Here is a 56,986-nt window from a genome sequence, read left to right as displayed (position 1 = left end):
CGCGCCGGCCACGAACCCCGCGATCGCGGAGACGAAGTTGGCGCCCTGGTCGGAGGGGATCGAGATGATGTCCTGCTTGTAGAGGACGAAGTAGTTCACCATCGCCGCCGTCGTGCCGGCCAGCAGGCCCCAGAAGCCCGACTTCATCGACGCCCGCTTCCAGAACATGCCGACGATGAAGACCACGAACATCGGCACGTTGAAGAAGGAGAACAGGGTCTGGAGGTAGCTCATGATGTTCGAGAACGACGACGCCAGGAACGCCGTGCCGATCGACGCGAGCACGCCGGCCGCCGTGATCAGCCGGCCGAAGCGGACGTAGTAGGAGTCCTCGCGGTCCGTCACCACGTACTTCGCCCAGATGTCCGTGGTGAACACCGTGTTGAAGGACGACACGTTGGCCGCCATGCCCGCCATGAACGCGGCCAGCAGACCGGTCACCGCGATGCCCAGCACGCCGTTGGGCAGCAGTCCCTCCATCAGGTACGGGATGGCGTCGTTGTACTGGTAGCCCGACTCCTCGGTGCCGAAGCCGGGGACCAGGGCCGCGGCCGCCAGACCCGGGATCATCACCAGGAACACGATGAAGATCTTCGGGAACGCCGCGATCAGCGGGGTGCGCTGGGCCGCCGAGAGGTTCTTCGCGGACAGCGCCCGCTGGACCTCCGCGAAGTTCGTCGTCCAGTAGCCGAACGACAGCACGAAGCCGAGGCCGAGGACGATCGTCAGCCAGTTCGCGCCCAGCGGGTTCGCCTCGCCGATGCCGGTGCCGCCCCAGGCGGTGACGAAGTTGTCGCCGTGGGTCTGGGTCAGCTTGTCGCTCAGGCCGTCCCAGCCGCCGACCTTCTTCAGCGCCAGCACGGTGATCGGGATCAGCGCGGCCAGGATCACGAAGAACTGCAGGACCTCGTTGTAGATCGCGGAGGACAGCCCGCCGAGGGTGATGTACGCGAGCACGAAGAAGCCGGCGACCACGATGGCCACCCACTGCGGCCAGCCCAGCAGGGCCTCGACCACGATCGCGAGGGCGTAGAGGTTGACGCCGGCGATCAGGATCGCGGCGAAGGCGAACAGGATCGAACTGAGCAGGTGTGCCCATTTGTCGAAGCGCAGGAGCAGGAACTCGGGGACCGAGCGGACCTTGCTGCCGTAGTAGAAGGGCATCATCACCAGGCCGAGGAACACCATGGCCGGGATGGCGCCGATCCAGTACCAGTGGACGGTGTAGGCGCCGTACTGGGCACTGTTGGCGGCCATGCCGAGGATCTCGGTGGCGGCCAGGTTGGCGGAGATGAAGGCCAGGCCGGTGACCCAGGCGGGCAGGGAGCGCCCGGAGAGGAAGAAGTCGAGGGTCGTCTTCACCGAGCGACGGGCGGCGAAGCCGATGCCCAGCACCACCACGAAGTAGATGCCGAGCAGCGTGTAGTCGAGCCAGTTCGTGGGGAGCCGCAGCTCGGCTGCGAAATAGGTGGAGTAGGCGGAAGGGGTGGGGGAGGTGGGGGAAATTGTGGGGGTTTGCATTCGTACTCGCTTCGTCTCGCGAATCGATACAGAGCGGAACCTACGCCCCCGTGTTCAGTAATTGAACACGTCTGGTGATGCTCTTTGTTTGATTGTGATGTTGACGCAGGTGGTGAGTTGTGTTTCGCTGTGTTTAGTTCTGTTTGATGGAGACTCGGAAGACCCCTGAGCGGCTCGAAATGGAGTCCGGCGTGAAGAAGACCTCGACCCGACTGGCCGACGGTCGTGAGCTCATCTACTACGACCTGCGCGACGACACCGTGCGGGACGCGGCCGACCGCCGCCCCCTGGAGCGGACCGTCACGTCGTCCGAGATCCGTCACGACGTGCTGCTCGGCGACGCGATCGCCATCGCCTCGCACCGGCAGGGGCGGACGTATCACCCGCCGGCCGATCAGTGCCCGCTGTGCCCGTCCGAGGGCGAGCGGCTGAGCGAGATCCCGGACTCGTCGTACGACGTCGTGGTCTTCGAGAACCGCTTCCCCTCGCTGGCCGGTGACTCCGGGCGCTGCGAGGTCGTCTGCTTCACCTCCGACCACAACGCGTCGTTCGCCGATCTGTCCGAGGAGCAGGCGCGACTGGTGCTGGAGGCGTGGACGGACCGGACGTCGGAGCTGTCCTCCCTCCCCTCCGTCGAGCAGGTGTTCTGCTTCGAGAACCGCGGCGCCGAGATCGGCGTCACCCTCGGCCACCCGCACGGGCAGATCTACGCCTACCCCTTCACCACCCCGCGCACCGCCCTGATGCTGCGCTCTCTCGCCGCGCACAAGGACGCCACCGGCGGGGAGAACCTGTTCGACGCCGTCCTGGAGCGTGAACTCGCCGACGAGCGGGTCGTCCTGGAGAGTGAACACTGGCTGGCCTTCGTGCCGTACGCCGCGCACTGGCCGTACGAGGTCCACCTGTACCCGAAGCGCCGGGTGCCCGACCTGCTCGCCCTCGACGAGGAGGCGCGCTCAGAGTTCCCCAAGGTTTATCTGGAACTCTTGAGGCGCTTCGACCGGATCTTCGGTGAGGGTGAGCCTCCGACGCCGTACATCGCCGCCTGGCATCAGGCGCCGTTCGGCCAGTTGGAGGACTTCGAGGGCGTCGTGCGGGAGGATTTCGCGCTTCACCTCGAGCTTTTCACCATCCGCCGCACTTCCGGCAAGCTGAAGTTCCTCGCGGGTTCCGAGTCCGGCATGAACGTGTTCATCAACGACGTGCCGCCGGAGCGCGCGGCCGAGCGACTGCGAGAGGTAGCGAGTAGATGAGTGGGAAGTTTCTGGTCACCGGCGGGGCCGGCTACGTGGGCAGCGTGGTCGCGCAACACCTCATCGAGGCGGGGGACGAGGTCGTCGTGCTCGACAACCTCACCACCGGCTTCCGTGAGGGTGTGCCGTCCGGGGCGTCCTTCATCGAGGGCGACATCCGCGACGCCGCCAAGTGGCTGGACTCCTCCTTCGACGCGGTGCTGCACTTCGCCGCGTTCTCGCAGGTCGGCGAGTCGGTCGTGAAGCCCGAGAAGTACTGGGACAACAACGTCGGCGGCACCATGGCGCTGCTCGGCGCCATGCGTGAGGCGGGCGTGCGCAAGCTCGTCTTCTCCTCGACGGCCGCCACCTACGGCGAGCCGGCCGAGGTGCCGATCGTCGAGTCGGCGCCGACGCAGCCCACGAACCCCTACGGCGCCTCCAAGCTCGCCGTCGACCACATGATCACCGGTGAGGCGGCGGCCCACGGCCTCGGTGCCGTGTCCCTCAGGTACTTCAACGTCGCGGGTGCCTACGGCGCCTACGGCGAGCGCCACGACCCCGAGTCGCACCTGATCCCGCTGGTCCTCCAGGTCGCCCAGGGCAAGCGCGAGGCGATCTCCGTCTTCGGCGACGACTACCCGACGCCGGACGGCACCTGCGTGCGCGACTACATCCACGTCGCCGACCTGGCCGAGGCCCACCTGCTGGCCGTGAAGGCCGCCACCCCGGGCGAGCACCTCATCTGCAACCTCGGCAACGGCAACGGCTTCTCCGTCCGCCAGGTCGTCGAGACCGTCCGGCAGGTCACCGGGCACCCGATCCCCGAGGTCGTGGCCCCGCGCCGGGGCGGCGACCCGGCGGTCCTGGTCGCCTCCGCCGACACCGCCCGCGAGCGGCTCGGCTGGAACCCGTCCCGCGCGGACCTCGCGGGCATCGTCGCGGACGCGTGGGAGTTCGCGCAGCGACGCGCAGGTTAAGTTCTACGGCCGGTGCCGCCGGCGTTAGGTTCTCAGGCTGTGCGGCCGGTCAACTCACCGGCTGCTTGGGCCGGTTCAGTACGGAAGGTCAGGGTCAGGGGATGAACGTCGACACGGCAGCCGCGGTCGCCGAGCGGTTCGAGGAGCTGTACGGGGCCCAGCCGGAGGGGGTGTGGGCCGCGCCGGGCCGGGTCAACCTGATCGGCGAGCACACCGACTACAACGACGGCTTCGTCATGCCGTTCGCGCTGCCGCACACCGCCGTCGCGGCACTCTCGCGGCGCACCGACGGCGTGCTGCGGCTGCACTCGGAGGATGTCGAGGGCGGCGTCGTGGAACTGCGCGTCGACGACCTCGAACCCGAGTCGGACCGCGACTGGACGGCGTACCCGTCGGGCGTGGTCTGGGCGCTGCGCCAGGCCGGCCACGCGGTGACCGGCGCCGACATCCACCTGGCCTCGACGGTCCCGGCGGGCGCCGGCCTGTCCTCGTCGGCGGCCCTGGAGGTCGTCGTGGCGCTCGCCCTGAACGACCTGTACGACCTGGGCCAGAAGGGCTGGCAACTGGCCCGGCTGTGCCGGCGCGCGGAGAACGTGTACGTCGGCGCCCCGGTCGGGATCATGGACCAGACGGCGTCCGCGTGCTGCGAGGCGGGCCACGCCCTGTTCCTCGACACCCGTGACCTGTCCCAGAAGCAGATCCCCTTCGACCTGGCCGCCGAGGGCATGCGCCTGCTGGTCGTCGACACCCAGGTCAAGCACTCCCACAGCGAGGGCGAGTACGGCAAGCGCCGCGCGGGCTGCGAGAAGGGCGCCGCGCTGCTGGGCGTGGACGCGCTCCGCGACATCGCCTACGACGACCTGGACACGGCCCTGGACCGGCTCGGCGACGAGGAGGAGGTGCGCCGTCTGGTGCGCCACGTCGTCACCGAGGACCAGCGTGTCGAGCGGGTCGTGGCTCTGCTGGAGTCGGGTGAGACACGGGCGATCGGCCCGGTGCTGACCGAGGGGCACGCCTCCCTGCGGGACGACTTCCGCATCTCCTGCCCGGAGCTGGACCTGGTCGTGGACACGGCCCTGACCAGTGGCGCGCTGGGTGCGCGGATGACGGGCGGCGGCTTCGGCGGCTCGGCGATCGTGCTGGCCGAGGCGGCGGACGTGGAGACGGTCACCAAGGCGGTCGAGGAGGCCTTCGCCGGCGCCGGGTTCACGGCGCCGAGGGTGTTCGAGGCGGTGCCGGCGGCCGGGGCGCGGCGGCTGCGCTGAGCGCTCCGCTGGAAGTGCCGCCTTGTGTGGTCGCTCATGCGCGGCGCCGTCGTGGCCGGTCGCGCGGTTCCCCGCGCCCCTGGGCGGCGCAGCGCATGTACGTCAGCTCGGTCCCAGATGTTTGGTCAGGGTGTACTCCGTGATGCCCGGCGGATAGTCCGGGATCACGCAGACCACGTCGTACCCCTGCTTGCGGTAGAACCCCGGCGCCTGGAAGTCCCAGGTCTCCACGCGCGCCGCGGTGCAGCCCCGCTCCGAACGGGCCATGCCCTCCGCGTGTGCGAGCAACTGCGAACCCAGACCGGTCCCGCGGGCGCGTTCGTGGACCCAGAGGTACGTGACGTGGAGCCAGCTCGTCCAGGTGTGGCCGACGAGACCGCCGGCCAGGGCGCCGGAACCGTCCAACGCCCATACCTGGAGCGGAAGTTCACGTTCACCTGGGGTTCCGCGCAGGGCGCGCAGGACCGGCGAGGCCCTGGTGTTGGCGTCCAGCAGTTGGCGGCGGAGCAGATCCTGCCGTGCTTTGTCGACTTCTGTCTCCAGACGAAACATGCGGCTCACCATAAACGCGCTGGACAACCAGTTCTGCAAATTACCTTCCGCTCCTGCTCCCCGGCCGTACCCTGATGAACAGCACCGGTGGGGGCCGGTGCTGATCAGGGGGCGAGACAGGTCGGGTTCGACGCCCGAAGTGGGGGTAGCAGTTTCTGCACGGCGGCGGCCGTGTGCCATCCGCGCTTCGGGCGTCGTGCCCGCGACGGTGTTCGTCTCCCGGTGTCGTCCTTTGACGATGGGGTATCCCCTGCTCTTTGAGAGCGTGGGGAAGGGGGTTTCGTGGTTCGCATCCGAGTTCTGGTCGTCGACGACCATCGCATCTTCGCCGAGTCGCTCGCCGCCGCCCTGGCCGCCGAGCCCGACGTCGACGTCTCCGCCGCGGGCAGCGGTCCGGCGGCATTGCGCAGCATGGAGCGCGCGGTCGCCGAGGGGCGCCGGTTCGATGTCCTGCTCGTCGACGCCGACCTGGGTGGCAACGTGCCGGGTGTCCGGCCCGCCGTGCCCGTCCAGGAGGTGGGCGAGGACGGGCTCGTGGACGGCATCTCGCTGGTCGCCGGGGTCCGCTCCGCGCAGCCGGCGGTACGGACCGTCGTCCTGGCCGAGAAGGACGATCCGCGCCGGGCCGCGCTCGCGCTCCAGGCCGGTGCGTCCGGCTGGGTGGCCAAGGACTGCTCGCTGTCCCGGCTGCTCACCGTCATCCGCGGGGTGCTGCGCGAGGAGACCCATCTGCCGCCGGCCCTGCTGACCGGGGTGCTGCGGGAGCTCACGGCCGCGCGCAAGCACCGCACCGAGAGCGAGCGGCTGGTGGAGTCGCTCACCCCGCGCGAGCGTGAGGTGCTGCGGTGCATGGTGGCAGGACTGGGGCGCAAGGCGGTCGCCGAGCGCCTGTACCTGTCCCCGCACACCGTCCGCACACACATGCAGAACGTCCTGGGCAAGCTAGGCGTCCACTCGACCCTCGCGGCGGTAGCGCTCGCGCGCCGAGCCGGGGTCGGCCCGGTCGACCTGGGCCCAGCAGGCCGGATCCTCCCGGAGGAAAGCAGCAGCGCCTGACCAACACGCTGGGCGGCAACGCCCTAAAGGGGCGCGGGGAACTGCGCGACCAGCCACAACGGCGCCGCAGACGACAAACGACAGGTCGCGGCTCTCAACTCAACCGGGAATGTTGTCGAACGGCGCGGTCAACTGGCGCAGCAACCCGGCCAGTTCACCCCGCTGCGCCCGCGAAAGCTCCGCAAGGATCGCCCGCTCCTGGTCCAGCAACCCGGCGAGCGCCTGGTCCGCCCGGTCGCGCCCCTCGTCCGTGAGCCGGACGAGGACCCCGCGCCGGTCGCTGGGGTCGGGCAGGCGCTCCACCAGGCCCTTCTTGGCCAGGCGGTCGATGCGGTTCGTCATCGTCCCGGAGGTGACCAGGGTCTGCGTCAGCAACTGACCCGGCGAGAGCTGATACGGCGTTCCCGCGCGCCTGAGCGCGGTCAGCACGTCGAACTCCCACGGCTCCAGGCTGTGCTCGGAGAAGGCCAGCCGGCGTGCCCGGTCCAGATGCCGGGCCAGTCTGCTGACCCGGCTGAGCACCTCGAGCGGTTCCACGTCGAGGTCAGGGCGCTCCCGGCGCCACGCTGCGACCAGCCGATCGACCTCGTCCTCCATGACGATCAGTGTAGTGGTTGTGTCGACGTGAAGTCTCTTGACGTCAAGATATCTTCCGGGGCAGGCTGGAGGCGAGTAGAGACAGGAGGCCCCCATGTCCGCTGCCGCCGCCCCCACCTGGGATCCCGCCCAGTACCTGCGTCACGCCGGCCACCGTGCCCGCCCCTTCGCCGACCTGCTGGCCCGCGTCCCCGACCTGCCCGCCGAGCGGCCCCGCATCGCCGACCTCGGCTGCGGCCCCGGCAACGTCACCGCCCTGCTCGCCGAACGCTGGCCCACCGCGCACATCACCGGCTACGACAACTCCGCCGAGATGCTCGACAAGGCCCACGTCGAGCACGAGGGACCGACGGCCGGCGGCGGCCGTCTCGACTTCGCCCGGGCCGACGTACGGACCTTCACGCCCGAGGAGCCGCACGACCTGATCGTCAGCAACGCCACGCTCCAGTGGGTACCGGGGCATGCGAACCGGTTCGCGGACTGGGTGAGGGCCCTGCGGCCCGGCGGCACCTTCGCCTTCCAGGTCCCCGGCAACTTCGCCGCCCCGAGCCACCGCCTGATGCGCGACCTCGCCCCCCGGCACGGCCTCGCCGACATCCTGCGCCACGACGACGCCGTGCTCGCCCCGCAGGACTATCTGGCCAGGCTGGCCGACCTGGGCTGCGCGGCGGACGTGTGGGAGACGACGTACGTCCACCTCCTGACCGGCCAGGATCCGGTGCTGGACTGGGTGAAGGGGACGGGACTGCGGCCGGTCCTCACCGCCCTCGCCGACGAACCCGGGCGGCGGGACGCCTTCCTGGACGAGTACCGGGCCGCCCTGCGCGAGGCCTATCCCGCGGGTTCGCACGGCACGCCCTTCCCGTTCCGCCGGATCTTCGCCGTGGCCCGCAAGGAGGCGTGATGATCACCGCCGTCGACCATGTGCAGCTCGCGGCGCCGCCCGGCTCGGAGGAGCGGCTGCGGTCGTACTACGTGGGCGTCCTCGGCATGACCGAGATCCCGAAGCCACCCGTGCTCGCCGCCCGCGGCGGCTGCTGGTTCCAGGCGGGCGGCGTGCAACTGCATCTCGGCATCGAGGCGAACTTCGGGCCGGCGAAGAAGGCGCACCCCGGGCTGCGGGTAGCCGGGATCGAGCGGTACGGCGCCCGGCTGCGGGCGCACGGGGCACCGGTGGAGTGGGACGAGAACCTGCCCGGGCACCGGCGGTTCTATTCGCAGGACCCTGTGGGCAACCGGCTGGAGTTCCTGGAGCCGCTGACCGCTGTTTGAGCGGCACCAAGGAGGGTCACCCGCTGTGTGACAGCGAAGTCGAACTTGCGGGAGTGAGAAACGTGGCGAAGGACGAGAAGGCCAAGGCCATGAAGGAAAAGGCCAAGGGCAAGGCAAAGGAAGCGGTGGGCCGCACCGTCGGCAACGAGCGCATGACCGCCGAGGGCAAGGCCGACCAGATGAAGGGCGACGCGCGTCAGGCGAAGGAGAAGGGAAAGGACACCTTCAAGCACTGAGCGTGCCGGCCGAACACTGAGGGCACGGGCACGGCGGCCCGGGGCGTCAGCTCTTGCGGCGCCCTATCAGGTGAGGCTTCGCCTCCAGGCCGTCCAGCCCGTGCCAGGCCAGATTCACCAGATGGGCCGCCACCTCCGCCTTCTTCGGGCGGCGCACGTCCAGCCACCACTGGCCGGTCAGGGCGACCATGCCGACCAGGGCCTGCGCGTACAGGGGGGCCAGCTTGGGATCGAAGCCGCGGCTCTTGAACTCGCGGCCCAGGATGTCCTCCACCTGGGTGGCGATGTCCGAGATCAGCGAGGCGAAGGACCCCGTCGACTGGGGGATGGGCGAGTCACGGACCAGGATGCGGAAGCCGTCCGTGTTCTCCTCGATGTAGTCCAGGAGGGCGAAGGCGGCCTGCTCGCACAGTTCCCGCGGGTGGCCCGCCGTCAGGCTGCCCGTGACCATGTCCAGCAGCCGGCGCATCTCGCGGTCCACGACGACCGCGTACAGCCCCTCCTTGCCGCCGAAATGCTCATACACCACCGGCTTGGAGACACCCGCCTTCGCGGCGATCTCCTCCACCGACGTGCCCTCGAAGCCCTTCGCGGCGAAAAGGGTGCGACCGATCTCCAGCAACTGCTGGCGGCGCTCCGCACCGGTCATCCGGGTACGGCGCGTCCGCCGCTGCTTCTCATTGCCGGGGGTGCTGCTGGAGTCGGTCGCCACGGCGTCAATCATGCCGCCTTTACGGGTTCCTTCCGGCGTCGGGAGCCGCCTTCCTCGGTGTTCCGGCGCGAATCGATACGCGAGCGTGACGGCCAGCGCACGTCGTAGGCCCAGCCGAACATCTCGCACCAGCGGATGATGCGCGCCGAGGAGTCGATCTGTCCGCGCTCCACACCGTGCCGCGCGGACGTCGGGTCGGCGTGGTGCAGGTTGTGCCAGGACTCGCCGCACGACAGGACCGCCAGCCACCACACGTTGCCCGAGCGGTCACGCGACTTGAACGGCCGCTTGCCCACCGCGTGGCAGATCGAGTTGATCGACCACGTCACGTGGTGCAGCAGGGCCACCCGGACGAGGGAGCCCCAGAAGAAGCCCGTGAAGGCGCCCCACCAGGACATCGTCACCAGACCGCCGATCAGCGCCGGCAGGGCCAGCGACAGCACCGTCCACCAGATGAACTGGCGGGAGATCGTGCGGATCGCCCGGTCCTTGATCAGGTCCGGCGCGTACTTGTCCTGCGGGGTGCGCTCCTCGTCGAACATCCAGCCGATGTGCGCCCACCACAGGCCCTTCATGAGCGCCGGGACGCTCTCCCCGTAACGCCACGGCGAATGCGGGTCACCCTCCGCGTCGGAGAACTTGTGGTGCTTGCGGTGGTCGGCGACCCAGCGGACCAGCGGGCCCTCCACCGCCATCGAGCCCGCGACGGCGAGCGCGATGCGCAGCGGACGCTTCGCCTTGAAGGAACCGTGGGTGAAGTAGCGGTGGTAGCCGATCGTGACGCCGTGGCAGGCGAAGAAGTAGAAGAAGACCAGCAGAGCGAGGTCCAGCCAGCTCACGCCCCAGCCCCAGGCCAGCGGCACCGCGGCGGCGAGCGCCAGGAACGGGACGACGATGAAGAGAAGGAGCGCGGACTGCTCGAGCGACCCCTTCTTCTCGCCGCCGAGCGTGGCTGAGGTCATCGGGGTGTCGTCGTTCGCCTTCGGGGCGTCTTCGATCACATCGGAGCTTGTGGTCATGGGGCGTCCCCTGTGGGGTCGAGGGTTTTGGCAGGTGCCGGGGTTGCGGGAACTGTTCCCGGGTTTCGTTACGACGGTGCCTACGGTTCCGTAACCTACGGCGTCGTAAGTATGGCAGTGCGTCGCCCGGCGGCAAGAGCCCGAGAGTCTGCGCGTCCGCATGGACACCTATCCTTGGAGTCGGTCGGACAGCGCGGTCCGCTCTGATTTCTTCCCGGATGTCAGGAGCCGTATGCGGCACCCGCCGCGCGGCGCCTGCGTCCGGGTTCCCTCCCGGACGAGCTTCAACACTGCAAGGAGCCGCACCTGTGAGCAGTGCCGACGACCAGAACACGACGACCGGCAGTGAGCTGCGCGCCGACATCCGCCGACTGGGTGACCTCCTGGGCGAGACCCTCGTCCGCCAAGAGGGTCCCGAGCTGCTCGATCTCGTCGAGAAGGTCCGCCGCCTCACCCGCGAGGACGGCGAAGCGGCCGCCGAGCTGCTGAGGGGCACCGAGCTGGACACGGCGGCCAAGCTGGTCCGCGCCTTCTCCACCTACTTCCACCTGGCCAACGTCACCGAGCAGGTCCACCGAGGCCGCGAGCTGCGCGCCCGGCGCGCCGCCGAGGGCGGCCTGCTCGCCCGCACGGCCGACCGGCTGAAGGACGCCGACCCCGAGCACCTGCGCCAGACGATCGAGCACCTCAACGTCCGCCCGGTCTTCACCGCGCACCCCACCGAGGCCGCCCGCCGCTCCGTCCTCAACAAGCTGCGGCGCATCGCCGCGCTCCTCGAGGCCCCCGTCCTCGAAGGCGACCGCCGCCGGCACGACACCCGACTGGCCGAGAACATCGACCTCGTATGGCAGACCGACGAGCTGCGCGTCGTACGCCCCGAGCCCGCCGACGAGGCCCGCAACGCCATCTACTACCTCGACGAACTGCACGCCGGCGCCGTCGGCGACGTCCTGGAGGACCTGACCGCGGAACTGGAGCGCGTCGGCTACAAGCTCCCCGACGCCGCCCGCCCGCTCACCTTCGGCACCTGGATCGGCGGCGACCGCGACGGCAACCCCAACGTCACCCCCCAGGTGACCTGGGACGTCCTCATCCTCCAGCACGAGCACGGCATCAACGACGCCCTGGAGATGATCGACGAGCTGCGCGGCTTCCTGTCGAACTCCATCCGCTACACCGGCGCCACCGAGGAACTCCTGGAGTCCCTCAAGGCCGACCTCGACGCTCTGCCCGAGATCAGCCCCCGCTACAAGCGCCTCAACGCAGAGGAGCCCTACCGGCTCAAGGCGACCTGCATCCGGCAGAAGCTGGAGAACACCAAGACCCGCCTGGCCAGGAGCATCCCGCACGAGGCCGGCCGCGACTACCTCGGCACCGGCGAGCTGCTCCAGGACCTGACGCTGATCCAGACCTCGCTGCGCGAGCACCGCGGCGGCCTGTTCGCCGACGGCCGCATGAACCGCACCATCCGCACGCTGTCCGCGTTCGGCCTCCAGCTCGCCACCATGGACGTGCGCGAACACGCCGACGCCCACCACCACGCCCTCGGCCAGCTCTTCGACCGCCTCGGCGAGGAGTCCTGGCGCTACGCCGACATGCCCCGCGAGTACCGCGCCAAGCTGCTCGCCAAGGAACTGCGCTCCCGCCGGCCCCTCGCGCCCACCCCGGCACCGGTCGACGCGGCCGGCGAGAAGACCCTCGGCGTGTTCGAGACCGTCAAGAAGGCCCTCGCGGTCTTCGGGCCCGAGGTCATCGAGTCGTACATCATCTCGATGTGCCAGGGCGCCGACGACGTCTTCGCCGCGTCCGTCCTCGCCCGCGAGGCCGGCCTGATCGACCTGCACGCCGGCTGGGCCAAGATCGGCATCGTGCCGCTGCTGGAGACCACCGACGAGCTCAAGGCCGCCGACACGATCCTGGAGGACATGCTCTCCGACCCGTCGTACCGGCGCCTGGTCGCGCTGCGCGGCGACGTCCAGGAGGTCATGCTCGGCTACTCCGACTCCTCCAAGTTCGGCGGCATCACCACCAGCCAGTGGGAGATCCACCGCGCCCAGCGCCGCCTGCGCGACGTCGCCCACCGCTACGGCGTCCGCCTGCGCCTCTTCCACGGCCGCGGCGGCACCGTCGGCCGCGGCGGCGGCCCCTCCCACGACGCGATCCTCGCCCAGCCCTGGGGCACCCTCGAAGGCGAGATCAAGGTCACCGAGCAGGGCGAGGTCATCTCCGACAAGTACCTCGTGCCGTCGCTGGCCAGGGAGAACCTGGAGCTGACCGTCGCGGCCACCCTCCAGGCGTCCGCCCTGCACACCGCACCCCGCCAGTCCGGCGAGGCGCTCGCCCGCTGGGACGCGGCCATGGACGTGGTGTCCGACGCCGCGCACACCGCGTACCGCAAGCTGGTCGAGGACCCCGACCTGCCGTCGTACTTCCTCGCGTCGACGCCGGTGGACCAGCTCGCCGACCTGCACCTCGGCTCCCGGCCCTCCCGCCGCCCCGGCTCGGGCGTCTCCCTCGACGGCTTGCGGGCCATCCCGTGGGTGTTCGGCTGGACCCAGTCCCGCCAGATCGTCCCCGGCTGGTACGGCGTCGGCTCCGGCCTGAAGGCGCTGCGGGAGGCGGGCCTGGACACCGTGCTCGACGAGATGCACGAACAGTGGCACTTCTTCCGGAACTTCATCTCCAACGTCGAGATGACCCTCGCGAAGACCGACCTGCGCATCGCCCGCCACTACGTCGAGACGCTGGTCCCGCAGGAACTCCAGCACGTCTTCGCCGACATCGAGGCCGAGCACGAGCTGACGGTCGCCGAGGTGCTCAAGGTGACCGGCGAGAGCGAACTCCTGGACGCCACCCCGGTCCTGAAGCAGACGTTCGCCATCCGCGACGCCTACCTGGACCCGATCTCCTACCTCCAGGTCACCCTGCTCAAGCGCCAGCGCGACGCGGCCGCGAGCGGCGCCGAGCCCGACCCGCTGCTCGCCCGCGCCCTGCTCCTCACGGTCAACGGCGTGGCGGCCGGCCTGCGCAACACCGGCTGACCGAACGGCACACGACGGTGCCCCCGTGCTCTGTGCGAGCACGGGGGCACCGTTCGTTCACAGCCTGCGCGTGTCAGGCCCTACGACGCCGGAACACCAGGTAGCCGCCCGCGCCCAGCAGCGCCGCAGCGGCCGCGGACAGCAGGCCCACCGGGGCACCGTTGCCCGTCTCGGCGAGATCGCCCTCGGCATCGCCCTGCGCCGACGGCGACGGAGCCGCCTCACCGGGGGACGTGGACGGGCTCGCGGCCGGCTCGGTGCTCTCCTCGCCCGGCGTCTCGGACCCGGGCTCGGAGGCGGACGGCGTGGGCGTGCCGCCGCCCGGCTCCTCGTCCTCGCAGTCCGTCCAGAACACCTTGTGCTTCGCGGACCCCTTCTCGCCCTGGAAGTTCCAGAACAGCTTGTAGTGGCCGTCGGGCAGCGTCATGTCCGACGTACGGCCATGGCCTTCGCCGTCCAGCGTGATCGCGCCGGACTTCACGGTCTCGCCCTTGACGGCGGCCGTCGGAGCCCACGCCTCGATATGCCAGGAGACCTGCTGGACAGCGTCAAAACCGAACGCGTCGAGGTAGAACTCGCACACGTGCGGCTCGTTCTTGCGCAGTTCCTCGCCAGTGGCGGAGTCATGGATCTTCACGGTGCCGTTGTCACCCGGAGCGGTGGCGTGAGCGACGGCCGGAGCGGACAGCAGGGCCGCCGCGGCGACGGCGGACAGGGCGCCGGCGCGATTGAGGGTACGCATGGGGCAGTAGTCCATCTTCGAGAAGGAACGGGAAGATGTGGAGGGGGCGGCTCAGCTTCCCGCCAGGACTGAATCCAGGTCAATCACGAACAGGCCACACTCAGATCCTCCACAGAAAAGGAGAACCGGCCCCGGCCTCAGACCACCACGAACGCCGCCGACAACAGGGCGACCCCGGCCCCCGCCATCACCCACGCCAACCGCGCCCGCCGCAGCCCGCCCGCCACCACGATCGACGCCAGCAGCAACGCACCACCCAGCGGCACCCACGCGTACAGCACCCCGGCAGGACCCGAACGCACGACCTCATCACTGCCCGGCTTGATCACGACCGTGTACGTCTCGCCCTTGCGCACGGCCACGTTCTTCTCGATGACGACCGACTCGCGCGCCCGCGAACCCTGTGAGACCGGCGTGTACGGCCCGCTGCACGTGTCCGCACCGCACCGTCTCACCTCGATCGTGCCGCTCTCCCGGCCCTTCGTGAGCATCACATGGTGAGCGGTGCCCCACGACGCCCACACCCCCGCGATCAGGATCAGCACCGCGATCGTACCCATCGCCGCGAACCGCCCGAACCGCAGCGCGGAGACAGCGCCCTGACCGGATACAACAGCAGAAGGCATGGCCGCGATCCTTGGCCATGCCCCTGCGCCCGGTCAACCTCGGCCCGGCCGGGCGGGCGGACAAGTCATGAGTTGTAGGTGCTTTGCGCCCGCTCCAGCCCCTCGATCACCAGACACTCCACCGCATCCGCCGCACGGTCCACGAAGTAGTCCAGCTCCTTGCGCTCCGCCGAGCCGAAGTCCTTCAGCACGAAGTCCGCGACCTGCATACGACCCGGAGGCCGCCCGATCCCGAACCGCACCCGGTGATAGTCGGCACCCATCACCTTCGTCATCGACTTCAGCCCGTTGTGCCCGTTGTCCCCACCGCCGAGCTTCAACCGCAGAGTGCCGTAGTCGATGTCCAACTCGTCATGAACGGCGACGATGTTGCCGAGCGGCACCTTGTAGAAGTCCCGCAGCGCGTTCAACGGCCCGCCCGAGAGATTCATGTACGACATCGGCTTCACCAGGATCACCCGCCGGTTCAGCGGCCCCGGCGGCCCGATCCGTCCCTCGACGACCTGCGCCTGCGCCTTCCCGGCCCGCTTGAACTTCCCCCCGATCCGCTCGGCCAGCAGATCCGCCACCATGAACCCGACGTTGTGCCGGTTCATCGCGTACTCGGGTCCCGGGTTACCGAGGCCGGCAACCAGCCACGGCGCGCTCGGATCGGTCGTCACGTCCATGTCTCCTTGCTGTGCTTTCCCGGGGGACAACCCCGGACCCCCGGCGAAGACGCCGGTCCGCCGGGACGGCCGGCGTGGACACTGCCAGGCAAGCCTGAGTGATACGCGCCAGCCGCTGCCCCCCAGCGGGAACAGCGGCTGACGAAGCGATGGCAGAGCCGACGATCACGCCTCTGCCAGAGCTGAGGATCAGGCCTCGGCGACTTCCTCGCCCGCGGCTTCCTCGCCCGCGGGGGCCTCCTCGGCCTGCGCGGCCAGCACCTGGAGGACGACCGTGTCCTCCTCGACGGCCAGCGTGGTGCCCTTGGGCAGCTTGATGTCCTTGGCGAGGACGGAGGCGCCGGCCTCCAGGCCCTCGACGGACACCGTGAAGGACTCGGGGATGTGCGTGGCCTCGGCCTCGACCGGCAGCGCGTTCAGGACGTGCTCCAGCAGGTTGCCACCGGCGGCCAGCTCGCCCTCGGCGTGGACCGGGACCTCGACGGTGACCTTCTCGCCGCGCTTGACCAGCAGCAGGTCGACGTGCTCCAGGAAGCCCTTGATCGGGTCACGCTGCACGGACTTCGGGATCGCCAGCTCGTTGGTCTTGCCGTCGATGTCCAGGGCGATCAGGACGTTCGGCGTACGCAGGGCGAGCAGCAGGTCGTGGCCCGGCAGGGTCAGGTGCAGCGGGTCCGAGCCGTGGCCGTAAAGGACACCGGGGACCTTCGAGTCACGACGGATACGGCGGGCGGCACCCTTACCGAACTCGGTACGGGTCTCGGCGGAGATCTTGACCTCGGACATGATCACTCCTCGTAGAAAAACTAGGGGCGGACGTGGTCACCCGGCCACGAACGGCCTGCTACGAAGAGCGCGTCGATAACGGACCACCGCATCCCACAACGGGAAACGGCCTCCCTCGCCGAGCAACTGAAGCAGTCTACTCGGAAGGGGAGGCCGTACCCAAAACGATCTCTACCGCACGATCTTTACAGCACGATCGCTACCGCACGATCTCTACTGCTCGTCGAACAGGCTCGTCACCGAACCGTCCTCGAACACCTCACGCACCGCGCTCGCGATCGTCGGCGCGATCGACAGCACCGTCAGCTTGTCCAGATCACGGCTCAGCTCACCCGGCGTCGGCAGCGTGTTCGTGAACACGAACTCGCCCACCCGGGAGTTCTTCAGCCGGTCCGCCGCCGGCCCCGACAGCACACCGTGCGTCGCCGTCACGATGACGTCCTCCGCACCGTGCGCGAACAGCGCGTCCGCGGCGGCGCAGATCGTGCCACCGGTGTCGATCATGTCGTCGACCAGCACGCACACCCGGCCCTTGACCTCACCCACGACCTCGTGGACGGTCACCTGGTTCGCCACGTCCTTGTCACGCCGCTTGTGCACGATGGCCAGCGGAGCACCGAGCCGGTCGCACCAACGGTCGGCGACCCGCACCCGACCGGCATCCGGAGACACGACCGTCAGCTTGTTCCGGTCCACCTTGGCGCCCACATAGTCCGCGAGCAGCGGAAGAGCGAAGAGATGGTCCACCGGGCCGTCGAAGAAGCCCTGGATCTGGTCCGTGTGCAGATCCATCGTCAGGATCCGGTCCGCACCCGCCGTCTTCATCAGATCCGCGATCAGCCGCGCCGAGATCGGTTCACGCCCACGGTGCTTCTTGTCCTGACGGGCGTAACCGTAGAACGGCACGATGACCGTGATGGAGCGGGCCGACGCACGCTTCAGCGCGTCGATCATGATGAGCTGCTCCATGATCCACTGGTTGATCGGAGCCGTGTGGCTCTGGATCACGAAGCAGTCCGCGCCACGCGCCGACTCCTGATAACGGACGTAGATCTCGCCGTTCGCGAAGTCGAAGGCCTTGGTCGGGACGACCCCGACACCCAACTGCTGGGCGACCTCCTCGGCAAGCTCGGGGTGGGCGCGGCCGGAGAAGAACATCAACTTCTTCTCGCCGGTCGTCTTGATCCCGGTCACAGCTGTCTCCTCAGAGGTATCTCAACTGGGTGTGCACTTATCACGGTACGCCGTGTTTGGCGCACCCGTTTCCGGTCAGTCCTCGCCCTCGACCTGCCGAGACGCCGCCTCGGCGGCCTTCGCGGCAGCACTGCCCGGACGCTTGCGAGCCACCCAACCCTCGATATTCCGCTGCTGACCACGGGCCACGGCCAGCGAACCGGGCGGCACGTCCTTCGTGATCACGGACCCGGCAGCGGTGTACGCACCGTCCCCGATCGTGACAGGAGCCACAAACATGTTGTCCGAACCGGTACGGCAGTGCGAGCCGACCGTGGTGTGGTGTTTGTCCTGTCCGTCGTAGTTCACGAAGACACTCGCGGCACCGATGTTCGTCTGCTCACCGATGGTCGCGTCACCGACATACGACAGATGCGGGACCTTGGTGCCCTCACCGATCGAGGCGTTCTTCGTCTCGACGTACGTACCGATCTTGCCCTTGGCACCCAGCCGGGTCCCCGGCCGCAGATACGCGTACGGCCCCACGCTCGCCTGCGCCCCCACGACGGCGCCGTCGGACACGGTGTTGTCCACCCGCGCCCCGGCCCCGACCCTCGTGTCCTTCAGCCGGCTGTTCGGCCCGACCTCCGCGCCCTCGCCCAGATGCGTGGCGCCCTGCAGTTGCGTACCCGGCTGGACGGTCACGTCCTGCTCGAAGGTGACGGTCACGTCGACCCAGGTCGTCGCGGGGTCGATCACGGTGACGCCGGAGAGCATCGCGGCGGTCAGCAGCCGGTCGTTGAGGATCCGGCGGGCCTCGGAGAGCTGCACCCGGTTGTTGATCCCGGCGATCTCGCGGTGATCGGCGGCCACGGAGGCACCCACCCGGTGACCGGCCTCGCGCAGGATGCCGAGCACGTCGGTCAGGTACTCCTCGCCCTGGCTGTTGTCGGTGCGGACCTTGCCCAGCGCGTCCGCGAGCAACTGCCCGTCGAACGCGAACACACCCGAGTTGATCTCCCGGATCGCCCGCTGCGAATCGGTCGCGTCCTTGTGCTCCACGATCGCGGTCACGGCACCGGAGACACCGTCCCGCACGATCCGCCCGTAGCCCGTCGCGTCCGGGACCTCGGCGGTCAGCACCGTCACGGCGTTGCCGTCGGCGGCGTGGGTGGCGGCGAGCCGGGTCAGGGTCTCGCCGGTCAGCAGCGGGGTGTCGCCGCACACGACGACGACGGTCCCGTCGACGCCGCCACCGAGCTCCTCCAGAGCCATGCGGACGGCGTGACCGGTGCCGTTCTGCTCGGCCTGCACGGCGGTGCGCACGCCGGGGTCGATCTCGCCGAGGTGTGCGGTGACCTGCTCACGGGCGTGACCGACCACGACGACGAGATTCTCGGGGTCCAACTCACGCGCGGCTGCGAGCACATGCCCCACGAGGCTGCGTCCGCAGAGCTCGTGCAGGACCTTCGGTGTGGCCGACTTCATACGGGTGCCCTCACCCGCTGCGAGAACGACGACGGCTGCCGGGCGAATGGCGCTCACGGTTTGCCCTTCGGGTGTGGCGGGGGTGGGGTGACATCCGCAGGATACCGGGGCGTTTCGTGGGGGATATGAGAGCGGGCCCTGACCGAGCTGTCGGCAGTCAGGACCCGAACTTGAGTATTTGCTCCCCCGCCAGGACTCGAACCCGGACAGATGGCACCAAAAGCCACAGTGCTGCCAATTACACCACGGGGGATTGAACGCGGCTAAGCCGGACATTTGGCCTGGCTGCCCGGCGGCGCCTCCTACTATGCCGTACCGGACGCCTTCCGTGCGACGGTACAACTCGGCGCCCCCGGTGCGGGAAGCGGGCGGCGTTCGGGTCGCCGATGTCCGCGTAACCGCCTGTCGGGCGTGGTGTGGGCCAGTCCGCGAAAACTCGCCGGAAAGGCGGGACGGTCGGCCCGTAGGCTGGAGGCATGACCACGACGGGGGAAGACCGCGCCGGGGACCCGCCACCGGGGGCGGGGCTGTGGTGGTGGGGCAGGATGCGCAGTGCCGTGCTGGACGTGAGTCTGGCCGTGGTGTCCGCGCTGGAGTGTGGGGTCGAGGGGGTTCGGTTCGCCCGGGATGCCGGGATACCGGTGGCCGCGGGGGTCGTCTTCGGTGTGCTGGCCGGCGCCGTGCTGGTGCTGCGCCGCCGCTGGCCCATCGCGGTCGTGCTCGTGTCGATCGCGGTGCTGCCCGCCCAGATGGGGTTCCTGCTCGGCATCGTCGGGCTCTACACCCTCGCCGCCTCCGAGCTGCCGCGGCGGATCATCGCCTCGCTGGCCGGGATGTCGTTCGTCGGCACGCTGATCGTGACGTTCGTGTGGGTGCGCCAGGGCGTGGCGCGGGGGGATCTGACCTTCGGGGACTGGGTGGTTCCGTTCGCGTCGCTGACCACGGCTCTCGGTGTGACCGCCCCTCCGCTTCTTCTCGGCCTGTACGTCGGCGCGCGGCGCCGGCTCATGGAGAGCCTGCGGGAGCGGGCGGACAGTCTTGAGCGGGAACTCCAGCTCCTGGCCGAGCGGGCGGAGGAGCGTGCCGAGTGGGCGCGGGGCGAGGAGCGGACCCGGATCGCACGCGAGATGCATGACGTCGTCGCGCACCGGGTGAGTCTGATGGTGGTGCATGCCGCCGCGCTGCAGGCGGTCGCCCCCAAGGATCCGGAGAAAGCGGTGAGGAACGCCGCGCTGGTGGGGGACATGGGCCGGCAGGCGCTGACGGAGTTGCGGGAGATGCTCGGTGTGCTGCGCAGCGGGGCCGCTACGGCCCAGGCGGTGCGGGGCGCTGTAGTGCCGCTCGCCGCGGTGGGGGCCGCGGCGGCTGCCGCGGCCGACCGGGAGCTGTCCGGCGGAGAGGAGAGCGCCGCGGAGGGGCCCTGTCTGTCGGAGCTGGAGGAGTTGATCGGGCAGTCGGCGGCCGCGGGGATGGTCGTGGAGCTGTCCGTGGAGGGCGAGACGCGGGGGTATGCGCCGGAGGTCGAGCAGACGGCGTATCGGGTGGTGCAGGAGGCGTTGACGAACGTCCACAAGCACGCGGCGGGTGCGAAGACGCATGTGCGGCTCGCGCACCGGATGTCGGAGATCGCGATGCAGGTGGAGAACGGGCCGCCGCCGGAGCTGTCGTCGGCCTCGTCCGTGCGGCTGCCGTCGGGGGGCAACGGCCTGGTGGGGATGAAGGAGCGGGTCGTCGCGCTGGGCGGGGTGTTCGTGTCCGGGCCGACGGATGCGGGGGGTTTTCGGGTGTCGGCGGTGATTCCGGCGGCCTAGCCGACGCCGCCCGTCCCGGGCCTTCGCGGCCCCTCGTGACCTTTCGCGCCTTCCGCGCCGGGTCAGCCCGCTGTGAGCCGTACCGGTTCTATCCCGGCGACGAGGCCGGAGAGGGCCTGGTCGATGTCGGGGCCGAGGTACCAGTCGCCGGTGTGGTCGAGGGCGTAGACGCGGCCTTCGGAGTCGATCGCGAGGAGGGCCTGGGTGTCGGGTTCGGCGCCGAGGGGGCAGACCTCGGTGTCGAGGGCGCGGCCGAGGTCGCCGAGCGTGCGGGCCATGTGGAGGCCGTGCAGGGGGTCGAAGTGCAGGTGGGCCGGGGCGACCTGGCGGCCGGGGCCGGTGGGCGCGATGTGCAGTCCGCCGAATTCGGCCCAGGCCTCGACCGCGGCGGGGAAGACGGAGTGGCGGTGACCGGCGGGTGAGGCGTGCTCGCGCAGGGTGTCCGCCCAGACTTCGGCCTGTTTGATGTCCCAGCGTCCGGGCTGCCAGCCGGCCGCGCGCAGGGCGGCGTCGACGGGGACGGGGAATCGGGTGGTGGAGGTGCGGTCGGTGTGCATCTGCCCTTCGTTCGTCGAGTACGCCGGTGTCGCGGCGGCGTCCGGCCGCCCGGCGGAGTGCGGTCGTACGGGTGGAGTCGGTCGTACGGGTGGACTGCGGTCGTGCGGAGGTCCGGTGGACTGGTCGTGCGGTTGTGCCGGTGGGTGTGGGTGTGAGCGTGGTGTGTCGGTCGTCTGGCGCTGGATCAGCCGTCGGCCGCTGCCGGGTCGACGATACGGACGCCGAAGTGGGCGCTCAGCGCGGTGCAGGCGCGGCAGGGGGAGGCGAAGCTGCCGTGCAGGGGGTCGCCGTCCTCGCGGATGCGGCGGGCGGTGAGCTTGGCCTGCTTGAGGGTTTTGCGGGCTTCGCCGTTGGTCATGGGTTTGCGGGCCGCGCGTTTGCTGCGGGTGGCGTCGGCGGCGGCGATGTGGCGCGAGATGAGGATGGTCTCGGCACAACGGCCGGTGAAGCGGTCGCGTTCCGAGCTGGTGAGGGTGTCGAGGAAGTCCTGCACGAGGTGGTGCAGCTCGGGGGGCTGGTCGCCGCGGGCGGCGGTGCCGGTGAGCGTGGCGCCGCGGACGGAAAGGGCGGCGGCGACGGTGGGGAGTATGCCGTCGCGGCGGTGGTGGAGGGCGGGCGCGTGCACGGTTTCGGTGGCGCTCCAGCCGATACGGGGGTCGCCGGACCTCGCGGCGTGCGGCCCTGTCTGCGTCGCATTCATGATCATCATCCCCTCCTGAGCATCCCCCGGGCATGCTCTCGGACGTCACAGAGTGCCAAATGCCGTGGCGGGTGCGGAAGCTGGGGCGACGCGACACGCCCGGGTTTGGGCGGGCTGTCACGGCGGGGTGACGGCTGGTCACGGAAGCGGAGGGGGTCGTGACCGGCGCCGGTGACCGTGGTCGTCGTACCGCATAGGCTGTCGGCACCGCTTTCCATGCGGTGACGCGTGGACGCAGACGAGACAGTCGATACGTGCCGTTGTGACCGAGAGTGGTCGTGGTGGCGCGCATCAGAACGCCGCAGGGGGCAACCGCCATGACGACAGGTCGGCTCGGGCTGGGGGCACCTCCCGGCCGCCAGGCTGGGGGACAAGCCGCGCCGCCGAACGCGGCCTACGCCGGGCAGGTCGTGCATTTCCCGGATCCGGTAAGGGCGTCGCGTCACCCGAGAGGGGTACGGGTGGACGAGCGTGGTTACCCCGACTTCTCGCCGTACGCGCGTGCGGCGGCGGAGATCGCGGAGCCGCCGGAGGGGTTCGGCGTCGACGAGCTGCGGCTGACGGACTACGTGTCGGCGAACGCGGCGCTGGCGGCCACGGGGCACGAGTTGTGGGACACGGTGCCCGCGGTGGCGACGCCGCACGGCTGGACGTGGCATCACGCGGTGGGCACACGTCGGCTGGAGTTGGTTCCGGTCGAGGTCAAGGCGCTGTTGCGGCATCACGGGGGCATAGCGACCTCGGGCGTGGACCAGAACAAGCGTGGGACGCGCCCGTTGCAGGAGACCCGGCCGGCGCACTTCCGGCTGCCGAAGTCGGGTGTGGCGGTGACGGAGGCGCAGGCGCTGGGCGTTGAGGAGGACCTCGGCTACCGGCTGCCGGGCGCGTACCGCTCGTTTCTGAAGGCGGCTGGCGGGTGTGCCCCCGTCGGGACCGCGCTGGACGCGGAGTTGGGCCTGCTCATCGACCAGCCGCTGTTCACGGTGCGGGACGAGGCCGCGGTCAACGACCTGGTCTACGTCAACAAGTGCCTGCGCGACCACCTGACCAAGGACTACCTGGGCGTCGGGTTCGTGCAGGGCGGGCTGCTGGCCGTGAAGGTCAAGGGTGAGCGGATCGGTTCGGTGTGGTTCTGCGCCTTCGACGACGCTCGGGACGTGGATCCCTCGTGGCCGCCGGCGGAGCGGGTGGAACGTCTGCTGATGCCGTGCGGTGAGGACTTCGACGCGTTTCTGTCCCGGCTGGCCGGTTCTCCGCCGGAGTTGGAGACGGTGGCGAATCTGATGGTGGACGGTGGGTTCGCGCGTGCGGTGCCCGTCGCGGCCGCGGCTGTGGGGGAGTGAGCTTCGCGATGGTGACGTTCGCACAGGCGCAGGAGCGCGCCGAGGAGTGGATCAACGGGGACGTCCCGTCGTACCAGCATCGCGAGGTGCGGGTGCGGGAGTTCGAGCGCGGGTTCGTGGTGTGGGCCGAGGACCGTGCCGACGGGCCGCGTTCGGACGGGGGTGCGCAGCGGCTGGTGATCGCCCGGGACAGCGGGGAGGCCACGTTGTGGCCCGCGCTGCCGGTGGGCGAGGTGATCCGCCGCTACGAGGAGGAGTACGGCCGCCCCGACGCGGTCGCCGAGCCTGCGCCGGCGGCTCCGGCCCGGGTGGACCTGAACCAGACGTCGTTCCTGCTGACTCCGCCGGAGTGGTTGCAGGAGGCGGCGGACAGGATGACGTCGGGCGGCCGGGGCGGGGCGTTGGCCGCGAGTGGCGGTGGCAGTGCGGGTGGTGCCGGTGGCAATGCGGATGGTGCCGGTGGTGCCGGTGGTCCCGGTCGCGGCGGTGCAGTGTCCGACGGTGATGCGTCCGCCGGTGGTGCGGCCGGTGCCGGTCGTGCCGGTGGTGCGTCCGTCGGTGGTGCGGCCGGTGCCGGGGGGCTTGCCGAGACGTGGGGCGGGCCCCCGGCGGGGGCCGGTCCGGGCTCGGACGCTGTGCCCGACGGGGCGACTCCCTGGGCCGGGACGGACACCAACGCCGATCCCGGTGAGGACCGTTCCGTGCCGTTGCCGGAGACGGTGTTCGCGCCGCCGCTGAGCGGTGACGACACTGCGCAGCCGGACGCCCAGACGGCGTTGATGTCGGGTGGCAGCCAGCTTCCGCCCACGGCGGTCTCGCAGGCGCTCGGCGATGCGAACGTGCCGGGCGGCACGCCTCCTGCACAGGGTGCGACTCCTCCGCCTCCGCATGGTGCGCCCTCGTACGGCTATCCGCAGGGTGCGGGCGGGCCGGGTACGCCTCCTCCGCCTTCGTACGGTTACCCGCAGGGTCCGGGTGGACCGGCCAACACGCCTCCGCCCGCGCCGGGTGCGACCCCGCCTCCTCCGTCGGGTGCGACTCCTCCGCCTCCGCCTGGTGCACCGTCGTACGGCTACCCGCAGGGCGCCGGGGGGCCGGGTACGCCGCCTCCGCCGGGTGCGCCCGCCGGTGCCGCGGGTGTGCCGCACGCTCCGGGTGCTCCCGGGGTGCCGGGGCAGCCGCCCGTGCCGAACGCCGCGGACATCGCCGATGCCGCCACGAGCAAGGCTGCGCCTCCGAGGGCGCGGGGTGGAGCGACGCCGCCTCCGCCTCCGGGCGCGCCGGGGATGCCGGGTGTGCCGTCGGGCGGTACGCCGGCTCCGGGTGCTCCGGGTGCTCCGGGTGCTCCGGGTGCTCCGGGTGCTCCGGGTGCTCCGGGTGCTCCGGGTGCCCCGGGTTCGTCAGGTGGCGGTTACGTGCCTACGCAGCTTGTGTCGTCGCTCGGGCCCGACGGGCCGAGCGGCGTCGCCGGTCCCGGGGCTCCGCAGGGTCCCGGTGCGCCGAACCCGCCCGGTCCTCCGAACCCGCCTGGCGCGCCGAACCCGCCTGGCCTCCCGCAGCCGCCCGGTGCCCCGGGTGCGCCCGGTATGCCCGGCGCGCCGCAGCCTCCGGGCGCCCCCAACCCGCCCGGCACGCCTGGCGGTACGCCCCCCGGCGGGGTGCACCATGCCGCCACGGTGCTCGCCGACCCGAGCCGGATGGGCGGTGCGCCGCAGCCTCCGGGCGCGCCGGGGGCTCCGCAGGGTCCCGGGGCTCCCAACCCGCCCGGCCCTCCGAACCCGCCCGGCATCCCCAACGCCCCGGGTACTCCCGGTGCCCCCGGCATGCCTGGCGCGCCCCAGCCGCCGGGCGCCCCGGGCGTCCCTGGTGCGCCTGGCGCCGCCGGCCCCGGTGCTCCCCAGCCGCCTGGCGCCGTTCACCACGCGGAGACCGTGCTGGCCGGACCGGCGGTCGGTGGCCCCGGCGCGCCGCAGCCTCCGGGCGCTCCCGGCATGCCGCCGGGTGCACCTGGCATGCCGCCGCCGGGACCGGGAATGCCGCCTCCCGGTGCTCCCGGTGCTCCCGGTGCTCCCGGTGCTCCCGGTGCTCCCGGTGCCCTGGGCATGCCCGGTGCCGGGCAGCCGCCCATGCCGCCGGGTGCGGTCGCGCCGCCGCCCGGTCAGCCCGGCCCCGGACAACCGCCCGGCCCCGGACAGCCGCCCGCCCCCGGACAGCCGCTCGGCCCCGGACAGCCACCCGCACCCGGTCAACCCGGTCCGGGCCGGCCGTCGTACGGGTATCCGCCGCAGGCCGTCGGTCAGCCGACCGTCGGCCCCGGCTACCAGGCCGTCCTCCGCTACCGCGCGCAGGACGGCTCGGAGCAGCAACTGATCCGGCGTTCGGCGCCGGGTACGCCGCACCCCGAGTGGCAGATCTTTCACGAGCTGCGGGGCATGAACGTGCCGCCGGACCAGGTCCTCGAGCTGCACACCGAGTTGGAGTCGTGCGAGCTGCCGGGTGCGTACTGCGCGCGGATGATCCGGGAGCAGTGGCCGCAGGCTCGCATCGCGTCCATCGCGCCGTACGGCACCGATCACGCGAGCCGGCAGCAGGGCATGCAGCAACTGCTCGCCCATCAGGGCGAGTTGCACGAGGTGGCCGACGGTCCCGCCCGGCCGGCGCCGGTGCGTGCCCCGCTGCCGCAGGTGCAGGCGGCGCCGCCGATCCCGCCGGAGGGCGTGGCACAGGAGCTGGCGGGGGCGTTCGGGCCGGGGCTCTTCCGGTTCGAGCAGGCCGCCGTGTCCCGGCAGGGCGTGCCGCCGGTCGTGGCGCACAGCCTGGTCGTCGGCGGTCTGCCGATGGACATGGGCCCGTTCTTCTGGGCGCAGGCCCAGCCCGGGCGGCCCGTTCCGACGCTGGCGGAGCTGGCGCAGGAGCGCGGGGTGCAGCCGGCGTCGGACGCCGGGTCGTACCTCGTCATGGGCAGCGACTTCGGCAAGGCCATCTGTGTGCAGTACGGGACGGCGAACATCGTCGCCGTGCCGGTGGAGGCGGGTCCGGGTGGTGCGCCCGTACCGCCGCAGTTCGTGAACACGGGCCTGCCCGAGTTCCAGCGCTGCCTGGCGCTGCTCGGCCGCATGTGGCGTCTTCGCTTCGGCCTGAACCAGGAGCAGGCGGGCCGCTGGACCGTCGACTTCCAGGCGCAGCTCGCCGCCCTCGACCCGGCGGCGCTCGGCTCGCCGGAGAGCTGGTGGTCGGTGCTGCTGGAGCAGATGTGGGACGGCTTGCTGTGACGCCGCCCGACTGTTTGTGATGACCTCGCTCGGCCGCCGGCGACGGCGGCCGAGCGAGGCGGTGAAAGGGCCGGACCCCGGTGATACGACCGGGGCCGGCCCTTTCGCATGCCCGCGGCGCGCCCCCTCGGCATCCACCCGGCACCCGCCTCGCGCCCACCCCGTGCCCGGAGTGTCGCGTTATGAGCGTTTACGCCCGATACATCAAGATGTGCGCTAAATCATCATTTTTGCAGTCGCTCGGCGGAGAGGGGTTCTCAGGATGAGCAGCGCACCGGTCTCGCTCCACGACTTCGTGGTCGTAAAGGGGCGTGGCTACCGTCCCGATCAGGTCGACGCCTATGTCGACGCCCTCTTCCGGGACCGGGACGCCGCCTGGGAACGGGCCGCCCGGCTCACCGTGCTGGCCAAGGAGATGGAGGCGGAGGCGGAGAAGCTGCGGGAGGAGGTGGCGCAGCTCGGCCCGCAGACGTACGAGGCGCTCGGGGACCAGGCGCGGCGGCTCTTCGAGCTGGTGCAGAAGGAGGCCGAGACCGTGCGCGAGGGCGCGCGGCAGGAGGCGGAGAGCCTGGTGGGCAAGGCGAAGGCGTGGGCGAGCGGGCTGCGGGACGCGGCCCAGGCGCACGCCGACGCCCTGAACGCGGAGGCCGACGCGTACGCCGAGGAGCGCACGCTCGCGGCGCGCGCCGAGGCGGACGAGATCCGGGTCGCCGCCCGGCGCATGGTGCGCGAGGAGCGCGGGCTGGAACTCCTCGCGCTGCGCGAGCTGCGGCACCGCACCACCCGCATGCTCACCGAGCAGTCCAAGGACCACGAAGAGCGCTGGACCGCGCTCAAGCAGGAGACCGAGGCGAAACTGGCCGCCCAGAAGGCGGCGGAGGAGGAACGGGCGACACGGGCGGAGGCGGCGATGGCCGAGGCGAAGCAGGTCTTCGCCGACGCTGACGCCTCCGCCCGCAAGGCGCAGGAAGAGGCGCAGGCCCGCGCGACGGAACTCGTCACGCAGGCCCGGCAGCAGGCGGAGGAGATCGCGCGGGAGACCGAACAGGTGCTGCGCGAACACGGCGAGATGTGGGACGACGTGCGCACCCACATCGGCCAGATGCGCAACAGCCTGACGGCCCTCACGGGCCAGGCCGCCCAGGAGTGACCCGGGCGGCCCCCGAGGCCCACGTGACCTCGGCCGGTTCCCGGCTCAGTTCCCCCTGCGCACCGCCCCCGCCAGGATCCCGCCCTCCACGGCCTCGTACTGCCGCCGCTGCTCGTCGGCCTCCCGCTGCCCCGACCTGACCGTGCCGAGCCAGCCGAAGAGGAACCCGGCCGGTACGGACACCAGCCCGGGTGTCGTGAACGGGAACCAGTTGAAGTCGGCTTCGGGGAAGGCCGAGACCGGTGACCCGGAGACCAGGTTGGTCCACGGCATCAGCGCCAGGACGACCCCCGTGCCGCCGATCAGGGTCCACATCAGGCCGGTACGGGTGTACCGGCGCCAGAACAGGCTGTAGATGAGGGCCGGGGCGATGGCCGAGGCGCCCAGGGTGAAGGACAGCGTCACCAGCGGTTGCAGGCTGCGGTGCTGGACCATCGTCGCCAGCACGATCGCCGGGAGGCCGACCCCCAGCGCCGCGAGCCGCGCCAGCGCCATCTCCCGGTGCCCGGAAAGTTCCCGCATCCGGGTGGCGAACAGGTCATGGGCGAGGGAGTTCGCGCAGGCGAGGATCATGCCGGCGACCGAGGCGAGCACGGTGAGGAAGATGGCCGTGGTGACCGCCGTGAAGAGCAGGCTCTCCGCGGTCGAGACCTCGGCGCCGAACACCGCCCTGGAGCCCAGCAGATAGGCCGTGTTGCCCTGCGGGTCCGCCCCGGCGATCACCTGCCGCCCGATCAGTGCCGTCGCGCCGAAGCCCACGATCGTGATCACCAGCACGAACAGTGCCACGCTCGACACCGCCCAGGACATGGACCTGCGCACCTGACGCGCGCTGCCGGCGGTGTACATGCGCATGGTGATGTGCGGCAGAACCGCACCGCCGAGGACGATGGCGAGCTGGGAGCTGATCATGTCGAGGCGGGGGTACGGGCTGCCCGCGAACTGGAGCCCCGACTGAAGGAACGCCGGGCCGACCCCGCTCTGCTCGGCCGCCGCGTTGAACAGCGCGCCCGGATCCCAGTCGAACCGCCGCAGCACCAGTACGGCGACGAGGGTGCCCGACCCGAGCAGCATCACCATCTTCAGGATCTGGATGAGCGCCGTGCCCTTCATCCCGCCGATGGCCGCGTAACTGATCATCAGCACGCCGAGCCCGATGACGCACCCGGTCTTCAGGGAGTCACTGGAGAACCCGAGGATGAACGCCAGCAACTGCCCGGTCCCCGCGAGCTGCACCAGCATGAGTGGCAGCAGCGCGGCCAGCGTCACCCCGCACGCCGCCATCCGCACCCCCCGCCCCGGCATACGGCGGGCCAGCGCGTCGCCCATCGTGAACCGGCCCGCGTTGCGCAGGGGTTCGGCCAGCAGGAACATCAGCAGCATCAGCGACAGGGCCGTGCTCAGCGCCAGCACGATCCCGTCGTAGCCGCACAGCGCGACCACACCGGTGGTGCCGAGCACGGTCGCCGCGCTGATGTAGTCGCCGCCGATCGCCAAGCCGTTGCGCATGGGGGACAGCGAGCCGTAGCCCGTGTAGAACTCGTCGAGGTCGTCCCGGTCCGGGCCGGTCATCACGCACAGCAGCAGCGTGATGGTGACCACGACGCAGAACGCCACCAGCGACATCGCCTGCGCGTTTCCGCTGAAATCCGTCATCGTCCGGCCCTCCGCTCCGCCTCGCGCTTGGCGTCCACCGCGGCCTCCTTGCGGATACGGTCCGCGATCGGGTCGACATAGCGCCGGGCGGTGTGTTCGTACAGGGCTGTCGCCAGCCAGGTGACGGGAAGTTGCAGCAGCGCGAGCAGCAGGCCCGCGGGCAGCCCGTCGGTGACCGTGACCGTCATGAAGCCGGGCGCGAAGGCGGACAGGATCAGGAACAGCGTGAAGTACCCGAGCGCGGTCAGCGTCGCCACGCGCCGCTGCCAGCGGTAGGCGCCGCGCAGGATCCGCAGGTCGCTGTGGTGCCCGAGAGGCGGCTGGTCGGGGGTCAGGTGCCGCGGGGGTGCCGGTGGTTCCGGCGGGAAGGGCTGTTGCCAGGGGTAGGTGGCGTACGACGGGGGCGGGGACGTCGCGGGGCGAGGTGGCTGGAACCTGTCGTACGGATCGTGCGGTTCGCGTGAGTTGTACGGGTCGTACCGGTTGTACGGGTTGTTCGGGTCGTACGGGGAGGACATCCCTGTGCTCCTTGCGTGGCTCGGGTCCGGCGGCGGACCGCAGGGAGGTGGGGGGCGGGCGAGCCACGCAGGTTACTGCGGGGTACCAGGTGAGCGCGAGGGTTTCTGCAAACTGAGTGGTCGGTATGCGCTTGCTATGCCGAACCGTGTCTGACCTGGGGTGTTACCCCCGTTAACTCAGACTTTTAAATCGCCTTTACCGCGACTGAGGGCGACCACGGCACTACTTCAGGTGTACCAGCGCCACACTGCCCGGCACGTTTCCCGCCGCACTGCCGGATCCCTCGCCCCCACTGTCGAGGCGCGCACCGAAGGTCAGCCGGTGGTCGATCCTCCGGCGCACCGACCGCCCCGCCTCGATCACGAACTCCACCCCGACCCGCCCTCCGGCAGGCACCCACACACGCGTGCCGCCCACACCCGCGGGCCGCACCGACCACCCCGCCCCCATCGGCTGCGCCACGACGGTCACGTACTGCCCCCGGCCGCCGAAGTTGTAGACGTCGAGGCTCATCCGCGTCCGACGGCCCAGGCGGTAGCCGTACGGCGGCGGCGCGTCGCCGTCGTCCTTGCCGGGCGCGGCGTTGCGGGCGGCGTAGCGCTGGCTGAGGACGATGTGCTCCGCGGCGGAGAGGGAGCTGGGGCGGGGCGAACGTCGCAACACCCGTGCCTCCCCGCCCGTCCCGGCCGAAGCGGCGTGCGGGGCGACCGAGACGACATAGACGGGATCCGGAGAGGCGACGACGGCCGAGCCCGCCCCTTCGATCCGGCGGCCCATGGTGTCGTACGCCACCCCCGGCACGGACACGCGCGTGTGCCGTGCCGCCCACAGGACGCTCACCCGCCGCCCGCACCCGTCGTCGAAGCGGAACCCGCGCACACCGGCGGGCAGTTGGGGCACCGGCCCGACGAAGTGCGCCTCACCGAGCAGCGAGGTCAGCGCGGCGAAAGCGCTGTACGCGGGCAGGGGGCCGAAGTCCCGGTCGAGCAGTCCGAACCAGACGCCGTCGTCGTGCAGCGGCGGACCGGCGAACCAGAACTGCCGGGCGTTCCCCGCCGCCAGCCCCTCCACCATCGAACGCACGAGGTAGCGGGCCTGCACCCGCTCCTGCGCCGGAGTGAGGTCGCGGGCCGTCGTCAGGAACGCCCCGCACTCCGTCATCCACAGGGGCACGTCACCGGCCCCCTGCCGCCGGGCGAGCGCGTGCTGCTCCTCCGCGGCGCCGGGGAAATCGGGGTCGTCCTGATCCGCCGGGTCCGGATACCCGTGGAAGGCCCACACATCGGCGTACCGGACGACGTCGTTCGCGAGCATCAGGTCCTGGAAGGGGCCGGTTTGGGCGATCCCCGGCAGGACGACGAGCGTCGGCTCGGCGCGGGCCTCCTCGCAGCCGTCCTTGATGCCGAGCGCGGCCGCCTTCACGAACGCGGCGTGGGCGTCACCCGTACTGCGGGTGGTGTCGACGTCGGGTTCGTTGGAGAGCTGGAGTGCCTCGGGGGCGGCCAGGGCGAGACGCCGGGCGTAGCGGTAGGCGTGGCGCAGGTCCGCCGCCAGGGGCAGCGAGGCATCGGTCATCGCCCACTCGGGCGCGGGGGAGATCACGTCCAGGACGGCGAGACCGTGGGCACGCAGCGTGCGGGTGATCCTGTCGTGGTGTGCGGTGTCGTACGCACCGGGCGCGGCCTCGGCGGCCGGCCAGGACTGCCCGTCACGGACCCACCCCGCCCCCATGTCCCGCAGGGCGGCGGCGAATTCGCCCAGCCGGGAGAGCGGTACGAGGGAGGACGCCCAGACGTTGACGCCGAAGCGGTTTCCCACCGCGCCGGTGGCGGCGTGACGGACGGGAAGACGGGCGAACGTGCTGGTCACGCCGTCGTCGGCGCGGATGCGGTAGTGGCCGGGCGGGAGGTCGGCCGGGAGCGCGAGCGTGGTGGTCCTGCGGCCTGCGGGGATGGCCGTACGGCCGGCGGCGACCCGTTGGCCGTCGTAGTCGGTGACGGCGTAGTGAACGGGATGCGGGCGCGTGGCACGGGCATTGAGGGTCAGGCGCAGGCGAGCGGGCTCGCCGACGCGGTGACGGGGAACGGAGGCCGCACGCAGAGCGGGGCCGCCGGGCAGGGCGCGCAGGATGAGGTGATCCAGCGACAGGGCGTACACGATGCTGTTGTCAAGGATCGTCGGTTCGACGACTCGTAAGCTCAACGCGTTGTCTCCCTCGCGAAGTTCCACCTCCCCGAGATCCAGCACGGACAGATCTCCCCAGGCGGCCGGCGACCCGTACCAGTGCGGCTGTGAGCGGGCGATCTCGCGGAACGGGCCGCCGTTGACCGAGAGCCGGAGGTAGGAGCCGACCGCTTCTGTATGCGGGGTCTCCACGGGGGCGATGGCGACGGCGGTCAGCGCGTATACCCGCGTCTGCGGTACACGTACGCGGTACGTGGCGTACCAGCCCGTGTCCGGCGGGGGTTGCTCGGCCGTCAGTAGAGCGAGGTAGCGGCCGCCGGAGGCACGGCGGTCCCTGGCCACGGGGATGTTCGTGCGGGTGGGGGACTCGCCGGGGATCGTGATCGTGGCGGGGCCGGCGGCGCGTGCGGAAGCCGAGCCGACGCCCACCGCGGCGGTCGCTGCCGCGCCGAGTCCTGCCGCCATTGCGGTACGCCTGTTGAGGTCCATGACTCCAGAAGACGCGGACGCCGGCGGTTCGGGCGTCAGCCGGGAGGGCGGTTCGTCCCGGAGGGTGTTGCGGGGGACGAGCCCTAGGGGGTGCGAGGGTGTGGGCTCCGGCGGGCGCGGCCGAAGAATGACGCGGTGTCAAAGGCACTTCTCCCGAGCCACAGTTGAGCCATGATGTATCAGTCGACGTGAAGTCGCAGGCAAGGGGGGCACATGGGGGAGGCGGCGACGTCGCCGGAGCGGGTCTTCATCTCCTACGCGCATGACGACACGGAGCACACGGACCGAGTCCGGGACTTCCACCACTTCCTGCGGCGGTGCGGGATCCACGCAGACCTGGATCTGCCCGCAGGCGAGCGCCGCCGGGACTGGGCGCTGTGGATGCTGCGCGGCATCCGGGACAGTCGGCATGTGATCGCCATCGCCTCGCCGGAGTACAAGCGGCGTGCGGAGGGCGATGCGGCGCCCGGCGAGGGCATGGGGGTGCAGTGGGAGGCCATGCTGCTGCGCAACCTGGTGTACGAGGATCACGCCGCCGCACTGGACAAGATCATCCCCGTCGTCCTGCCCGGAGGCTCCCCGGAACATCTGCCCCTGTGGCTGGGCGGCAGCCCCAACAGCCTTTACACCGTGGAGGGATTCACTGTCGACGGCGCGGAGAAGCTGCTGCGACTCCTGACCGGCCAGCCCTACGAGACCGAGCCGCCGCTCGGGCCGAGGGTGGTGCTTCCGACGCGCGCCTCCGCCGAGGCCGGTACGCCGTTGGTACTGGGCCCCCCGGTGACCGAGCCGGCACCGGTGCCGTCCTTGGAGCCGCCGCCCCCGACCTTCGTGATGCCTCAGTCGACGGACCTGGTCGACGCGCTCATGGCCTGCCAGAAACTGCGCCGGCTGAACTACCGCTTCGAACTCCTGGACATGATGAGCGACTCCTTGGGCGGGCCGGACTACGTCTTCGACGTGCCCGAGTCGGCGGAAGCGCGGACGCATCTGCGTGCGCTGGACGGCCGTATCAGGCGAACGACGCTGATGGCCGACGCGGTACTGAAGGTGATGTACGTGGCTCTGAAGGAGATCGCGCCGGACGACGTCGGCACCAAGCGGGTGCGGGACCTGCTCGTGAGCAGCGGACTGGTGCTCGGGGGGTCGTGAGTGTTCCACCGCCTGCGTCGAAGGCTCTCCGCCGGTCGGACGGCCCCCCGTGATCACCGTGGCCCGGACTGCACCCCGGATCCCGTCCGGCAAGGGCAGTCCGTGCGGGACCCGGAACAACTCCTCACCGGGATCCTGGCCGGCATCCCTCGGCTCCGGCGGCTCGAAGGCCGCCACGACCTGCTCCAGCGAACCGATGCCGCGCTCCGGGACGCCGCCCCCGAGTCCAACATCGCCCGTGACCATCTGCACGCCATCGTGCAGGCCGCCCGGCGAACCGGCACGCTGAAGTCGCTGAGGGCCGCCCTGGCCTACGTGGAAAAGGACGACATCGCCACCCTGTGGTTCGACCTGGCGGTCCTGGTCGTGGCCGGCCCGGAAGGCCCCTTGCCCGAACCCTTCATGCTCGACCTCATCGGCGAACTGCACTCCAGGGACGGGGACTTCGGGAGGACGGCGGTCCATCGATACCTGACCGAGCGCCGCACCGAAGGCCGCCCACTGCATGTCACACGCCTTCCGCAGGTGCTGTTCGAGCTCCACGACACACGCGTCAACCCCACCGAGCCGGCGGCTCCTCGCATCCAACTCCTGCGGTTCCTCGCCCTGTTGGCCGAGGAGCCCGAGGCGAGCCCGGAACTCACCGCGTTGATCGCCTCGGTCCAGGCCCCTGGCGCGGACGGCGCCGGAACGCCGCCCGCCGACGTCGAACGCCAGGTCATCATCCAGATACGGGTCGAGGAGGAAGACGCCCCGAGCGACCTGCCGTACACCCAGCGCCGCTACTCCTTGCGTGGCTACCACTACGAGCGCATCGGCGACGCCCAGCCGGTCTTCCGCGGTACGCGGCCCGGGCCCGGGATCTTCACCGGCGGCAGGCTGGAGGAGTGCGGCCGTGCATTCCTGGCGGACTGGCGGGAACCTGCGGAGGCGGGTCGAGGCGTGAGCAAGCGCGTGGAGTTCCTGCTGCCGCACTCGCTGCTCGACCATCCCGCCGAGGCGTGGCCGGGCGGTTCGGCCGGCGTCCCGCTCAGCCGAAGCTGCCAGGTCGTCGTGCGGTCCCTGACCCGCTACAAGGACAGCACGGTCCATGACGAGTGGATTCGCCGCTGGCAGGCGCTGGAGACAACGGACCGCGACGGGACGCCGGGAGACGTGCTGGAGCACATCGGCTGGATGGGCCCGGACAGCGTGGAGCGGGCCGGTGCCCGGACCGCCCCGGCGAAACCGTGGAACTGCCCCGTCAGCAGATATCCGTCCCTGCGGTTGTCCGAACCCGCCGATGTCGCGGACTGGCTGTTCGAACACGCCGACCTGTCCTGCCTGGGCCTGGGAATCCCGTACGACCACGACGACGAACTCATCCGGGAAGCCGTGCGGGGTGCGCTGCTGGAGGACGGCATCCCGGTCATGGTCTGGCGCCGCGACGACGGCGACCCGGGTTCGCTCCTGGAGGTCCTGCGCGACGGCCGCCCGCCCGGTCGGCTGGCGGACCTGCCGCACAGCGTGCACGAGGCCCGTAAGCGCGGGCGGCGCGACCCGCACAGCGTGCACAACCAGATCACCCTGTTGTGGGACGACCCGACATGCGTCTTCAGCGGCCAGGACCAGCAGATGACCGGCACCCGCGGGGCCGGCGAAGGAGCAGCATGACGAAGAAGCCGGACTGGTGGGTCTACGAGGGAACCGGTACCCCGCACAACGCCATCGACGACCTGCCCGGGGCACCGCCCTGGCGGGCTTTCGGACACGGCGGCAAGAAGCCGGAACGGCTGCTCGACACCCCGCAGGCCCCCGAAGACGACGCGGTCCTGCGCCACCTCGGCCGCAGGAGCCAGGGCGTCGCGTACCAAGCCGGTGAGCGCGAGATCCACCTCGTCAACCTCGCCCTGCACCTGCGTCGCCCCCTGCTGCTCACCGGAAAACCGGGCACCGGAAAGTCCACGCTCGCGTACGCCGTGGCGCACGAGCTGAACCTCGGTCCGGTGCTGCGCTGGGGCATCACGAGCCGGTCCACCCTCAAGGACGGGCTGTACGAGTACGACGCCGTGGGCCGCCTCTACGACGCGGGCCTGCGCAACGCGGGCACCTTGCCGAGCGGCCAGGGCGAGGGGACCAGGCCGCCGGACATCGGCAAGTACATGTGGCTCGGCCCGCTGGGCACGGCGTTGCTGCCCTGGAAGCGCCCCCGGGTACTGCTGATCGACGAGATCGACAAGAGCGACATGGACTTCCCCAACGACCTCCTGAACGTCTTCGAGGAGGGCGAGTTCCTCATCCCCGAACTGGCTCGGCTGGGGGCGGAGCCCCAGACGGTGACGACCGCCGACCGTCAGGAGGTACAGGTTCACGGAGGTGAGGTGGCGTGCACACAGTTCCCGTTCGTCGTGCTGACCAGCAACGAGGAACGGGAGTTCCCGATGGCGTTCCTGCGCCGCTGCATCCGGCTGGAGATCGGTGCGGCAGACCAGGAACGGCTGACCGGCATGGTCGCGGCGCACCTGGGCGAGCCGGGCACCGACGGCAACAGCGCCTCCGCCGAGGTACGGGCGGAAATCATCATCCAGTTCCTGGCCAGGCAGCGGGAGAAGGGCACACTCGCCAACGACCAGCTCCTCAACGCGCTGCTGATGGCCGACCGGGGGCTGTGGAACGACGAGGTGGGCCGCGCCCTGCTGGGTGAGGATCTGCTGCGGCCGTTGGATCGGGGCTGAGCGGGCGTGACGTCGTCGTTCGAGCCGCCGTTCCGGCGATGGACCCACGAGTCCCGCTCGCCTGCGCAGCAGCCCGAGCCGGACGGTGCGCCGGACGCGCCCGAAAGTGAGGAACCCCTCCCCGACGGCATCCTGCGCCACGAACTCGCCCGCCTCCTGGAAGCGGGCGACGCCCCGGACGCCAACGACGCCCTCGACGCGCTGTGGATCGCCAGACTCAGCGGACTCGACCCGGTCGACTGGGCACTGCTCGGCAACGGCACGGACCCCACGGCGCTCCCGCCGGCCATGGACCCGTCCCCGCCGGAACCCCAGAACGACGAGCCTGCTCCCGACGCCGAGCCCGCCCCCGCGCCGGCCCGACTCCACCTCCCCGGGAGCGCCGACGGCACCGCTCCGCCCCGCCCCGGTGCTGCGCAAGCCATCCGTGTCGCTCAGCCCCAGGCCCTTCCCGACGCCCTCACCCTGACCCGCGCCCTGCGCCCCCTGCGCCAATCGGTGCCCTCGCCCAGTGCCCGCGTCCTGGACGTGGAGGCCACGGCGGCGGCTTCGGGCGACACCGGGTTGATGCTGCCCATCATGCGGCCCGCCGCCGAACTGCGCTTCTCGGTGGACCTGTTGATCGACACCGGCACGACGATGACCGTGTGGCACCGCCTGGCCGATGAGCTGCGGACCCTGCTCGCCCGCCACGGCGCCTTCGCCGACGTCCGTGCGTGGGCGCTGGGCACCGACGGAGTCGAACCGACGCTGACCCCGTTCCGCAGAGGCGCGCTGGCCACGACACCGACACGACGCTGGCGGCAGGCCCTGGCAGATCCCGCCGGTCGGCGCATGGTCCTGGTGCTGACCGACGGGGCCGGCCCGTCCTGGTACGGCACGGAGCTGCCGAAGACGCTGGCCGACTGGTCCGTACGCCGCCCGGTCGTCGCACTCCAGGTGCTGCCCAGCCGGCTGTGGCACCGTACGGCGCTGCGTACGGCCCCCGTCCGGGCACGTGGCACGGAGTCCGGCCGTGCCACGATCGAGATGCGCTCCTCGGGACCGCTGCCGGGTATCGCCCGTGGACGGGCCGGGGCCGAGGACCGGGCGCGGATCCGCTGGCTACCGGTGCTGGAGGTCTCCGGCGACTGGCTGGCCCCGTGGGCGCGGCTCGTGTCCGGCCGTACGACGGACTGGGTGCCGTTACAGGCCGCCGCGCTGACGGTTGTGGACCGGGTGAGCCCGGCTGACGCCGGGGACGAACCGACGACTGCTGCGGCCTGGATCGAGCGCTTCGAGGAGGGCTACTCGCCGGAGGCGTTCCGGCTGCTTCGGCTGCTGGCCGCGGCGCCGCTGAGCCTGCCGGTGATGAGGCTGGTCCAGCGCACCATGCTTCCGGCGTCGACGCCGATGCATCTGGCCGAGATCTTCCTCTCCGGGCTCCTTGTGCGCCGATCGCCGGCCCGGCCCGGCGCTGATCCGGACGCCGCGCTCTACGACTTCCGGGAGGGCGTGCGGGACGCGCTGCTCGAACGGCTCAGCCGTACGGAGTCGTTGAGGGTTCTCGAGCAGGTCATCGAGGGTGTCAGCGAGCGGGTGGCGGCAACGTTCGGCGGGATCAACGACTTCGGGGCGCTGCTGGCCACGGTGGGGGCCGGGGGCGGGCTGGACGGACGCGAAGTGCCGGAGGGCAGCCAGGCGTTCGCGGAGGTCGCGTGGGCGGTGATCGCCGGGCTGGGCGGGGACCACGCGGAGGTGGTGGCGAAGCTGACGCGGGGCCGGGTCGAGGCGCCCGCGTCGGCTGCTGTGGCCGAGCCGCAGCCTGAGCCTGACGAGCGGAAGGGCGAGAGCCAGGAGCGGCGACCGAGGCTGCTCTCCTGGCTGCGGCGAACGCTGACGCGGGATCTGGAAGAAGGTGGCGAGGAGCAGGGGCACGAGGTCGCGGTCGGCGGCGGCGTCGCTGTCTCGGTGCCGAACCGGATACCGGAGCGGCCGCCGTTTTACACCCGCGGAGCTGAGGCTACGGACGTCTTGGCGGTGCTGCTCAGAGGCAGTCCGAAGTCCAACACGCGCTATCCGGTCCTGCCCTGGACGACGTGCGTGATCCAGGGAGCCGCGGGTGTGGGCAAAAGCGCGTTGGCGGCGGACTGCGCGGCGATACTGGCCGAGGAATTCACCATGGTCCGGTGGATCCGTGCCCAGAGCCGGGAGAGCCTCCTGGCGGACCTCACCGACTTCGCCGAGGAACTCGGGTTCTTGCATGGGTCCCCTGATGGCAGGTTCCCGACCGCCCTGCTGACTGCACTCGCTCACTATCTGATGCGAAATCCCGGCTGGCTGCTGATCTACGACGGCGTCACGCCCGAGACCTTCGCTGCCGACCCCGGAGACCCGGAGAGTGCGTCGAGCCTGTGCCTGCCGCCGCCGGGGTACGGCAGCCTGCTCGCGACCCTCGCCGACGGAGCGCGGTGGCCGTTGCCGCACGAAAGCGTCACCTTGACCGACCTGAGCCGAGGGTCGGCCGTGGATTACCTTGCGGCGGCGCTCGACGCGCATCGCGGGGAGCTGTGGCACGACGAGGCCGAGCTGGGCCGTCTCGTCGAGGTCACAGGCACGAATCCGCGGGTGCTGGCTGAGGTCGTGTCGATGTTCGGGATGGGGCCGTGGGCGGTCGGTGACCCGATTCAGGGGATGCTGGTGAGCCGACCGGAGATGGCGCGGTTCGTTCAGTCGCTCGTCTGGATCACTGACGAAGGAAACAACTTTGTCGGTACCGGTGTCGCGGTACGGCCTGACACGGTTCTGACCGCTGCGTTCCCCCCGGGGAGAGAGGCGCGCGGCCATGTTCACCGGCAGAACCGCTCGCCCCTTCGCGTGCGCGGCTCGATGGTGAGCAGCGACAACCCGAGACTGCGCTGGCTGAAGGTCGACGCAGGCAGTCTTCCGGCGGTCATCGTCGCCCGCACGGCGGATCCCGCGGTGACCGCGGCATGGTGGGAGCAGCCCGAGGGCGGCTCGTCGACGACGCCGCGCCTGATGATGGGCCACGGCCAGTCCGGGACGTTCACACCTCCTGCGGGTGCCGCGCTGATCGACGCGGACGGACGCTTGCGCGCCCTCGTCGCGTCAGCCGCCGAGATCACTACGACGATCGAGATCACGTCGGGGCTCGTTGAGAACACTGCGTGGGAGATCTACGAGCGAGCAATCGAAGTCCGCGAGCGCAAACTGAAGCCGGCTCCCGCCGACATGCCGTCGCAGGGGCCGCTGTTCTTCCTGAGCAGCGCCCGTTTTCCAGCAGTTCCGAGTGATCGGCGAGACACAGACAGCCCGGAACGCCGCCTTTTCACGATGCTGGTCGATGACATCGCGGCTGTGACGGACTGGGACGAGAACATCGGTGTCTTCGGCCAGAACATTCCCGTGGGCGCGTCCTGGCAGTCTCACACGTTGCACGCGTTGGCCAACACCTGGGTCTTCGTGCCGGTTTACACACGCAGGTACTTCATCAACCAGTGGAGCCGCAGGGAGTGGGACGTCATCCAATGGCGCCGCCAATTGTCGTCCCCCCGCGAGCACCCGAAAATCGTGCCGGTGCTCTGGACGCCGGTCGACGCGATGGAACTGCCTCCGGAGGCGCGCGAGATCGCATTCACCGGCAAGGATCTGGGCAGTGAGTACGCCAAACTGGGGTTGTACGGCCTACAGGCGTCCGGCAAGCACACGGCGTACCGGCGTGCGGTCTGGGGGATCGCGCAGATGATCGCGGATGCGGCGATCTCATACCACCCCAGCCCTGACCCCGGCCTGGTCGACGAACTGCGCAGAGTCTTCGAGAACGGGGAGCCCTGACGAAGGCCGGCGGCGATGCGGTCCACGTCGACCCCGCGGGCCGGTTCCGCCCGGTCAGTGCCCGAGAAGCTCGCGCCGATAGCGGATCCCGGGCTGACCGCCGACCGTCGTGTCACCCGAGGCGACGAACGCGTTCTTCTCCAGGACGGTCCGGGACGCCAGGTTGTCGAGCGTGGTGACCGCGACCAGGGACGTCAGCCCGTACGCCGTAGCGGCCATCCGGCACAACTCCGCCACCGCCGCTGTGGCGACACCCTTGCCCGCCGCGCGCTCGCCGACGCGGTAACCGAGTTCGGCGCAGCCGCGCTCGACGTCGACCAGGTTGACCCGTCCGACGAGGCGGCCCTCGTCGTCGAGCACGACGTGGAAGTGGCAGACCCCGTCGGCCTGTTCGGCCAGCAGCGCCTCGAGCCTGGCCGCGAAACCGGCGGGCTCGAAGAACGCGTCCCCGCGGTCGGGCACCGTACGGGCGAAGTACTCCCGGTTCTCGCGCTCGAAGGCGAACAGGGCGTCCGCGTGGTCGGCGCGCAGGCGCTCCAGGGTCGGCATGGGGGACAGCGTAGGTGAAGCCGTCGGGGGCCGGTCCGACCGGGGAAGGACACCGGCACCGCCACTCGACACCCCTGGCCTACGACCGCGGGGCGACGCCAGGTCAGGGGTTCGCGACCTAGCGTCCTCCACATGAACAGATCACCGAACCAGTCGCCGGATCCGTCGCTGAACCCGTCAATGAACGGATCACCGAACCGGTCACTGAACAGGCCGCGCTTCTTAGCCCTGGCGGCGTCCGTCGTGCTCGTGCTCGGACCTGCCCTGACCCTCCCCGCCGTGGGCGCGGGCGCCGCCTCCGCCGCGCCCGTGTCCGCGCCCGCTTCCACCACCGCCTCGGCCCGACTGCCCCGCCCCACCGGCCCGCACACCGTGGGCCGCAGCACCCTCCACCTCGTCGACCGCGACCGTCCGGACCCCTGGGTGCCCTCCGCGGGTCCCCGTCAGCTCATGGTGTCCATGTACTACCCGGCGCGCCCCGGCACGAGCGGACCGAGCGCGCCCTACATGACCACCGAAGAGGCCCGCCACCTCCTGGAGTTGAGGGCGCCCGACGCCACCGTCCCGCCCGAGGTGATCAGCGGCGTCCGTACCTGGGCGTACGCCGACGCCCGCCCCGCGCACGGCCGGTTCCCGCTCGTCGTGCTCTCGCCCGGGTTCACCTTCCCGCGTTCCACGCTCACCGGTCTCGCCGAGGACCTGGCCAGTCGTGGATACGTCGTCGCGCTGGTCGACCATCCGTACGAGAACGCCGGCACGACCCTCCCCGACGGGCAGACCCTGCCCTGCGCGATCTGCACCGAGTTCCCCACGATCGGCGGTAGGACCGTCGCCGAGAGCCGGGCGCAGGACGTCTCCTTCGTGCTGGACCGGCTGACCGGGCGTCATGCCGGGCGCCATCCCGCGTGGCGGTACGCGCGCGTGATCGACGCGAAGCGGATCGGCATGGCCGGGCACTCCATCGGCGGCAACGCGGCCGCCGCGACGATGGCCGGCGACGCGCGCGTGCGGGCCGGCGTGAACATGGACGGCACCTTCTTCGCCAAGGTTCCCGCCGGCGGTCTCGACGGCCGGCCCTTCCTGATGTTCGGGGCCAAGGACCGGCCGCCGGCCGACACGAGCTGGGAGCAGACCTGGGCCGAACTGGACGGCTGGAAGCGCTGGCTGTCCGTCACGGGAGCCGACCACGGCTCCTTCACCGACGTACCCCTCCTCGCGGGACTGGCCGGCATACCGGACGCCGCTCCGCTGCCCTACGAGCGTTCGCTGGCCCTCACACGCGCGTACGTCGCCGCTTTCTTCGACCTGCACCTGAAGGGCGTCCCGCAGCCGCTGCTCGACGGACCGTCACCGGACAACCCCGAGGTCAACGTCCGTCTTCCGGGACGGCATCGCCCCTGACCCGATCCGAGGCGGCCTGATCACCGGCCTCGTTCAGGACCGGGAACCGCCTCGGCGCCAGCAGCAACAGCACCAGGAAGGCCAGCGCCGCCGCGCACGACGCCCCCAGATACACGGCGTGCACCGCGTCGGCGACGGCCCTCCTGGTGCCCTCCGGTGCCGTGCCGCCGGAATCCAGCGCGCGGGTCACCGAGTCCAGGTCGTCTCCCCCGCCGAGCCGGGACGCCAGCACGCCGTTCGCCACCGCACCGAACAGCGCCGCGCCCATCGTCTGGCCCGTCTGCCGGCAGAACAGCACCGACGCCGTCGCCGTCCCCCGCTCCGACCAGCCGACCGTCGACTGCACACCCACGATCAGCGGCAGTTGGAACAGCCCCAGCGCCGCCCCCAGCAGCAGCATCAGCAGTGTCGGCTGCCAGGCGGCTCCGGGATACGGCAGGAACAGGAACGTAAGCAGAATCAGCGAGGCCGTTCCGATGCCGAGCATCGCCGTGTTGCGGAAGCCGATCCTTCGGTACACGTGCTGGCTCAACGCGGCCGACACCGGCCAGCTCAACGTCCAGACCGACAGCACGAATCCGGCCGCCACCGGGGCCAGGCCGAGGACCGCCTGCGCGTAAAGCGGCAGGAACACCGTCGGCGCCACCATCAGCAGACCCAGCGCGCCGAGCGCCAGGTTCACCGCCGCGATCGTCCGGCGCCGCCACACCCACCCGGGGATGATCGGCTCGGCCGCCCGGCGCTCCACCAGCACGACGACCCCGAGGAGCGCGAGCCCCGTGGCGAACAGAGCAAGGGAAGGGGCCGACAGCCACGGCCAGGCCACCCCGCCCTGCACCAGAGCCGTCAGCAGCACGCCCCCGCACGCGAACACCGCCAGCGCGCCCGCCCAGTCGACATGCGCGCGCGTGCCCGTCCTCGCGCGCTGGGGCTCGTGCAGATGGCGGGCGATGAGCCACAACGCCACCGCCCCGATGGGCAGATTGATGAGGAAGATCCAGCGCCAGTCGGCGTAGGCCGCCAGCACTCCGCCCAGGCCCGGTCCCACCACCGCGGACAGCGCCCACACCGTGGACAGCTTGGACTGGATCTTCGGGCGCTCCTTCAGCGGGTACAGGTCGGCGGCGAGCGTCTGGACCGTGCCCTGAAGGGCCCCGCCGCCCAGTCCCTGCACGATCCGGAACGCGATCAGCGCCGCCATGTTCCACGCCACCGCGCACAGCAGCGACCCCAGCAGGAACACGACCGCGCCCGCGATCAGCACCGGCTTGCGGCCGAAGGTGTCGGAGAGCTTGCCGTAGACGGGGAGGGTCACCGTCACCGCGAGCAGATATCCCGAGAACAGCCAGGAGAACACGGAGAAGCCGCCGAGGTCGCCGACGATCTGCGGTACGGCCGTGGAGACGATCGTGGCATCGAGCGCGGCCAGCGCCATCGCGAGCATCAGGGCCGCGACCACGGCCGCGCGTTTGTCGGTTCCGGTGCGCTGTGCGGTGTCGCGTATCGCGGGTCTCGTACTGCCCACCGGGGTTCCTCTCCTATTGCTTTCCCCGTGCACCTATCTGTCGCGGAACAGCTTCCCACTTGACCCTGACGCCGCGGGAGGGTGGAGGCTCGATGGGTCCGAGGGTGGAGACAACCCCGACGCGCGCTCCACCGAAGGGTGGACAGCCCTTAGGGGGACCTCCGTACTAGGTCTCGGGGAGGGTTGGTACCGCCGGAGGACGAGACGGTGCGGGGGCCGTCCTTAACCTGGCTTTACGCCGCTGGGGGGCGGCATACCGAACCACCGGGGGTGGGGTTTTCCCCCGCACAAGAGGGGGTTGGGCACCAGCGCGCCGGACCCTGTCCCGCCACCAGACTGAACGTCGTAACAGTTCTCGCGATTCACCTGCTGACCGACTTAGGAGAAATACCGTGACATCGGCTGTGACCATTCCCAGGCACGGGGGCACTGGAGGGCGTACGGCCGTTGCCGCGCGGGCGCGGCAGGTCGTCAAGGCGTACGGGTCGGGGGAGACCCGTGTCGTCGCCCTCGACCACGTCGACGTGGACATCGCACGGGGCCAGTTCACCGCGATCATGGGCCCCTCGGGGTCGGGCAAGTCCACGCTCATGCACTGCCTCGCCGGGCTCGACACCGTCACCGGCGGCCAGATCTACCTCGACGACACCGAGATCACCGGTCTGAAGGACAAGAAGCTCACGCAACTGCGCCGGGACCGGATCGGCTTCATCTTCCAGGCGTTCAACCTGCTGCCCACGCTCAACGCCATCGAGAACATCACGCTGCCCATGGACATAGCGGGCCGCAAGCCGGACCGGGCATGGCTCGGGCGCGTCGTCGACACCGTGGGGCTCTCCGACCGGCTCAAGCACCGGCCGACCCAGCTCTCCGGCGGTCAGCAGCAGCGCGTCGCCGTCGCCCGCGCCCTGGCCGCCCGCCCGGAGATCATCTTCGGTGACGAGCCGACCGGAAACCTCGACTCCCGCGCCGGCGCCGAAGTCCTCGGCTTCCTGCGCAGGTCCGTCGACGAGCTCGGGCAGACCATCGTGATGGTCACCCACGACCCGGTCGCCGCCTCGTACGCGGACCGCGTGCTGTACCTCGCCGACGGACGCATCGTCGACGAGATGTACAAGCCGACCGCCGACGCCGTCCTGGACCGTATGAAGGACTTCGACGCGCGGGGGCGTACGTCATGACCGTCCTGAAGACCTCGATGCGCAACTTCTTCGCGCACAAGGGGCGGATGGCGCTGTCGGCCGTGGCCGTGCTGCTGTCCGTGGCGTTCGTTTCAGGAACCCTGGTGTTCACCGACACGATGAACACCACCTTCGACAAGCTCTTCGCCGTCACCTCCTCCGACGTCACCGTCAGCCCCAAGGAGGCGAAGGACGAGGACGACGGCGCCGGTACCGGCAAGCCCGCCTCCCTGCCCGCCTCGGCCGTCGAGCAGGTCGCGGCCGTCGACGGAGTCAAGAAGGCGGAGGGCTCGGTCGGCTCGATGAGCGTGACCGTCGTCAACTCCGAGAACAAGAACATGGGTTCCTCCACCGGCGCACCCACCATCGCCGGCAACTGGACCGAGAACGACAAGAAGTCCATGGAGATCACCTCCGGGCACGCCCCGCGCGGGCCCACCGAGGTCATGGTCGACGCGGACACCGCCGACAAGCACGACCTGAAGCTCGGTGACGAACTGCGCACCATCGCCGCCACCGGCGACATCCGCGCACGGATCGTCGGCATCGCCTCCTGGAAGGTGACCAACCCGGGCGCGGCCGTCGTCTACTTCGACACCGAGACCGCCCAGCGCACCCTGCTCGGCGCGACCGGCCGCTTCACTCAGGTGTCCGTCACCGCGGCGGACGGCGTGAGCGACGCGAAGCTCAAGCAGGACGTCGCGCAGGCCCTGGACGGCTCGTACAAGGTCCAGACGGCCAAGGAGAGCGCCGACGAGAACCGCAAGGACGTCGGCGCGTTCATGGACGTCATCAAGTACGCCATGCTCGGCTTCGCCGGGATCGCGTTCCTGGTCGGCATCTTCCTGATCATCAACACCTTCTCGATGCTGGTCGCCCAGCGCACCCGTGAGATCGGCCTGATGCGGGCGATCGGCTCCTCGCGCCGGCAGGTCAACCGGTCCGTGCTGGTGGAGGCGCTGCTGCTCGGCTTCATCGGCTCCGTCCTGGGTGTGGCCGCCGGTGTCGGCATCGCGGTCGGCCTGATGAAGCTCATGTCGATGGCCGGCATGAACCTCTCCACCGACGACCTGACGGTGAAGGTGACGACCCCGGTCGTCGGCCTGATCCTCGGCGTCGTGGTGACGGTGCTCGCCGCCTACCTGCCTGCCCGCCGCGCGGGCAAGGTGTCCCCGATGGCCGCCCTGCGCGACGCCGGTACGCCGGCCGACGGCAAGGCCGGCTGGGTGCGCGGCCTGGTCGGGCTGGTGCTGACCGGCGCGGGCGCCTTCGCCCTGTACGCGGCTGCCACCGCCGACAAGGCGAGCGACGGCGCGTTGATGCTGGGCGGCGGTGTGGTGCTGTCCCTGATCGGCTTCGTCGTCATCGGCCCGCTCCTCGCGGGTGCGGTGGTCCGGGTGATCAGCGCGGTCCTGCTGCGCGCCTTCGGGCCCGTGGGCCGCATGGCCGAGCGCAACGCCCTGCGCAACCCGCGCCGTACCGGTGCCACGGGCGCCGCCCTGATGATCGGCCTCGCGCTGGTGGCCTGTCTGTCGGTCGTCGGCTCCTCGATGGTCGCCTCGGCGACGAGCGAGCTGGACAAGTCGGTGGGCGCGGACTTCATCGTCATGAGCCAGCAGCAGCCGATCGTGCCGCAGGCCGAGAAGGCCATGCAGAAGACGCCGGGCCTCGCCCACGTCACCCGCTACAAGGACGTCGACGCCACCCTGACGTCGCCGGACGGCAAGACCGACGACACCGGGATCACGGCCGCCGACCCGACGTACGCCGAGGACCTGCGCCGTACCACCACGCAGGGCACCCTGTCCGCCGCCTACGGCAAGGACGCCATGTCGGTCGGCTCCGACTACGCCAAGAAGCACGGCGTGCGCGTCGGCGACACCGTCTCCGTCGCCTTCAAGGGCGGCGAGACCGCGAAGCTGAAGGTCGCGGCCATCACGGACGACGACACCTCCATCGACCAGGGCGCTCGCTACATGAGCATCGAGACCCTGTCGAAGTACCTGCCCGCCGACCGGATCCCGCAGAACGTGATCATGTTCGGCAAGGCGAAGGAGGGCCAGGAGGAGGCGGCGTACGCCGCACTGAAGAAGTCCCTCGACGCCTACCCGCAGTACCAGGTCCGCGACCAGACGGACTACAAGGAGGAGCTGAAGGACCAGGTCGGCCAGCTCCTGAACATGGTCTACGGCCTGCTGGCCCTGGCGATCATCGTGGCGGTCCTGGGCGTGGTGAACACCCTGGCCCTGTCGGTGGTCGAGCGGACGAGGGAGATCGGCCTGCTGCGCGCGATCGGCCTCTCCCGCCGCCAGTTGCGCCGCATGATCCGCATGGAGTCGGTGGTCATCGCCCTCTTCGGCGCCCTGCTGGGCCTGGGGCTGGGCATGGGCTGGGGCGCCACGGCCCAGAAGCTGCTGGCCCTGGAGGGCCTGAACGTCCTCGACATCCCGTGGCCGACAATCATCGCGGTCTTCATCGGCTCGGCCTTCGTGGGCCTGTTCGCGGCCCTGGTGCCGGCGTTCAGGGCGGGCCGGATGAACGTACTGAACGCGATCGCGACCGAGTAGCCGGCCGAGGAGTCGCCGAGTAGCCACCGCACACGGGGGTTGCGGGGGACGGGCCCGGTCCGGAAGGTGCTGCCACCTTCCGGACCGGGCCCGGCTGTATCGGGGGCCACGGCCGTCAGCCGGCGGTCTGCCGCCCCAGGAGTACGACTCCGTAGGCGGTGCCCTTCACGGTGTACCGGACGTCGGGGTGCAGGGTGCGGGCGTACGCCTCGACGTCGCGGTAGCGCTTGCGGGAGTTGTCGAGGGCGATGAAGTCGGGTTCGACGCCGCGGGTGTTGCTGACCCAGAAGACCCGGCAGCGCGAGGTGAGCCGGCTGATCGGCGCGATGTTCGCCTCGACGGAGGCTCCGTCGGGAACCTCGGCGAGGAGACGCTCTATCGCGCTCACGCGCGCGGGCTTGCGGTAGATCTCGCTCTCCGTCAGCGCGGACAGCGGCAGCGACGTGGTCAGCGCGAGCGAGGCGGCCGCGACGGCGGCGGGCAGGTGCTGGACGTACGAACGCAGCCACGCGCGCGTGCTGTTCCGGGAGATCACGATGGCGTCGACGAGCGCGAAGGTGACGACCGGCATCAGGACGGCGCTGTAGTGCCAGTCGGTGCCCCAGTACTGCGAATAGGCGGAGACGAAACGCCAGCCGATCGTGGGCAGGGCGACAAGCAGGATCGGGGACCTGAGGGCGAGCAGTCCGGTGGTGGGTATCAGAAGCCAGGCGAGCGTACGGAGCTTGGTGTCGAGGCCGTCCAAGGGACCGCCGCCGCCCGACTCGTTGACCTTGTTCCAGTAGTCGTAGGTGCCGGCGGAGTTGAAGCTCGGTATGACCACGAGCAGGGTGAGCGCGAGGGCCACCGCGCCGAGGACGGCGACGCCGAGCGCCCACCGGGTCGCGCGCGGCGACTCCTGCCGGGCCCGCCAGGCGACGACGAGCGCGAGGGCCGTGAGCGTGAGGCCCAGGTCCTCCTTCACGAGGACCAGCGGAAGCGCCCAGAGCAGAGCGGCCCGCCACCGCTGTGCGAGCAGCGCTTCGAGGCTGAAAGCGATCAGCGGTACGGCGAAGCAGATCTCGTGGAAGTCGAAGTCGACCGCCTGCTGGAGCCCCCACGACAGCCCGTACGCGACACCGATCGCCAGCCCGCGCCGCCGCCCGAGCAGCCGGGCCGCGGCCCGCGTGACGGGGACCGCGGAGAGCGCGAAGAGCGCCGCCTGCGCGACGAGCAGGGTGACCGGCGAGGGGAAGATCCGGTACACCGGCGCCAGCAGCACGGTCACCGGGCTGAAGTGGTCCCCAAGGATGTTGAACCCGGGCCCCTTCAGATCCGCGACCGGCGCCTGGAGATGCGCGTACGACCGGATGACCTGCTCGAATATCCCGAGGTCCCACGACTTCTGCCCCAGATGCCGGTAACGGCCCACGGAGACGATCGCGTACCCGACACACAGCACGACGGCCAGCAGCCAGGGATCACGCCGCCCCGCTCCGGGGCGGCCGTGCCCCGGGTCCTGCGGGGTGCTCGGGGCCGGTATGTGAGGGTCCGGGGACGCGTCAGGGGTGGTGGAGGCGGCGGGGGTGGGCATGGGGGGACCTTACGCGGTGCGGACTTTTCGCCGCCGTTCAGGTTCTTTCAGCCGGTCCGGGGTGTGCCGACGGGCGGTCTGCAAACTTTCAGTCGGTCCGGTGTGTGGCGACGGCCGGTCCGCAATCCTTCAGCCCGTCGGGCGCGGCCGACGCTCACTCTCAGAGGCCGGTCCGCATCTTTCAGCCCGTCCGGCGTTTGAGGACGAGGCCGTTCAGGGCCGATGCGGGGGCCCGGGGGCGGCAGCCCCCCGGGGACGATGGGGGTCCCCCCGCTCGAGCGAAGCCGAGAGTGGGGAGAGCAGGGGCGGCGGGGGCGAGGAAGTCCCGGCCTCGCGACAACGCCGACCACGGGAGAACGGACGTTATCCACAGGCCCCGGCGCCCGCCCGCGCAGCGACGTACGCTGGAACACCCGGCCCGTCACGCGTGTCGGGCCCTTCGTGTTGCCCACCCCCTCGGACGGAAGCGCCCTCCATGAGTCTGCACGGTCTGCTCGACGCCGTAGTCAAGGACACCGCCCTCGCGGAAGCGATCACGGCGGCCGCAGACGGCAACCGCATGCACGTCGACCTGGTCGGCCCCCCTGCGGCGCGCCCGTTCGCCATCGCCGCCCTCGCCCGCGAGGCCGACCGCCCCCTCCTCGCGGTGACGGCGACGGGCCGCGAGGCGGAGGACCTGGCCGCGGCCCTGCGCTCCCTCCTCCCGCCGCAGGGCGTGGTGGAGTACCCGTCCTGGGAGACCCTCCCGCACGAGCGCCTCAGCCCCCGCAGCGACACCGTGGGCCGCCGTCTCGCGGTGCTGCGCCGCCTCGCCCACCCCAGCTCCGACGACCCCGAGACCGGCCCGGTCTCCGTCGTCGTCGCACCTGTGCGCTCCGTCCTCCAGCCCCAGGTCAAGGGCCTCGGCGACCTGGAGCCGGTGGCCCTGCGCACCGGCCGGACAGCCGACCTGAACGCCATCGTGGAAGCCCTCGCGGCCGCCGCGTACGCGCGCGTGGAGCTCGTCGAGAAGCGCGGCGAGTTCGCCGTGCGAGGCGGCATCCTCGATGTCTTCCCGCCCACCGAGGAACACCCCCTGCGCATCGAGTTCTGGGGCGACGACATCGAGGAGATCCGCTACTTCAAGGTCGCCGACCAGCGCTCCCTGGAAGTCGCCGAGCACGGCCTGTGGGCCCCGCCCTGCCGCGAGCTGCTGCTCACGGACGACGTACGCGCACGCGCGCGTGCCCTCGCCGAACAGCACCCCGAGCTCGGCGAACTGCTCGGCAAGATCGCCGAGGGCATCGCCGTAGAGGGCATGGAGTCCCTCGCGCCGGTCCTCGTCGACGACATGGAGCTGCTGCTCGACGTCCTGCCCAAGGGCGCCATGGCCGTCGTATGCGACCCGGAACGGGTACGCACGCGTGCCGCCGATCTCGTGGCCACCTCGCAGGAGTTCCTCCAGGCGTCCTGGGCCGCCACGGCCGGCGGCGGCGAGGCGCCCATCGACGTCGGCGCGGCCTCCCTGCGGTCCATCGCGGACGTCCGCGACCGCGCCCGCGAGCTGGACATGATGTGGTGGTCGGTCTCGCCGTTCGCGGCCGACGACGAGCTCACGGGGACATCGGCCGCCGACGCGGCGGGCGACACCCTCAAGCTCGGCATGCACGCCCCCGAGGCGTACCGCGGCGACACCGCGAAGGCCCTCGCCGACACCAAGGGCTGGCTCGCCGACGGCTGGCGCACGGTCTTCGTGACCGAGGCCCACGGCCCGGCGGCCCGCACGGTCGAGGTGCTCGGCGGCGAGGGCGTCGCGGCCCGCCTGGAGGCGGACCTGGGGGAGATCGCCCCGTCGGTCGTCCATGTCGCCTGCGGCTCGATCGAGTACGGCTTCGTCGACCCCACGCTCAGACTCGCCGTGCTGACCGAGACCGACCTGACCGGCCAGAAGGCGGCCGGCAAGGACGGCGCCCGGATGCCGGCCCGCCGCCGCAAGACCATCGACCCGCTCACCCTGGAGACGGGCGACTACATCGTCCACGAGCAGCACGGCGTCGGCCGCTACATCGAGATGGTCCAGCGCACCGTGCAGGGCGCCACGCGCGAGTACCTCGTCGTGGAGTACGCCCCCGCCAAGCGCGGCCAGCCCGGCGACCGGCTGTACATCCCCACCGACCAACTGGAGCAGATCACCAAGTACGTCGGCGGCGAGGCGCCCACGCTGCACCGCCTGGGCGGCGCCGACTGGACGAAGACCAAGGCGCGGGCCAAGAAGGCCGTCAAGGAGATCGCCGCCGACCTGATCAAGCTCTACAGCGCGCGCATGGCGGCGCCCGGGCACGCGTTCGGCTCGGACACCCCCTGGCAGCGCGAGCTGGAGGACGCCTTCCCCTACGCCGAGACGCCCGACCAGCTCACGACCATCGCCGAGGTCAAGGAGGACATGGAGAAGTCGGTCCCGATGGACCGCCTGATCTGCGGCGACGTCGGTTACGGCAAGACGGAGATCGCGGTGCGGGCCGCCTTCAAGGCGGTGCAGGACGGCAAGCAGGTCGCGGTCCTCGTCCCCACGACCCTGCTGGTGCAGCAGCACTTCGGGACGTTCTCCGAGCGCTACTCGCAGTTCCCGGTCAACGTGCGCGCCCTGTCCCGGTTCCAGACCGACACCGAGGCGAAGGCCGTCCTGGAGGGCCTCAAGGACGGCGCGGTTGACATCGTCATCGGCACGCACCGGCTGTTCTCGTCGGAGACCAAGTTCAAGGACCTGGGACTGGTCATCGTCGACGAGGAACAGCGCTTCGGCGTCGAGCACAAGGAACAGCTCAAGAAGCTGCGTGCCAACGTCGACGTCCTGACGATGTCCGCGACCCCGATCCCCAGAACGCTGGAGATGGCGGTCACCGGCATCCGCGAGATGTCGACGATCACCACCCCGCCCGAGGAACGGCACCCGGTCCTGACCTTCGTCGGCCCGTACGAGGAGAAGCAGATCGGCGCCGCGATCCGCCGCGAACTGCTGCGCGAGGGCCAGGTCTTCTACATCCACAACCGCGTCGAGTCGATCGACCGCGCGGCCGCCCGCCTGCGCGAGATCGTCCCCGAGGCCCGCATCGCCACCGCCCACGGCCAGATGTCGGAGCAGGCGCTGGAGCAGGTCGTCGTCGACTTCTGGGAGAAGAAGTTCGACGTGCTCGTCTCGACGACGATCGTCGAGTCCGGCATCGACATCTCCAACGCCAACACCCTGGTCGTCGAGCGCGGCGACAACTTCGGCCTGTCCCAGCTCCACCAGTTGCGCGGCCGGGTGGGCCGGGGACGGGAACGCGGCTACGCCTACTTCCTGTACCCCCCGGAGAAGCCGCTCACCGAGACCGCCCACGAGCGCCTCGCCACCATCGCCCAGCACACCGAGATGGGCGCGGGCATGTACGTGGCCATGAAGGACCTGGAGATCCGCGGCGCCGGCAATCTGCTGGGCGGCGAGCAGTCCGGCCACATCGCGGGCGTCGGCTTCGACCTGTACGTCCGTATGGTCGGCGAGGCGGTCGCGGACTACCGGGCGTCCCTGGAGGGCGGGGTCGAGGAGGAGCCGCCGCTGGAGGTCAAGATCGAGCTCCCGGTCGACGCGCACGTCCCGCACGACTACGCCCCCGGCGAGCGGCTCAGGTTGCAGGCGTACCGCGCCATCGCCTCCGCCAACACGGAGGAGGACATCGCGTCCGTACGCGAGGAACTCGTCGACCGCTACGGCAAGTTGCCCGAACCGGTCGAGAACCTCCTGCTGGTGGCCGGCCTGCGCATGCTGGCCCGCGCGTGCGGTGTCGGCGAGATCGTCCTCCAGGGCAACAACATCCGTTTCGCGCCGGTGGAGTTGCGGGAGTCCCAGGAGCTCAGGGTCAAGCGCCTGTACCCGGGCACCGTCATCAAGCCGGCGGTCCACCAGCTTCTGGTGCCCCGCCCGAAGACCGCGAAGGTCGGCGGGAAGCCGCTGGTCGGGCGGGAGTTGCTCGGGTGGGTGGGGGAGTTCCTGACTTCGATTCTTGGGTCCTGACTCCGGAGGTCCGGTCCGGTCCGGCCCGCGCCGGGCCGGACCGCAGGCGCCGGCGGGCGTGGTTGTTCCAGGCGTGGTTGTTCTAGTCGACCCGGACCTCGGTGTTCTGGCAGGCGTGCAGCAGCCACCTGCCGTCGTCCTGCCGGGTCATGACGTACAGCGGAGCGCCCTCCGTGTCGCCTGCCGGCGAGTGGTAGACCTGCCGGACCTTGACGGCCGCCACGTCCGGCCGCAGGAACTGCGTGTGCACGGCCTCGTAGGTGACCTCGCCGTCAAATGTGGCGCCGGGCAGCACGGCCCGGGTGAACTCGGCGATGGCGTCGAGGCCGATGAGGACTTTGCCGTGGCCGGTGGTCCACAGCGCGTCGGGGTGGAAGAGGGCGAGGAAGCCGTCGGGGTCCTTGGCGCGCTGGGTGCGTTCGACGGCGGCGACGACCTCGGCTATGGCCCGGAGGTCCTTGGCCTGTGCGGCGGGGATGTGCTCGGTTTCGGTGGTCATGCGGATCACTCTGGGACCTCAAGGGGACTTGAGGTCAAGTGGTCCTGAACAGCATCGCCGCGAGGGTCCGGAACACCTCCTCGGGGTCCTGGTCGCCGACCGGGCCGTCCAGGTTGTGGCTCAGCAGCAGCGTGGCGAAGCCGTGCGCCAGGGACCAGGCGGCGACTCCGGCCATGCGGGAGTCGATGCCGAGCTCTTCGGGGTGTACGACGGCGACGGCGCCGCGCAGGGCGTCACCGGCGAGGGCGCGGGCCGTGGTCAGTTCGAGGTCGCCGGCCCGCAGCAGCTCGGGCGAGAACATCACCTGGAAGTGCGCGGGGTGTTCGCGTGCGAAACGGACGTAGCGCACGCCCGCGTCCTTCAGGTCCGCCGCCTCGATGAGCGCGGTCGCCAGCAGCCCGAACCCCTCGGCGGCGATCGCCGTGAGCAGTCCGGTGCGGTCCCTGAAGTGATGGGCCGGCGCGGCGTGCGAGACACCGGCACGGCGGGCGAGGTCACGCAGGCTGAGCGCGGACGGGCCGTCGGTGGCGATGACGTCCAGCGCGGTGGCGAGGATGGCTCGGCGCAGGTCGCCGTGGTGGTACGGGCGGCGAGGAGAGGTCTGCTGCGTCATGGCAGCAGCGTACGCGCAATCTAGGCGGCGACAAGTTTTCGGGATCTAGGCGTTGACAAGTTCCGGCGGGTCGGGCAATCTTGTCAGTGTCAAGTTGTGGAGCGTGAAAGGCGAACCGCGAGCTGTGGGCCGCGGATTGTGCGGGGTCGGGGAATCGATCCCGGGACTTCTGACTGGGGGCGTGTCATGGTGAAGCACGACGGCGGTATGGATCCGGGCCGGGTACGACAGCTCTGGCATCTGCTGGAGCCGCTGCACGCGGTGCTGTACTACGCGCCGGAGGTCTTCGAGGAGGCCGCCGAGCTCGGGTACGCCACCAAGGAGCGCTGGCCGAGCTACTTCCCCTACCGAGCCGCGCCGTTGGGGGCGGCCGGGGCGAAGAGTGTCGCGTCCGCGTTCTACAGCTTCAGTCCACGCATGGTCGCCGAACACATCGACCCCGCTTGGGAGACGGCGAGCCCCGAGGCCGTGCTGCGGGCGCGGGTGCGCGGGATCGACCGGGCCTACCGCGCGATATTCGGCGACCGGGTGGACAGTCCTGAGCTGGCCGAGGTCGCGGCACTCGTCCGCCGCGCGGCCGAGGCGGCCAACACCGCGGGCCGCCCGCTGGCCGCGGCCAACGCCGCCCTGGACTGGCCCGAGGCGCCGCACCTCCAGCTCTGGCACGCGGCGACGATCCTGCGGGAGCATCGCGGCGACGGCCACATAGCGGCCCTGATGGTGGCCGGCCTGGATCCTGTCGAGTCGCTCGTGTCCTTCGCCGCGATAGGCGCCGCGTCCGTGGAGCGCTTCGAAAGCCGTGGCTGGAGCCTGGAGGAATGGGAGTCGGCTCGTGACCGCCTGATCGCCCGAGGTCTGGTCGACGCGGACGGCACGTCCACGGACGCGGGCCGTGAACTGCGCCGCACCGTGGAGCAGCACACCGATCAACTCGCCGCCGCGCCATGGCAGTCGCTCACAGCCGCGGAGACCGACAGCCTCGTGGAACTGCTCGGCGAGTTCTGGGTGGCGGTGCTGTCCTCCGGCCTGCTGCCCTCGGAGACGACGCTGGGGATCGGCAAGGTCTGACGGGGAGTCGACGGAGCCGCGACCAGCACGAACTCCTCGTCCGCGAGCGGCACCGAGGCCGGCCGCACGACGCCGCCCGCGGGAGGCGGGTGTCTCTCCGCGGACGGCCCCCGTTCTCAAAAGGCTTCCTCTTGAAACGGTTCCCCTCAAGGCGGTTCGGTGACCGCCTGACCACGACGCGAGCGCCGACGGGGCCGGCCTGTCGCGGCCCTGCCTGCCGTCGGCGCCGTGCCCGCCGGGTCTTGTGGTCCTGCGTGGGACTTCGGTCCTACGGGTGATCGGGCCTGTCGCGGTCCATGCCGAGTTCGCGTTCCATCCTCTGCTGCGCGTCGTCGACCTGGCCCTCGTGCTTGTTGCCCGTCCTCTCGTTGACCTTCCGCTCCGCGGTGTCGGACGCGTCCCTCGCCTTGTCCTGCGCCTGGCGGTTCTTGAACCTGTCGAAGATGCCCATCCAGAGCTCCTTCCCGAGGTGATTCAGAATCGACGATACGCCCGAGTTGAGTGGTATGCGCGACTAGGTCCACTTATGGCCTTGACCTACTCCTCGGCGGTGCCCTGGACCGCCGGCCTGGCCTCCCGAATGCCGCTGCGCGCCGGGTCGCTACCGTGTGCGCGACGGAGTATCAGGGAAAACCGCCTGTGCGGGGCGGAACACGCAGCAGGGGAGGGACGCATCGTGATGCGTCTGAGGGGCGGGGCGGCGAGCGCCGCGGCGATGCTCGGCATGGTGCTGGTACTGGCGGGATGCGAGAACGTCGATCTATCCGTGGACGACGGGTCCTCCGGCTCTGCCCCGGCCGCCGGCTCCGGCCGCGCCGTGAGCCCACTGGACAACCCCGACGGCACGAAACCCGGGCTCGCGCCGCTCACGTCGGACGCAGACCGGTCCGAGGCGCGGGCTCTGATCGAGAAGGTGGCGACCAAGGGCCGCGGCCCCAAAACGGGCTACGACCGGGACGAGTTCGGCTACGCGTGGATGGACTCGGCGCCGGGCGGCATCCCGTTCTCCCGCAACGGCTGCGACACCCGCAACGACCTCCTCAAGCGCGACGGCGAGGACGTCCGCCACCGCTCCGGCTCCGACTGTGTCGTGGCCTCCATGACGCTGCACGACCCGTACACGGGGCAGACGATCAAGTGGGCCAAGTCACGTGCCACGACCGTGCAGATCGACCACGTCATGCCGCTGTCGTACGACTGGCAGATGGGCGCCTCCCGCTGGCCGAAGGGCAAGCGCCAGGACATCGCCAACGACCCCCTCAACCTCATACCGGTCGACGGTCCGACCAACAGCTCCAAGGGCGACTCCGGCCCCGCGTCCTGGCTGCCCCCGAACAAGGGCATCCGCTGCTCGTACGCGGTGCGCTTCGCCCAGGTTTCACTGAAGTACGAACTTCCGGTGACCAGCGCCGACAAGGAGACGATGCTGCGTCAGTGCGGAGGCTGACGTGCGCTGAAAACAACTGTCCGGCGCAGCAACCGCGCGCCTACGGTGTCGGCATGGAACTGAAGGTGTCGAGCCTCGCGGAACGCCCGGAGATGGTCGAGCGGGTCCTGGAGATGCCGGACACATGGCCGGAGTTCGTCATCCATGACCCCGTGGGCAACGCGCACTACGCCCGGATCCCGCGT

45 protein-coding genes and 1 tRNA gene (2 of these 46 only partly in view) are annotated in these 56,986 nt (G+C 70.8%); 23 read left to right on the top strand and 23 right to left on the bottom strand.

Annotated elements, in window-relative coordinates:
- On the bottom strand, positions 1-1,521 hold the 5' portion of the coding sequence (locus tag ACZ69Q_RS33590; RefSeq protein ID WP_471049296.1) for a sodium:solute symporter family protein. It extends 204 nt beyond the left edge of the window; the window shows 1,521 of its 1,725 coding nt (coding positions 1-1,521); the start codon lies at positions 1,519-1,521; its stop codon lies beyond the left edge, outside the window.
- 191 nt (positions 1,522-1,712) lie between these two features.
- Between ACZ69Q_RS33590 and galT the strand changes: the two genes are divergently transcribed.
- The 3 genes from galT to galK all read left to right on the top strand — a co-directional run bounded on the left by galT (position 1,713) and on the right by galK (position 4,998).
- On the top strand, positions 1,713-2,774 hold the full coding sequence (gene galT, locus ACZ69Q_RS33585; RefSeq protein ID WP_471049293.1) for a galactose-1-phosphate uridylyltransferase: 1,062 nt from the start codon (positions 1,713-1,715) through the stop codon (positions 2,772-2,774).
- The gene (gene galE, locus ACZ69Q_RS33580; RefSeq protein WP_471049290.1) at positions 2,771-3,733 is read left to right on the top strand and encodes a UDP-glucose 4-epimerase GalE; all 963 of its coding nucleotides are present in this window, start codon (positions 2,771-2,773) and stop codon (positions 3,731-3,733) included. The genes galT and galE overlap by 4 nt, the downstream gene beginning before the upstream one ends.
- 101 nt (positions 3,734-3,834) lie before the next feature.
- Complete coding sequence (gene galK / locus ACZ69Q_RS33575; protein WP_471049288.1) at positions 3,835-4,998, top strand: galactokinase; 1,164 nt, start codon at positions 3,835-3,837, stop codon at positions 4,996-4,998.
- Positions 4,999-5,100: 102 nt separating this feature from the next.
- Here the strand turns inward: galK and ACZ69Q_RS33570 are convergent, their stop codons facing one another.
- A complete protein-coding gene (locus tag ACZ69Q_RS33570) occupies positions 5,101-5,562 on the bottom strand; it encodes a GNAT family N-acetyltransferase (protein ID WP_471049686.1) in 462 nt (153 codons plus the stop codon).
- Positions 5,563-5,832: 270 nt separating this feature from the next.
- On the opposite strand from ACZ69Q_RS33570, the gene ACZ69Q_RS33565 reads away from it, so the two are divergent.
- Positions 5,833-6,606: a LuxR C-terminal-related transcriptional regulator gene (locus ACZ69Q_RS33565; protein ID WP_471049285.1), complete on the top strand. Its 774-nt coding sequence runs from the start codon at positions 5,833-5,835 to the stop codon at positions 6,604-6,606.
- Positions 6,607-6,705: 99 nt separating this feature from the next.
- On the opposite strand, the gene tamR is transcribed toward ACZ69Q_RS33565, so the two are convergent.
- The gene (tamR, locus tag ACZ69Q_RS33560; protein WP_059196100.1) at positions 6,706-7,203 is read right to left on the bottom strand and encodes a MarR family transcriptional regulator TamR; all 498 of its coding nucleotides are present in this window, start codon (positions 7,201-7,203) and stop codon (positions 6,706-6,708) included.
- Positions 7,204-7,297: 94 nt separating this feature from the next.
- Here tamR and ACZ69Q_RS33555 point away from each other — a divergent pair, with 94 nt between their 5' ends.
- The 3 genes from ACZ69Q_RS33555 to ACZ69Q_RS33545 all read left to right on the top strand — a co-directional run bounded on the left by ACZ69Q_RS33555 (position 7,298) and on the right by ACZ69Q_RS33545 (position 8,711).
- Positions 7,298-8,107, top strand: coding sequence for a trans-aconitate 2-methyltransferase (locus tag ACZ69Q_RS33555; RefSeq protein WP_471049282.1), 810 nt, complete (start codon positions 7,298-7,300; stop codon positions 8,105-8,107).
- Positions 8,107-8,475: a VOC family protein gene (locus tag ACZ69Q_RS33550; RefSeq protein ID WP_471049280.1), complete on the top strand. Its 369-nt coding sequence runs from the start codon at positions 8,107-8,109 to the stop codon at positions 8,473-8,475. Before ACZ69Q_RS33555 ends, ACZ69Q_RS33550 begins: the two co-directional genes overlap by 1 nt.
- Before the next feature lie 62 nt (positions 8,476-8,537).
- Positions 8,538-8,711, top strand: coding sequence for a CsbD family protein (locus tag ACZ69Q_RS33545; protein WP_471049278.1), 174 nt, complete (start codon positions 8,538-8,540; stop codon positions 8,709-8,711).
- Positions 8,712-8,757: 46 nt separating this feature from the next.
- Here the strand turns inward: ACZ69Q_RS33545 and ACZ69Q_RS33540 are convergent, their stop codons facing one another.
- Both ACZ69Q_RS33540 and ACZ69Q_RS33535 read right to left on the bottom strand, forming a co-directional pair.
- Entirely contained in the window at positions 8,758-9,435 is a 678-nt protein-coding gene (locus tag ACZ69Q_RS33540) for a TetR/AcrR family transcriptional regulator (protein WP_147999737.1), read from the bottom strand.
- Positions 9,432-10,442, bottom strand: coding sequence for an acyl-CoA desaturase (locus tag ACZ69Q_RS33535; RefSeq protein WP_471049276.1), 1,011 nt, complete (start codon positions 10,440-10,442; stop codon positions 9,432-9,434). Before ACZ69Q_RS33535 ends, ACZ69Q_RS33540 begins: the two co-directional genes overlap by 4 nt.
- 308 nt (positions 10,443-10,750) lie before the next feature.
- Here ACZ69Q_RS33535 and ppc point away from each other — a divergent pair, with 308 nt between their 5' ends.
- Positions 10,751-13,483, top strand: coding sequence for a phosphoenolpyruvate carboxylase (ppc, locus tag ACZ69Q_RS33530; protein WP_471049273.1), 2,733 nt, complete (start codon positions 10,751-10,753; stop codon positions 13,481-13,483).
- 73 nt (positions 13,484-13,556) lie between these two features.
- Here the strand turns inward: ppc and ACZ69Q_RS33525 are convergent, their stop codons facing one another.
- The 7 genes from ACZ69Q_RS33525 to ACZ69Q_RS33495 form a co-directional block, all read right to left on the bottom strand.
- The gene (locus tag ACZ69Q_RS33525) at positions 13,557-14,225 is read right to left on the bottom strand and encodes an LPXTG cell wall anchor domain-containing protein (protein WP_471049270.1); all 669 of its coding nucleotides are present in this window, start codon (positions 14,223-14,225) and stop codon (positions 13,557-13,559) included.
- 137 nt (positions 14,226-14,362) lie between these two features.
- Positions 14,363-14,851, bottom strand: a complete 489-nt coding sequence (locus tag ACZ69Q_RS33520) for a hypothetical protein (protein WP_471049268.1) — start codon at positions 14,849-14,851, stop codon at positions 14,363-14,365.
- A 65-nt stretch (positions 14,852-14,916) separates the two neighbouring features.
- The gene (pth, locus tag ACZ69Q_RS33515; RefSeq protein ID WP_471049265.1) at positions 14,917-15,519 is read right to left on the bottom strand and encodes an aminoacyl-tRNA hydrolase; all 603 of its coding nucleotides are present in this window, start codon (positions 15,517-15,519) and stop codon (positions 14,917-14,919) included.
- A gap of 189 nt (positions 15,520-15,708) precedes the next feature.
- Entirely contained in the window at positions 15,709-16,305 is a 597-nt protein-coding gene (locus ACZ69Q_RS33510) for a 50S ribosomal protein L25/general stress protein Ctc (RefSeq protein WP_471049262.1), read from the bottom strand.
- Between the two features lie 213 nt (positions 16,306-16,518).
- Complete coding sequence (locus ACZ69Q_RS33505; protein ID WP_471049259.1) at positions 16,519-17,499, bottom strand: ribose-phosphate diphosphokinase; 981 nt, start codon at positions 17,497-17,499, stop codon at positions 16,519-16,521.
- Positions 17,500-17,574: 75 nt separating this feature from the next.
- A complete protein-coding gene (glmU, locus tag ACZ69Q_RS33500; RefSeq protein WP_471049256.1) occupies positions 17,575-19,023 on the bottom strand; it encodes a bifunctional UDP-N-acetylglucosamine diphosphorylase/glucosamine-1-phosphate N-acetyltransferase GlmU in 1,449 nt (482 codons plus the stop codon).
- Positions 19,024-19,147: 124 nt separating this feature from the next.
- A tRNA-Gln gene (locus ACZ69Q_RS33495) sits at positions 19,148-19,219 on the bottom strand.
- A gap of 223 nt (positions 19,220-19,442) precedes the next feature.
- Between ACZ69Q_RS33495 and ACZ69Q_RS33490 the strand changes: the two genes are divergently transcribed.
- Complete coding sequence (locus tag ACZ69Q_RS33490) at positions 19,443-20,777, top strand: sensor histidine kinase (RefSeq protein ID WP_471049254.1); 1,335 nt, start codon at positions 19,443-19,445, stop codon at positions 20,775-20,777.
- 62 nt (positions 20,778-20,839) lie between these two features.
- Here ACZ69Q_RS33490 and ACZ69Q_RS33485 read toward each other — a convergent pair whose 3' ends face one another.
- On the bottom strand, positions 20,840-21,334 hold the full coding sequence (locus tag ACZ69Q_RS33485) for an SUKH-3 domain-containing protein (RefSeq protein WP_471049251.1): 495 nt from the start codon (positions 21,332-21,334) through the stop codon (positions 20,840-20,842).
- A 185-nt stretch (positions 21,335-21,519) separates the two neighbouring features.
- Positions 21,520-22,044, bottom strand: coding sequence for a YwqJ-related putative deaminase (locus tag ACZ69Q_RS33480; protein WP_471049249.1), 525 nt, complete (start codon positions 22,042-22,044; stop codon positions 21,520-21,522).
- Positions 22,045-22,352: 308 nt separating this feature from the next.
- On the opposite strand from ACZ69Q_RS33480, the gene ACZ69Q_RS33475 reads away from it, so the two are divergent.
- The 3 genes from ACZ69Q_RS33475 to ACZ69Q_RS33465 all read left to right on the top strand — a co-directional run bounded on the left by ACZ69Q_RS33475 (position 22,353) and on the right by ACZ69Q_RS33465 (position 27,800).
- Positions 22,353-23,378: an SMI1/KNR4 family protein gene (locus ACZ69Q_RS33475; RefSeq protein ID WP_471049247.1), complete on the top strand. Its 1,026-nt coding sequence runs from the start codon at positions 22,353-22,355 to the stop codon at positions 23,376-23,378.
- Positions 23,379-23,386: 8 nt separating this feature from the next.
- Entirely contained in the window at positions 23,387-26,650 is a 3,264-nt protein-coding gene (locus tag ACZ69Q_RS33470) for an SUKH-4 family immunity protein (RefSeq protein WP_471049244.1), read from the top strand.
- Positions 26,651-26,912: 262 nt separating this feature from the next.
- On the top strand, positions 26,913-27,800 hold the full coding sequence (locus ACZ69Q_RS33465; protein ID WP_471049241.1) for a cellulose-binding protein: 888 nt from the start codon (positions 26,913-26,915) through the stop codon (positions 27,798-27,800).
- Between the two features lie 45 nt (positions 27,801-27,845).
- Here the strand turns inward: ACZ69Q_RS33465 and ACZ69Q_RS33460 are convergent, their stop codons facing one another.
- From ACZ69Q_RS33460 to ACZ69Q_RS33450, 3 genes are all read right to left on the bottom strand, one after another.
- Positions 27,846-29,456, bottom strand: coding sequence for a sodium/solute symporter (locus ACZ69Q_RS33460; protein ID WP_471049239.1), 1,611 nt, complete (start codon positions 29,454-29,456; stop codon positions 27,846-27,848).
- On the bottom strand, positions 29,453-29,974 hold the full coding sequence (locus ACZ69Q_RS33455) for a DUF485 domain-containing protein (RefSeq protein WP_471049236.1): 522 nt from the start codon (positions 29,972-29,974) through the stop codon (positions 29,453-29,455). The genes ACZ69Q_RS33460 and ACZ69Q_RS33455 overlap by 4 nt, the downstream gene beginning before the upstream one ends.
- Before the next feature lie 223 nt (positions 29,975-30,197).
- Positions 30,198-32,648, bottom strand: coding sequence for a hypothetical protein (locus ACZ69Q_RS33450; protein ID WP_471049233.1), 2,451 nt, complete (start codon positions 32,646-32,648; stop codon positions 30,198-30,200).
- Between the two features lie 213 nt (positions 32,649-32,861).
- Here ACZ69Q_RS33450 and ACZ69Q_RS33445 point away from each other — a divergent pair, with 213 nt between their 5' ends.
- The 4 genes from ACZ69Q_RS33445 (at position 32,862) to ACZ69Q_RS33430 (ending at position 40,348) form a co-directional block, all read left to right on the top strand.
- On the top strand, positions 32,862-33,800 hold the full coding sequence (locus tag ACZ69Q_RS33445) for a TIR domain-containing protein (RefSeq protein ID WP_471049230.1): 939 nt from the start codon (positions 32,862-32,864) through the stop codon (positions 33,798-33,800).
- Between the two features lie 102 nt (positions 33,801-33,902).
- Positions 33,903-35,453 (top strand): VMAP-C domain-containing protein, encoded by a 1,551-nt coding sequence (locus tag ACZ69Q_RS33440; RefSeq protein ID WP_471049227.1) that lies wholly within the window; start codon positions 33,903-33,905, stop codon positions 35,451-35,453.
- Positions 35,450-36,514 (top strand): AAA family ATPase, encoded by a 1,065-nt coding sequence (locus tag ACZ69Q_RS33435; protein ID WP_471049224.1) that lies wholly within the window; start codon positions 35,450-35,452, stop codon positions 36,512-36,514. The genes ACZ69Q_RS33440 and ACZ69Q_RS33435 overlap by 4 nt, the downstream gene beginning before the upstream one ends.
- A 6-nt stretch (positions 36,515-36,520) precedes the next feature.
- Positions 36,521-40,348, top strand: a complete 3,828-nt coding sequence (locus tag ACZ69Q_RS33430; RefSeq protein WP_471049221.1) for an SAV_2336 N-terminal domain-related protein — start codon at positions 36,521-36,523, stop codon at positions 40,346-40,348.
- Positions 40,349-40,402: 54 nt separating this feature from the next.
- On the opposite strand, the gene ACZ69Q_RS33425 is transcribed toward ACZ69Q_RS33430, so the two are convergent.
- Positions 40,403-40,897, bottom strand: a complete 495-nt coding sequence (locus ACZ69Q_RS33425) for a GNAT family N-acetyltransferase (RefSeq protein ID WP_471049218.1) — start codon at positions 40,895-40,897, stop codon at positions 40,403-40,405.
- 180 nt (positions 40,898-41,077) lie between these two features.
- Between ACZ69Q_RS33425 and ACZ69Q_RS33420 the strand changes: the two genes are divergently transcribed.
- Positions 41,078-42,298, top strand: coding sequence for an alpha/beta hydrolase family protein (locus tag ACZ69Q_RS33420; protein WP_471049684.1), 1,221 nt, complete (start codon positions 41,078-41,080; stop codon positions 42,296-42,298).
- On the opposite strand, the gene ACZ69Q_RS33415 is transcribed toward ACZ69Q_RS33420, so the two are convergent.
- Entirely contained in the window at positions 42,264-43,823 is a 1,560-nt protein-coding gene (locus ACZ69Q_RS33415; protein ID WP_471049216.1) for an MFS transporter, read from the bottom strand. The genes ACZ69Q_RS33420 and ACZ69Q_RS33415 overlap by 35 nt on opposite strands.
- 392 nt (positions 43,824-44,215) lie before the next feature.
- On the opposite strand from ACZ69Q_RS33415, the gene ACZ69Q_RS33410 reads away from it, so the two are divergent.
- Entirely contained in the window at positions 44,216-45,004 is a 789-nt protein-coding gene (locus tag ACZ69Q_RS33410; RefSeq protein ID WP_471049214.1) for an ABC transporter ATP-binding protein, read from the top strand.
- Entirely contained in the window at positions 45,001-47,571 is a 2,571-nt protein-coding gene (locus tag ACZ69Q_RS33405) for an ABC transporter permease (protein ID WP_471049211.1), read from the top strand. Before ACZ69Q_RS33410 ends, ACZ69Q_RS33405 begins: the two co-directional genes overlap by 4 nt.
- Before the next feature lie 115 nt (positions 47,572-47,686).
- Here the strand turns inward: ACZ69Q_RS33405 and ACZ69Q_RS33400 are convergent, their stop codons facing one another.
- Positions 47,687-49,144, bottom strand: a complete 1,458-nt coding sequence (locus tag ACZ69Q_RS33400; RefSeq protein WP_471049208.1) for a DUF2079 domain-containing protein — start codon at positions 49,142-49,144, stop codon at positions 47,687-47,689.
- 475 nt (positions 49,145-49,619) lie between these two features.
- Between ACZ69Q_RS33400 and mfd the strand changes: the two genes are divergently transcribed.
- The gene (gene mfd, locus ACZ69Q_RS33395) at positions 49,620-53,174 is read left to right on the top strand and encodes a transcription-repair coupling factor (protein ID WP_471049204.1); all 3,555 of its coding nucleotides are present in this window, start codon (positions 49,620-49,622) and stop codon (positions 53,172-53,174) included.
- Between the two features lie 82 nt (positions 53,175-53,256).
- Here the strand turns inward: mfd and ACZ69Q_RS33390 are convergent, their stop codons facing one another.
- Together ACZ69Q_RS33390 and ACZ69Q_RS33385 are read right to left on the bottom strand one after the other, a co-directional pair.
- Positions 53,257-53,673 carry an SgcJ/EcaC family oxidoreductase gene (locus ACZ69Q_RS33390; protein WP_471049201.1) on the bottom strand — a complete coding sequence of 139 codons (417 nt, stop codon included), beginning with the start codon at positions 53,671-53,673 and terminating at the stop codon, positions 53,257-53,259.
- 34 nt (positions 53,674-53,707) lie between these two features.
- A complete protein-coding gene (locus ACZ69Q_RS33385; protein ID WP_471049198.1) occupies positions 53,708-54,286 on the bottom strand; it encodes a TetR/AcrR family transcriptional regulator in 579 nt (192 codons plus the stop codon).
- A gap of 186 nt (positions 54,287-54,472) precedes the next feature.
- On the opposite strand from ACZ69Q_RS33385, the gene ACZ69Q_RS33380 reads away from it, so the two are divergent.
- Entirely contained in the window at positions 54,473-55,354 is an 882-nt protein-coding gene (locus ACZ69Q_RS33380; RefSeq protein WP_471049195.1) for an SCO6745 family protein, read from the top strand.
- A 268-nt stretch (positions 55,355-55,622) separates the two neighbouring features.
- Here ACZ69Q_RS33380 and ACZ69Q_RS33375 read toward each other — a convergent pair whose 3' ends face one another.
- Entirely contained in the window at positions 55,623-55,805 is a 183-nt protein-coding gene (locus ACZ69Q_RS33375; protein ID WP_471049192.1) for an antitoxin, read from the bottom strand.
- Between the two features lie 228 nt (positions 55,806-56,033).
- Between ACZ69Q_RS33375 and ACZ69Q_RS33370 the strand changes: the two genes are divergently transcribed.
- Together ACZ69Q_RS33370 and ACZ69Q_RS33365 are read left to right on the top strand one after the other, a co-directional pair.
- Positions 56,034-56,801 (top strand): HNH endonuclease family protein, encoded by a 768-nt coding sequence (locus ACZ69Q_RS33370; RefSeq protein WP_471049682.1) that lies wholly within the window; start codon positions 56,034-56,036, stop codon positions 56,799-56,801.
- A gap of 53 nt (positions 56,802-56,854) precedes the next feature.
- Positions 56,855-56,986 carry the beginning of an N-acetyltransferase gene (locus ACZ69Q_RS33365; protein WP_471049190.1) on the top strand. It continues 612 nt past the right edge of the window, so the window shows 132 of its 744 coding nt (coding positions 1-132); the start codon lies at positions 56,855-56,857; its stop codon lies off the right edge, out of view.

The sequence above is a fragment of the Streptomyces sp. NPDC036764 genome (assembly GCF_055609385.1).
Note: the sequence above shows the minus strand (reverse complement) of the source record. Positions and strands in the feature narration are given on the sequence as shown.

What these genes read in the sequence shown, in the direction of transcription:
- galE (WP_471049290.1), top strand. Translation starts at nt 2,771, where the DNA reads ATGAGTGGGAAGTTTCTGGTCACCGGCGGGGCCGGCTACGTGGGCAGC.
- galK (WP_471049288.1), top strand. Translation starts at nt 3,835, where the DNA reads ATGAACGTCGACACGGCAGCCGCGGTCGCCGAGCGGTTCGAGGAGCTG.
- ACZ69Q_RS33570 (WP_471049686.1), bottom strand. Translation starts at nt 5,562, where the DNA reads ATGGTGAGCCGCATGTTTCGTCTGGAGACAGAAGTCGACAAAGCACGG.
- tamR (WP_059196100.1), bottom strand. Translation starts at nt 7,203, where the DNA reads ATGGAGGACGAGGTCGATCGGCTGGTCGCAGCGTGGCGCCGGGAGCGC.
- ACZ69Q_RS33555 (WP_471049282.1), top strand. Translation starts at nt 7,298, where the DNA reads ATGTCCGCTGCCGCCGCCCCCACCTGGGATCCCGCCCAGTACCTGCGT.
- ACZ69Q_RS33550 (WP_471049280.1), top strand. Translation starts at nt 8,107, where the DNA reads ATGATCACCGCCGTCGACCATGTGCAGCTCGCGGCGCCGCCCGGCTCG.
- ACZ69Q_RS33540 (WP_147999737.1), bottom strand. Translation starts at nt 9,435, where the DNA reads ATGATTGACGCCGTGGCGACCGACTCCAGCAGCACCCCCGGCAATGAG.
- ACZ69Q_RS33535 (WP_471049276.1), bottom strand. Translation starts at nt 10,442, where the DNA reads ATGACCACAAGCTCCGATGTGATCGAAGACGCCCCGAAGGCGAACGAC.
- ACZ69Q_RS33525 (WP_471049270.1), bottom strand. Translation starts at nt 14,225, where the DNA reads ATGCGTACCCTCAATCGCGCCGGCGCCCTGTCCGCCGTCGCCGCGGCG.
- ACZ69Q_RS33520 (WP_471049268.1), bottom strand. Translation starts at nt 14,851, where the DNA reads ATGCCTTCTGCTGTTGTATCCGGTCAGGGCGCTGTCTCCGCGCTGCGG.
- pth (WP_471049265.1), bottom strand. Translation starts at nt 15,519, where the DNA reads ATGGACGTGACGACCGATCCGAGCGCGCCGTGGCTGGTTGCCGGCCTC.
- ACZ69Q_RS33510 (WP_471049262.1), bottom strand. Translation starts at nt 16,305, where the DNA reads ATGTCCGAGGTCAAGATCTCCGCCGAGACCCGTACCGAGTTCGGTAAG.
- ACZ69Q_RS33490 (WP_471049254.1), top strand. Translation starts at nt 19,443, where the DNA reads ATGACCACGACGGGGGAAGACCGCGCCGGGGACCCGCCACCGGGGGCG.
- ACZ69Q_RS33485 (WP_471049251.1), bottom strand. Translation starts at nt 21,334, where the DNA reads ATGCACACCGACCGCACCTCCACCACCCGATTCCCCGTCCCCGTCGAC.
- ACZ69Q_RS33480 (WP_471049249.1), bottom strand. Translation starts at nt 22,044, where the DNA reads ATGATGATCATGAATGCGACGCAGACAGGGCCGCACGCCGCGAGGTCC.
- ACZ69Q_RS33475 (WP_471049247.1), top strand. Translation starts at nt 22,353, where the DNA reads ATGACGACAGGTCGGCTCGGGCTGGGGGCACCTCCCGGCCGCCAGGCT.
- ACZ69Q_RS33470 (WP_471049244.1), top strand. Translation starts at nt 23,387, where the DNA reads ATGGTGACGTTCGCACAGGCGCAGGAGCGCGCCGAGGAGTGGATCAAC.
- ACZ69Q_RS33465 (WP_471049241.1), top strand. Translation starts at nt 26,913, where the DNA reads ATGAGCAGCGCACCGGTCTCGCTCCACGACTTCGTGGTCGTAAAGGGG.
- ACZ69Q_RS33460 (WP_471049239.1), bottom strand. Translation starts at nt 29,456, where the DNA reads ATGACGGATTTCAGCGGAAACGCGCAGGCGATGTCGCTGGTGGCGTTC.
- ACZ69Q_RS33455 (WP_471049236.1), bottom strand. Translation starts at nt 29,974, where the DNA reads ATGTCCTCCCCGTACGACCCGAACAACCCGTACAACCGGTACGACCCG.
- ACZ69Q_RS33450 (WP_471049233.1), bottom strand. Translation starts at nt 32,648, where the DNA reads ATGGACCTCAACAGGCGTACCGCAATGGCGGCAGGACTCGGCGCGGCA.
- ACZ69Q_RS33445 (WP_471049230.1), top strand. Translation starts at nt 32,862, where the DNA reads ATGGGGGAGGCGGCGACGTCGCCGGAGCGGGTCTTCATCTCCTACGCG.
- ACZ69Q_RS33435 (WP_471049224.1), top strand. Translation starts at nt 35,450, where the DNA reads ATGACGAAGAAGCCGGACTGGTGGGTCTACGAGGGAACCGGTACCCCG.
- ACZ69Q_RS33425 (WP_471049218.1), bottom strand. Translation starts at nt 40,897, where the DNA reads ATGCCGACCCTGGAGCGCCTGCGCGCCGACCACGCGGACGCCCTGTTC.
- ACZ69Q_RS33420 (WP_471049684.1), top strand. Translation starts at nt 41,078, where the DNA reads ATGAACGGATCACCGAACCGGTCACTGAACAGGCCGCGCTTCTTAGCC.
- ACZ69Q_RS33405 (WP_471049211.1), top strand. Translation starts at nt 45,001, where the DNA reads ATGACCGTCCTGAAGACCTCGATGCGCAACTTCTTCGCGCACAAGGGG.
- ACZ69Q_RS33400 (WP_471049208.1), bottom strand. Translation starts at nt 49,144, where the DNA reads ATGCCCACCCCCGCCGCCTCCACCACCCCTGACGCGTCCCCGGACCCT.
- mfd (WP_471049204.1), top strand. Translation starts at nt 49,620, where the DNA reads ATGAGTCTGCACGGTCTGCTCGACGCCGTAGTCAAGGACACCGCCCTC.
- ACZ69Q_RS33390 (WP_471049201.1), bottom strand. Translation starts at nt 53,673, where the DNA reads ATGACCACCGAAACCGAGCACATCCCCGCCGCACAGGCCAAGGACCTC.
- ACZ69Q_RS33385 (WP_471049198.1), bottom strand. Translation starts at nt 54,286, where the DNA reads ATGACGCAGCAGACCTCTCCTCGCCGCCCGTACCACCACGGCGACCTG.
- ACZ69Q_RS33380 (WP_471049195.1), top strand. Translation starts at nt 54,473, where the DNA reads ATGGTGAAGCACGACGGCGGTATGGATCCGGGCCGGGTACGACAGCTC.
- ACZ69Q_RS33375 (WP_471049192.1), bottom strand. Translation starts at nt 55,805, where the DNA reads ATGGGCATCTTCGACAGGTTCAAGAACCGCCAGGCGCAGGACAAGGCG.
- ACZ69Q_RS33370 (WP_471049682.1), top strand. Translation starts at nt 56,034, where the DNA reads ATGCGTCTGAGGGGCGGGGCGGCGAGCGCCGCGGCGATGCTCGGCATG.